The sequence below is a fragment of the Pseudomonas sp. FW305-28 genome, from assembly GCF_017351395.1.
Classification (GTDB): domain Bacteria; phylum Pseudomonadota; class Gammaproteobacteria; order Pseudomonadales; family Pseudomonadaceae; genus Aquipseudomonas; species Aquipseudomonas fluorescens_AA.
In genome coordinates, this window is sequence record NZ_JACNDD010000044.1 from 1 (window position 1) to 43551 (window position 43551).

General features: G+C 60.2%; 38 protein-coding genes and 3 pseudogenes. 20 read left to right on the plus strand and 21 right to left on the minus strand.

All coding sequences use genetic code 11. The annotated features are described in order from the left end of the window. The 3 genes from J4E53_RS12400 to J4E53_RS12410 form a co-directional block, all read left to right on the plus strand. A partial coding sequence (locus tag J4E53_RS12400) for an energy transducer TonB (RefSeq protein WP_207268147.1) occupies window positions 1–417 on the plus strand: 417 nt, incomplete at its 5' end. Between the two features lie 52 nt (window positions 418–469). Further along, a complete protein-coding gene (locus J4E53_RS12405) occupies window positions 470–1189 on the plus strand; it encodes a MotA/TolQ/ExbB proton channel family protein (RefSeq protein ID WP_219734432.1) in 720 nt (239 codons plus the stop codon). Between the two features lies 1 nt (window position 1190). Beyond that, window positions 1191–1592 (plus strand): biopolymer transporter ExbD, encoded by a 402-nt coding sequence (locus J4E53_RS12410; protein ID WP_060742870.1) that lies wholly within the window; start codon window positions 1191–1193, stop codon window positions 1590–1592. 191 nt (window positions 1593–1783) lie between these two features. Here J4E53_RS12410 and J4E53_RS12415 read toward each other — a convergent pair whose 3' ends face one another. The 4 genes from J4E53_RS12415 to J4E53_RS12430 form a co-directional block, all read right to left on the minus strand. Then, entirely contained in the window at window positions 1784–2143 is a 360-nt protein-coding gene (locus J4E53_RS12415) for an antibiotic biosynthesis monooxygenase (RefSeq protein WP_103310116.1), read from the minus strand. Window positions 2144–2174: 31 nt separating this feature from the next. Further along, on the minus strand, window positions 2175–3149 hold the full coding sequence (locus tag J4E53_RS12420) for a zinc-dependent alcohol dehydrogenase family protein (protein ID WP_103310114.1): 975 nt from the start codon (window positions 3147–3149) through the stop codon (window positions 2175–2177). 64 nt (window positions 3150–3213) lie between these two features. Next, window positions 3214–3516: a helix-turn-helix transcriptional regulator gene (locus J4E53_RS12425; RefSeq protein ID WP_060742867.1), complete on the minus strand. Its 303-nt coding sequence runs from the start codon at window positions 3514–3516 to the stop codon at window positions 3214–3216. 152 nt (window positions 3517–3668) lie between these two features. After that, on the minus strand, window positions 3669–4562 hold the full coding sequence (locus J4E53_RS12430) for a LysR family transcriptional regulator (RefSeq protein WP_060742866.1): 894 nt from the start codon (window positions 4560–4562) through the stop codon (window positions 3669–3671). A gap of 94 nt (window positions 4563–4656) precedes the next feature. Here J4E53_RS12430 and J4E53_RS12435 point away from each other — a divergent pair, with 94 nt between their 5' ends. Further along, complete coding sequence (locus J4E53_RS12435) at window positions 4657–5823, plus strand: MFS transporter (RefSeq protein ID WP_103310113.1); 1167 nt, start codon at window positions 4657–4659, stop codon at window positions 5821–5823. 90 nt (window positions 5824–5913) lie between these two features. Further along, window positions 5914–6543 carry a LysE family translocator gene (locus J4E53_RS12440; protein WP_103310111.1) on the plus strand — a complete coding sequence of 210 codons (630 nt, stop codon included), beginning with the start codon at window positions 5914–5916 and terminating at the stop codon, window positions 6541–6543. A 31-nt stretch (window positions 6544–6574) separates the two neighbouring features. On the opposite strand, the gene J4E53_RS12445 is transcribed toward J4E53_RS12440, so the two are convergent. Further along, entirely contained in the window at window positions 6575–7159 is a 585-nt protein-coding gene (locus tag J4E53_RS12445) for a TetR/AcrR family transcriptional regulator (RefSeq protein WP_103310110.1), read from the minus strand. A 126-nt stretch (window positions 7160–7285) separates the two neighbouring features. Between J4E53_RS12445 and J4E53_RS12450 the strand changes: the two genes are divergently transcribed. Both J4E53_RS12450 and J4E53_RS12455 read left to right on the plus strand, forming a co-directional pair. Continuing rightward, window positions 7286–7912, plus strand: coding sequence for a DJ-1/PfpI family protein (locus J4E53_RS12450; protein ID WP_060743241.1), 627 nt, complete (start codon window positions 7286–7288; stop codon window positions 7910–7912). 111 nt (window positions 7913–8023) lie between these two features. Continuing rightward, window positions 8024–8560, plus strand: a complete 537-nt coding sequence (locus J4E53_RS12455) for a DUF2867 domain-containing protein (RefSeq protein ID WP_103310108.1) — start codon at window positions 8024–8026, stop codon at window positions 8558–8560. Between the two features lie 39 nt (window positions 8561–8599). Here the strand turns inward: J4E53_RS12455 and J4E53_RS12460 are convergent, their stop codons facing one another. From J4E53_RS12460 to J4E53_RS12470, 3 genes are all read right to left on the minus strand, one after another. Then, window positions 8600–10054 carry an amino acid permease gene (locus tag J4E53_RS12460; RefSeq protein WP_103310107.1) on the minus strand — a complete coding sequence of 485 codons (1455 nt, stop codon included), beginning with the start codon at window positions 10052–10054 and terminating at the stop codon, window positions 8600–8602. Between the two features lie 176 nt (window positions 10055–10230). Beyond that, on the minus strand, window positions 10231–11286 hold the full coding sequence (locus J4E53_RS12465; protein WP_103310105.1) for an ornithine cyclodeaminase: 1056 nt from the start codon (window positions 11284–11286) through the stop codon (window positions 10231–10233). Window positions 11287–11336: 50 nt separating this feature from the next. Further along, window positions 11337–12371 (minus strand): histone deacetylase family protein, encoded by a 1035-nt coding sequence (locus J4E53_RS12470; protein WP_103310104.1) that lies wholly within the window; start codon window positions 12369–12371, stop codon window positions 11337–11339. 119 nt (window positions 12372–12490) lie between these two features. Here J4E53_RS12470 and J4E53_RS12475 point away from each other — a divergent pair, with 119 nt between their 5' ends. The 5 genes and pseudogenes from J4E53_RS12475 to J4E53_RS31075 all read left to right on the plus strand — a co-directional run. After that, window positions 12491–12991, plus strand: coding sequence for an Lrp/AsnC family transcriptional regulator (locus tag J4E53_RS12475; RefSeq protein ID WP_060742858.1), 501 nt, complete (start codon window positions 12491–12493; stop codon window positions 12989–12991). Window positions 12992–13480: 489 nt separating this feature from the next. Next, window positions 13481–14581 carry an ABC transporter substrate-binding protein gene (locus J4E53_RS12480; protein ID WP_103310102.1) on the plus strand — a complete coding sequence of 367 codons (1101 nt, stop codon included), beginning with the start codon at window positions 13481–13483 and terminating at the stop codon, window positions 14579–14581. A 1286-nt stretch (window positions 14582–15867) separates the two neighbouring features. Further along, window positions 15868–16920: pseudogene (locus J4E53_RS31065) on the plus strand (sensor histidine kinase); the annotation flags it as partial. A 210-nt stretch (window positions 16921–17130) separates the two neighbouring features. Continuing rightward, a pseudogene (locus tag J4E53_RS31070) lies at window positions 17131–17466 on the plus strand (response regulator transcription factor); the annotation flags it as partial. Window positions 17467–17985: 519 nt separating this feature from the next. Then, a pseudogene (locus tag J4E53_RS31075) lies at window positions 17986–18327 on the plus strand (ATP-binding protein); the annotation flags it as partial. A 35-nt stretch (window positions 18328–18362) separates the two neighbouring features. Here the strand turns inward: J4E53_RS31075 and J4E53_RS12490 are convergent. After that, entirely contained in the window at window positions 18363–18872 is a 510-nt protein-coding gene (locus J4E53_RS12490) for an Lrp/AsnC family transcriptional regulator (RefSeq protein ID WP_060742855.1), read from the minus strand. A gap of 198 nt (window positions 18873–19070) precedes the next feature. Here J4E53_RS12490 and J4E53_RS12495 point away from each other — a divergent pair, with 198 nt between their 5' ends. From J4E53_RS12495 to mdeB, 4 genes are all read left to right on the plus strand, one after another. Next, a complete protein-coding gene (locus tag J4E53_RS12495) occupies window positions 19071–20087 on the plus strand; it encodes a 1-aminocyclopropane-1-carboxylate deaminase (protein ID WP_060742854.1) in 1017 nt (338 codons plus the stop codon). 135 nt (window positions 20088–20222) lie between these two features. Then, window positions 20223–20681, plus strand: a complete 459-nt coding sequence (locus J4E53_RS12500; protein ID WP_060742853.1) for a hypothetical protein — start codon at window positions 20223–20225, stop codon at window positions 20679–20681. A gap of 46 nt (window positions 20682–20727) precedes the next feature. After that, window positions 20728–21150, plus strand: a complete 423-nt coding sequence (locus J4E53_RS12505) for a hypothetical protein (RefSeq protein ID WP_081015449.1) — start codon at window positions 20728–20730, stop codon at window positions 21148–21150. Then, entirely contained in the window at window positions 21147–23843 is a 2697-nt protein-coding gene (mdeB, locus tag J4E53_RS12510) for an alpha-ketoglutarate dehydrogenase (protein WP_103310099.1), read from the plus strand. Before J4E53_RS12505 ends, mdeB begins: the two co-directional genes overlap by 4 nt. A 243-nt stretch (window positions 23844–24086) precedes the next feature. On the opposite strand, the gene J4E53_RS12515 is transcribed toward mdeB, so the two are convergent. The 7 genes from J4E53_RS12515 to J4E53_RS12545 form a co-directional block, all read right to left on the minus strand. Beyond that, window positions 24087–25241: a M20 family metallopeptidase gene (locus J4E53_RS12515; RefSeq protein ID WP_103310364.1), complete on the minus strand. Its 1155-nt coding sequence runs from the start codon at window positions 25239–25241 to the stop codon at window positions 24087–24089. Next, window positions 25238–26662 (minus strand): M20 family metallopeptidase, encoded by a 1425-nt coding sequence (locus J4E53_RS12520; RefSeq protein WP_103310366.1) that lies wholly within the window; start codon window positions 26660–26662, stop codon window positions 25238–25240. Before J4E53_RS12520 ends, J4E53_RS12515 begins: the two co-directional genes overlap by 4 nt. After that, window positions 26659–27648, minus strand: a complete 990-nt coding sequence (locus J4E53_RS12525) for an ABC transporter ATP-binding protein (RefSeq protein WP_103310368.1) — start codon at window positions 27646–27648, stop codon at window positions 26659–26661. The genes J4E53_RS12520 and J4E53_RS12525 overlap by 4 nt, the downstream gene beginning before the upstream one ends. Then, window positions 27645–28661, minus strand: coding sequence for an ABC transporter ATP-binding protein (locus tag J4E53_RS12530; protein WP_103310370.1), 1017 nt, complete (start codon window positions 28659–28661; stop codon window positions 27645–27647). Before J4E53_RS12530 ends, J4E53_RS12525 begins: the two co-directional genes overlap by 4 nt. A 31-nt stretch (window positions 28662–28692) precedes the next feature. Further along, window positions 28693–29595 carry an ABC transporter permease gene (locus J4E53_RS12535; RefSeq protein WP_060742847.1) on the minus strand — a complete coding sequence of 301 codons (903 nt, stop codon included), beginning with the start codon at window positions 29593–29595 and terminating at the stop codon, window positions 28693–28695. A gap of 9 nt (window positions 29596–29604) precedes the next feature. Then, window positions 29605–30522 (minus strand): ABC transporter permease, encoded by a 918-nt coding sequence (locus J4E53_RS12540; protein ID WP_024077467.1) that lies wholly within the window; start codon window positions 30520–30522, stop codon window positions 29605–29607. Window positions 30523–30626: 104 nt separating this feature from the next. Then, window positions 30627–32147 carry an ABC transporter substrate-binding protein gene (locus tag J4E53_RS12545; protein WP_060742846.1) on the minus strand — a complete coding sequence of 507 codons (1521 nt, stop codon included), beginning with the start codon at window positions 32145–32147 and terminating at the stop codon, window positions 30627–30629. A gap of 186 nt (window positions 32148–32333) precedes the next feature. On the opposite strand from J4E53_RS12545, the gene J4E53_RS12550 reads away from it, so the two are divergent. Beyond that, the gene (locus tag J4E53_RS12550) at window positions 32334–33248 is read left to right on the plus strand and encodes a LysR substrate-binding domain-containing protein (RefSeq protein WP_060742845.1); all 915 of its coding nucleotides are present in this window, start codon (window positions 32334–32336) and stop codon (window positions 33246–33248) included. A gap of 54 nt (window positions 33249–33302) precedes the next feature. Here the strand turns inward: J4E53_RS12550 and J4E53_RS12555 are convergent, their stop codons facing one another. The 3 genes from J4E53_RS12555 to J4E53_RS12565 form a co-directional block, all read right to left on the minus strand. Next, window positions 33303–36212, minus strand: a complete 2910-nt coding sequence (locus J4E53_RS12555) for a DUF4132 domain-containing protein (protein WP_103310371.1) — start codon at window positions 36210–36212, stop codon at window positions 33303–33305. A 30-nt stretch (window positions 36213–36242) separates the two neighbouring features. After that, a complete protein-coding gene (locus J4E53_RS12560; protein WP_103310373.1) occupies window positions 36243–36683 on the minus strand; it encodes a hypothetical protein in 441 nt (146 codons plus the stop codon). A gap of 171 nt (window positions 36684–36854) precedes the next feature. Further along, entirely contained in the window at window positions 36855–37130 is a 276-nt protein-coding gene (locus J4E53_RS12565) for a hypothetical protein (protein WP_060742842.1), read from the minus strand. Window positions 37131–37500: 370 nt separating this feature from the next. Between J4E53_RS12565 and gcvA the strand changes: the two genes are divergently transcribed. The 3 genes from gcvA (at window position 37501) to J4E53_RS12580 (ending at window position 40098) form a co-directional block, all read left to right on the plus strand. Next, window positions 37501–38406 (plus strand): transcriptional regulator GcvA, encoded by a 906-nt coding sequence (gene gcvA, locus J4E53_RS12570; RefSeq protein WP_103310374.1) that lies wholly within the window; start codon window positions 37501–37503, stop codon window positions 38404–38406. 68 nt (window positions 38407–38474) lie between these two features. Then, window positions 38475–39302, plus strand: coding sequence for a DMT family transporter (locus tag J4E53_RS12575; protein ID WP_103310376.1), 828 nt, complete (start codon window positions 38475–38477; stop codon window positions 39300–39302). Window positions 39303–39336: 34 nt separating this feature from the next. Continuing rightward, a complete protein-coding gene (locus J4E53_RS12580; RefSeq protein ID WP_103310377.1) occupies window positions 39337–40098 on the plus strand; it encodes an SDR family oxidoreductase in 762 nt (253 codons plus the stop codon). A 46-nt stretch (window positions 40099–40144) separates the two neighbouring features. On the opposite strand, the gene J4E53_RS12585 is transcribed toward J4E53_RS12580, so the two are convergent. Together J4E53_RS12585 and J4E53_RS12590 are read right to left on the minus strand one after the other, a co-directional pair. Beyond that, entirely contained in the window at window positions 40145–41122 is a 978-nt protein-coding gene (locus tag J4E53_RS12585; protein ID WP_060742838.1) for an aliphatic sulfonate ABC transporter substrate-binding protein, read from the minus strand. A gap of 144 nt (window positions 41123–41266) precedes the next feature. Further along, window positions 41267–43399 carry a TonB-dependent receptor gene (locus tag J4E53_RS12590; protein WP_103310379.1) on the minus strand — a complete coding sequence of 711 codons (2133 nt, stop codon included), beginning with the start codon at window positions 43397–43399 and terminating at the stop codon, window positions 41267–41269. Window positions 43400–43551: the final 152 nt, after the last annotated feature.

Consider the following 43551-nt stretch of genomic DNA (forward strand, 5'->3'; position numbering starts at 1 on the left):
AAAAAGATTCCTAAACCCAAGCCGGTACCCAAGCCTGTGCCTAAGCCGGTCGCCAAACCGGTGGAGCAACCGCCTGCGCCTCCCACGCCTGCGCCACCGGTTCCCGCGCCAGTCGCAGCCCCTGCACCGGCTCCGGTAACGCCCGCTTCGGCCAACGCCGCGTACCTGAAGAACCCGGCGCCCGAATACCCATCATTGGCCCAGCGCCGGGGTTGGGAAGGCACGGTGTTGTTGCGGGTGCAGGTACTGGCCAGCGGCAAACCGGGTGAGATCCAGATCCAGAAAAGCAGCGGTCGCCAGCAACTCGACGACGCTGCACTGGCCGCCGTGAAGCGTTGGAGCTTTGTGCCGGCCAAGCAGGGCGATGTGGCCCAGAACGGCTGGGTCAGCGTACCTATCGATTTCAAGATTCACTAACTATTGCTGCGGGGTGTTGCACACACCGCAGTCTGTTCAGAGGGAAAACATCATGGCATTAGCATCTCCACTTGAATCCATCGAAAGCGCGGTGATCTGGCTGCTGGTGGCCTTTTCGGTCGCAACCTGGGGGCTGGCGTTGCTCAAGGGCGTGCAGTTCGGTCGTCTCAAGGTCCAGGATCGCAAGTTCCACAAACAGTTCTGGGCGGCGTCGAGCCTTGACTCGGCCGCTGAACTGGCCGAAACCCAACCCGGCGCCGCTGCCCGTGTGGCCCAGGCCGGTTATGCCGCGATCCAGGTCGGTGATGCCCCCCAAGCTGCCGATCTGAGCCAGGCCATCAACCACCAGGACCGCCTCGAACGCGCCCTGCGCCAACAGATCGTACGGGAGCGCCGATCTCTGGAAACCGGCCTGGCCGTGGTCGCCAGTATCGGCAGCACCTCGCCGTTCATAGGCCTGTTCGGCACCGTTTGGGGAATCATGGAAGCGCTCAAGGGCATCAGCGCTGCCGGTTCTGCCAGCCTGGAAACCGTAGCAGGGCCGATTGGTGCGGCGCTGGTCGCCACGGGCGTGGGTATCGCCGTCGCGGTTCCTGCGGTGTTGGTCTACAACTATTTCCTGCGTCGCCTGAAGCTCACGGCCGCCGACCTCGACGACTTTGCCCACGACTTCTATAGCCTCGCGCAGAAAAATTCATTCCGCGTGCTGCTGCACCCAGCGCTGAACAAAGCCCGTGCCGGCAACCCGCAAAAAGTGAAGGAGGCGTCCTGAGATGGCTTTCTCTACACAAGACAATGATGAGGTGCTGAGCGAGATCAACGTCACGCCACTGGTGGACGTGATGCTGGTGCTGCTGGTGGTGTTTATCGTCACCGCGCCGCTGTTGACCAACGCCATTCCCATCAATTTGCCAAAGACCGAGTCAGTGGCGCCCGTGGAACAGAAAGACCCGCTGGTGGTGAGCATCGACGACAAGGGCAAAGTGTTCATCAACAAGGACGAGATCCAGGCGGATTTGCTGGAGTCGAACCTGCAATCCGCCAAGGCGAAAAACCCGGATGTACGCGTACAACTGCAGGCGGACAACGGGGTGAATTATGGCGAGGTTGCCCGGGCCATGGCGTCCATCGAGCGTGCGGGGATCAGCAAGTTGTCGGTGATAACGGCAAAATAGGATCGGGCTCATGTCTTGGGTGTGAGCGGTGAATGATGGAAGGCTGCCTCCATGAGTCGCGAACATATGGTTTAAGTAATTGAAGGCAGCAACGCACCTCGACTAAAGGAGGTACCCCTCTGACCTTTGTATGGGGGAGGTTGGAGGAGGGGAGTCCAGCTACGTCGGGCCTGCCCCCCCCGACTGAGGATTTACTGGATTCCTGAACGTGTTGAGCTAATGCTGGCGGTGCTGTTCGAATCAGCATTTTCGCCAGTGGAAAATGCTGCCCCCTCAATGTGGTAGACCCTCGGTTCTTCCGAAAAAAATTCCTCCAAACCCATCATGAACAGCCGATGGTCGTCACTCTCTTCGAAACCCGGTGTGTGATCCTCGAGTGATTGCCATCGGACGATCAGGTTGAATTGCTCGGGGGTTTCGATCCCTTGCGCCAGCATGTGGCCGCGGTAACCCTTGGCCCGTGTGAGCAATGGAGCGACGTCGGCAAATGCGCGGCGGAACGTTTCAATGCGTTCTTTGTGAACAGGAAGCACAGCGATTTCGTAAACCATGACGCACCTCTGAATTGGTTAAAGTCGGCACTTACGGAATGAGCGATGGCTCGACCGCAATGGCGATTTTTCCTCGAAGACCGTTGTTGGCGCTTTCCAACCGGGCATGGGCCAGGGGAATGTCGGCCAGCGAATAGACGGCACCGACATGTGGGCGCAGTTGACCGCGAGCTATCAATGCGCTCAGCTCATCGAGCTTGCCGCGGTTTTGTCGAGTGAACACGAAGTGATAGCTCGCGTTCTTGCCCCAGGCCTGGACGAGGTTTTGTGGCTGGGCGATGTCCACGATCGAGACGACGCGGCCCAGTTGGGCGAGGACGTCGGGGCTGCGTGACAGTGTGTTGCCGCCGATGGTGTCGAATACGACATCCACGCCGTGGCCAGCGGTTTCCCGAAGGACGACGTCGACATAATCTTCTTTCTCGTAGTCGATGATCACGTCGGCACCCAAGTTGCGGGCGAACTCAGCGTTTGCTTCGCGCACGGTGGTAAACACCCGGGCGCCCATGGCTTTCGCCACTTGGATCGCGACGTGCCCGACGCCTCCAGCGCCGCCGTGGACAAGAATGCTCTCCCCGACCCTGAGCGCCGCGCGCACCACCAGCGCTTCCCACACCGTCCCGCCCACCAGGGTCAGGCTTGCGGCCTCAAGATGGCTCAGCTCGGGCGGCTTCTTCCCGACGATGCTTTCGGCCGCGACGTGGTACTCGGCATAGCTGCCTGCCCCTTCAAATATTTGCGGGGTGTACCAGACTTCGTCTCCTGGCGCGAAGGAAGTCACGCCAGGCCCTACGGCTTCGACCACGCCGGAGACGTCGTGGCCGGTGATGGCCGGCAGTGGCACCAGGTCGGGATAGTCGCCGCGTCGAACCTGGTAATCCAACGGGTTGATGGAAGTGGCATGCACCCTGACCAGGACTTGCCCCGCTTGCGGAACGGGCATGGGCACGTCGCGGAGTTCGAACGATTCAGGACCGCCGAATGATTTAAGAATCATCGCTTTCATAGTAACTCCTCGTATCGATAAAAAGGGATATCGGGATATCTCGATATACTATGGTAAAAAAACGCTACAGGTCTTTCCCAATGATCTCGGCGAGAGCACTGATGGTTGCTTCATTGCGTTTGTAATAGGTCCACTGGCCGATGCGCCTGACGTCGACCAGACCCACCCGTTGCAACGTGGCCAGATAACCGGACACCGTTGACTGCGACAGGCCGATCCCTTCCTGGATACTGCTGACGCAGACGCCGACCGTGTGAACGTCACCCTCATCCTGCGGGGGGAAGTTCTTTGCCGGATCCTTCAAACCTTTCAGGATTTGGAGACGTGTCGGGTTTGAGAGGGCTTTGAATATTTCGAGTAGGTCCATGTGGCGAGGATATCGAGATTTTTCGATATGTCAATGCGAGAGCTTAGAACAATCTTGAGCCTCTAATAGCCAACGGTTCTGTAGGCTAGGCCGAATGTCGGCTTCTGGCTGAGAGCTACCATTTTCCGAAGGTTTCACTCGGCTGACAACGCTCACATCCGATGATGCTCCAGCAGAAAGTCTACGAACACTCGTACCCGCGCCGGCATTGCCGAGCCCCCTGCGAATACCACGTGGATCGGCTCCCGGTCTCCGGGATTCCAGGCTTCCAGCAGCGGTACCAGATCGCCGCGCAGCAGGTCCTCGGCCACGGTGAAATCACCGATACGCGCGATGCCAGCGCCTACCCGTGCGAGTTGTGCCAGTGCTTCACCACTGCTGCATTCGATATTGCCGCTGACCTTCAGGGAAAACGCTCTGCCGTCGCGGGTGAACGGCCAGTTGGGTTCGGCGCGACGGAAATTGAAGCGCAGGCAGTTGTGCCGTAGCAGGTCTTCCGGTTCCTGGGGCGTGCCATGGCGCTCTAAATACTCGGGCGAAGCCACCACCACCTGGCCGGTGTCGCCGATCCTGCGCGCGGTCAGCGGGCTGTCGGGCAGATGGCCAAAGCGTACCGCCACATCGGCCTGGCCGCCGAGAATGTCAACCACTTCGTCGCCGAGGGTGAGGTCGACGACGATGTTCGGGTAGCGGGCACTGAATGCTGCCACCAAAGGAACGATGGCCTGCCGCCCATGGCCAAGGGCGGCACTGACCCGCAAACGGCCCTTGGGCACGCCCTGGTCGGCGATGGCTTCTTCGACCTCGGCCATGTCGGCCAGGATACGCCGGGCGCCACGCAGGTAAGCCTCGCCCTCGGCGGTGAAGGTGATCGATCGAGTGGTACGCAACAGCAGGCGGGTCCCCAGGCGTTGTTCGGCACGCGCGATGATTCGACTGACCGCCGAGGGGGTCAGCCCCAATGCACGTGCGGCGGCTGACAGGCTGCCTTCCTGCGCCACGGTGGCGAACACGCTCATTTCACCTGACCTGCCGTTGAAGTCCATTTGTGCCTCTTGCGCAAAGGTGATTGCCAAAAATGCTATCTACCGCCTGGAAAGACTGGATCGTAGCATTCGCAGCATAGATGAGGAGGCTTCCATGCGTATCAATCCACCACTTGTTGCACTCGCCATCGGTGCCTTTGGCATCGGCGTTACCGAGTTCGCCCCCATGGGCATGTTGCCGGGCATCGCTGCGGATCTCGGTGTTTCCATTCCTGCCGCCGGACTGTTGGTCAGTGCCTACGCCCTGGGCGTACTGCTCGGCGCGCCGCTGATGACCCTGACCACCGGCAGGATCCCCCGGCGCTATCTGCTGATCGGGCTCATGGCGATTTTCACCCTGGGTAATCTGATGTCAGCCCTGGCGACCGATTACTACAGCCTCATGATCGCCAGGGTGGTGACTTCACTGAACCACGGTGCGTTCTTCGGCGTTGGCTCCATCGTCGCCGCCAGCGTGGTCGCCCCGGACAAACGTGCCGGGGCGGTTGCGGCAATGTTCATGGGCCTGACCCTGGCGACCATCGGCGGCGTGCCGCTGGCCACCTGGTTCGGCGAACTGTTCGGTTGGCGCACAGCATTCTGGGGTATTACCGGGCTCGGCGGGGTGACCATGGCCGCGCTGTGGTTCGCCTTGCCCAACCTGCAAATGTCGCAAGGCGTCGGTGTGCTGGCTGAAATTCGGGTACTGGGCCGTGGCCCGGTGCTGGGGGCGTTGGCCCTGACCGTCGTCGGCTCGGGTGCAATGTTTACCGTCTTCACTTACATCGCGCCGATCCTCAGCAACGAGACCCACGGGTCCACCGCTTACATCACCGCCATGCTGGTGTTGTTCGGTGTGGGGTTGACGCTGGGCAACATGTGGGGTGGCAAGGCCGCGGATCGCTCGATAGACCGCACTCTGATCGTTTCGCTGAGCGTGCTGATTCTCGTGTTGCTGGCGTTCACCGTCCTGATGCGCTGGCCGCTGCCGGCTGCGGTTGCCATCCTGATATGGGGGATCGCCAGCTTCGCCCTGGTGCCGCCACTACAGATGCGCGTCATGGAAGCCGCCAAGGACGCGCCCAACCTGGCCTCGGCAGTGAACATCGGTGCCTTCAACCTCGGCAACGCGATAGGTGCGGCGCTGGGCGGCGCAGTGATCAATGCCGGGCTGGGTTATCCGGCGATTGCCCTGGCCGGCGCGGCCATGGCGGGTCTGGGGCTGTTGATGGTGCTGGCTTTTGCCTGGCGTTCCAGAGTCGTTGCGGCCGCGGCGCTGTGACGGTGGCGGCGACACAGAACGTTTGACCGAACGCCAAGTGGCTAATTAGAGTGGATAACCGTACGGCCGCCGACTGCCATGGACATCCAAATGAGCGATTTATCCCTGCTGCTTGCCTTCATCGCTGCTGCGTCAGTGCTCACTGTGACCCCCGGCGTGGACACAGCCATGGTGCTTCGCGCTACAGCGACCGGCGGTCGACGTTCGGCGGTGATGGCTGCTATCGGTATCGTGCTCGGGTGCCTGGTGTGGGGAGCCGCGGTGTCACTGGGGCTAGGTGCCCTGTTGCAAGCTTCGGAGTGGGCTTACCTTGCGCTGAAAATTGTCGGTGCCGCGTACCTTGTCTGGCTGGGTGTAAAACTGCTGCTGCGACCCAGGACGACGCTGCAAGGGCAGGGGAACGAGAACATGGCGGCCTCTGCCCGTGGCGCCTTTATTCGCGGTTTATTGACGAACCTGCTGAACCCCAAGATAGGTGTCTTCTACATCACGTTCCTCCCCCAGTTTGTTCCGAGTGGCGCGAGCGTGGCCAGTTACTCCTTCTGCCTTGCGGTGTTACACGTGCTGTTGACGCTGGCCTGGTTTGGCATTCTGGTAGCGGCTACGGTGCCGTTGAGCAATTTCCTGAAACGCCCGGCGGCCCTGAAGGCGCTTGACCGACTCACGGGCGGTGTTTTTGTCGCGTTTGGGCTCAAGTTGGCTGTTTCCAATCCGGCTTGAGCCGAATGCCGCACTGCATGTCGATGGGTTCTTAGATGTCATCGACAGCTTGGGCGCGGGAATCGGCCCGCCACGGTGGAAGAGCCCCTTCGAAAAGTGAAAAGGCTCGATGCAGGAAACCGTTGAAGCGAGCGGCATCACGCCGCAGCCCTGCCTGTTGACCACCGATCAGGCACAGATGGGCTAGCTGGCCAATGACTTCTGCTTCACCTGGCATGGGGGCCAAGCGGCGGCACGACCGTATCGCGAAGTCCAGTCGTCTTGTGTCGACACGCTGCTGAAACTCGCTTACCAACGGGTCGTGCAGCGACCAGGCTCGGATGGAAATTTCCCGCCCCGGTTGTTTCTCTGTGGCAATACTCAAGTAGCGTTTCAAGATTTCGCCCGCGCTGCGACCCTGGGCCGCATAGGCGAGCATACGCTCCGTGTAGTCTTCTTCCCAAGCGGCCAGCAAGGTGCGGACAAAATCTTCGCGATTGCGGAAATGGTGATAGAACGATCCCCGGGTCACACCCAATCGGCGCGATAGACTCTCGGCCGAAACGCCAACATGCCCTATTTGGTCGAGGGCCTCAAAACCAGCCGCGATCCAATGGTGACGAGTCAGTTTTTTCACCCGTTATTTCGCTCCAGAGTGAGTGCCATACAGACTGTGTATGGTGCGCAACCGATTGATACGCTGCGAACACCCGCAAAGATGGCCGTTGCGTTTTGCACGCCAGCACTTTTCATGGAGTTCGCCTTGAAGAAAATCGTTCTGGTTGCTTTCGACCAATTCACGGATATCGACCTGTTCCTGATGTGGGACATTCTAGGCCGCAACACTGAAGACTGGCACGTCCGCATATTGGCTTCCAGTGCTGTCGTGCGTTCGGCGCACGGTCTGCCTGTTTCGGTGCACGGTCCACTTTCCGAGGCCAATAGTGCCGACGCGGTATTGTTCGTCAGCGGCAGGGAAGGGGTACCCGCTGCACTTGCCGATCCAGATTTCCTGCCGTCGTTTGAACTTGACGCCAGGCGCCAGCGAATCGGCTCTATATGCGCCGGCGCTTTCATTCTCGAACGGCTTGGGCTGCTCAATGGCCAGGCAACTACACACCCGGATGCACGATCGGGCTTGCAAGCGCTGGGACTCGAGCCCGTGGACCAGCCTCTTGTATGCCAGGGGAACGTTGCAACCGCGGGCGGATGCCTTTCGGCGCTCTATCTGGTGGGATGGTTGGTTGAATCCTGGTTCGATGTCGACAAGCGCCGTGCGATGTTGGGCCCTGTTCTGCCCGCTGGGCAGCAAGCGCTCTATGATGCCTTGATCGAGCTCAGTATCCGGCAAGGAAAAGTGGGCGCCTCAACAACATCCAGCCACTTCTGAACCAGACACGCACCACAGGGCGACAAGGAACGTTTTACGACAAGCCATCGCAACCAGAAACGCGACATGGCATGTCGTCCAATCAGTCGTTAGGCCCAGGAGAGATCCCCGATGCCCCGAGAATTCGAGCTCATTGTGTCAGTACCGGTCCCCTTGAGGTCCGGCGTCACCCACCTTTACACGTCGATGGACCTGGCGGACGCTTTTGCGATTCGGCTCCCGGCGGGCACATCCCGCGATCCGGATTTGCTGGCTCGCTTCATCCTTTCTCACCAGCCATCCTGGATCGGATGGCTCATGAGCGTCCGAGACGCTATCGTTGCTTGTTTTGGTCTCAAGACAGCCAGGCATTTGGCATCACTTGCCAATCGGGTTGGCATCTTCAAGGTCTACAGCACGAACCAGACTGAAATCGTCTTGGGAGAGGACGACAAGCACCTCGACTTCCGGATATCGATCCTCTGTTCTGAAGAGGCAGAGCCAGCAGGCAGTCGCCAACTCGTTTTTTCAACCGTGGTCCAGTGCCACAACCGGCTAGGCCGGGCCTACATCTTCATCATTGCCCCCTTTCACCGCCTGGTTGTCAAGGCCAGCCTCCTGCGTGCAGCGCGCGTCGGTTGGCCTCTGGCTACTTGCTCCTCAGGTTGATCAAACCCGGACCTCTCTCGGTGCCTATCCGCAATTAACTTACGGGATGTTCGCGCTCTGCGTGATGTTGCGCGGGGGAGGCGCATTACCTTCGCTGTTGTCAGGCGCGGATTTCGGCTTCCTGGCATCGGTCAGTTGATAAGCGATTGCCAACCAAATGAACCACCCTGGCATGACCAGCAAGGCAATACGAGTGTCAGGTCTCAATGCCAGCAGACAAAGAACAAAGCCCAGAAACGCCAGGGAAAACCAGGCCATTGGCACGCCGCCAGGCATTTTGTAGGCCGATTTGGCATGCAGCTCAGGTCGCTTTTTGCGGTAGGCGATATACGAGGCCAGGATGGTCGACCAAGTAAAAATCACCAGGATGGCCGATACAGTAGAAACAATGGTGAATGCGGTCATCACTTCAGGAACGATGAAAAGCAACAACACGCCCACCAGCATTAGCAGTGTGGTGAACGCCAGGCTCAGCAGAGGCACGCTATTGCCCGACAGACGTCGGAAAATCCCTGGGGCGTTGTCCTGATTGGCCAGGCCAAACAGCATGCGGCTAGACGAAAATACGCCACTGTTGGCCGAGGAAGCGGCAGACGTCAGCACCACAAAGTTGACGATGCCTGCTGCTGCGGGAAACCCGGCCACCAGGAACAGCTCGACGAAAGGGCTTTTGCTGGGCGAAACCTGTTGCCAGGAAGTCACTGCAATGATGCAGGCCAGTGCCAGCACATAAAACAGGATGATTCTCAGCGGAATCGAGTTGATGGCTTTCGGCAGGGTCTTCTCAGGGTTACGGGTTTCGGCGGCTGCGGTACCAATCAGTTCGGTGCCGGCAAAGGAGAAGATTGCCATCTGGAAGCCGGCAAAGAAACCGAACAAGCCGTTGGGAAAGGCGGCTTGTTTATCCAGCAAATGGTTCAGAGAGGCAGTGACACCGCTGGGTGAGACAAAGGAGCTGGCAATCAGCACCAGGCTGACGCCAATCAGGGTGACGACGGCAATGATCTTGATGATCGCGAACCAGAACTCTATCTCGCCAAAAAGCCTGACCGTCAGGACATTCAATGCGAACAGTGTCATCAGCATACCGATGGCCGGTATCCAGGCAGGTACATCGGGGAACCAATACTGGAAAAATCCGCCGACAACGACGGCATCGCCTATCACCGCAACGCTCCAGCTCAGCCAATACGACCAGCCAAGAAAGAATGCCGCGCGTGGGCCAAGGTAGGCACCGGCAAAGTCTGCGAAGGTTTTGAAGTTCAAGTTGGAGAGCAGCATTTCGCCCATGGCACGCATGACGAAATAAACAAACAGACCGATGATCATGTAGATGAGGATGATCGACGTGCCAGAGAGGGCGATGATCTTCCCGGAACCCATGAACAGGCCCGTACCGATGGCACCTCCCATGGCCATTAATTGAATGTGACGGTTGCTGAGCGTGCGCTGCAGCGCGGGCTGTTCAGTCAGCCCTGATGGGATTGATTTCATTACAAAACCTCTTGATTTTATGTTTTTGAGTTTTGGCAGAAAGGTGGATGTCTTGCGTACTTGTTAGGGATGCAACGGCTATTGACGGTGGTGGTTTGCGGACAGCGAGATTTGCCGCGTACTCGCAGGGGTGAGTTGCCCCTTGGCACTTTGCCCAGGGGCATCACCTATGGCTTTCAACTCACTGCGCACGGGCGTGAGGGGGCGATTGCCGGTTGCCGATCGAGGATTTGGTAGAGGTCTTTTATGTTGGCGGGTGTCGGCACCAGATGGATGCGCTCACCGATTGCATGCTCCTGCGCCAGGTCCAGCATGTAGCGCAGCGACGAAAAGTCTTCGAGGGCAAAACCCACGGAATCGAACACGGTGACCTGTGCGTCGTTCTCGCGGCCCTGGATTGCGCCCTGAACAATCCGGAAAAACTCGACGACAGGGAAGTCGGCTTCCAATTGCTGGATGTCACCCTCGATCCGGGTCTGCGGTTCAAACTCAACGATGACCCGGGCATTGCGCAAGATCTCGGCGTGCAGTTCGGTTTTCCCCGGACAGTCCCCACCTACGGCATTGATATGCATGCCGGGTTCGATCATCTCGGGCGTCAGAATCGTTGCATAGGCTTTATCGGCGGTGACCGTGGTGACGATGTCTGCGCCCTTGACCGCTTCTTGCGCAGAGCTGGCCAGAATCACCTCGAGATCCGGGAATGCGGACAGGTTGCGCTTGAGCTTGAGCGAGGCGTCACGATCGATATCGAATATCCGCAGTTCCTTGATAGCGAGCATTTCATGGAAGGCGAGGGCCTGGAATTCGCTCTGGGCGCCATTGCCGATGATTGCCATGCTGCTTGCATCTGGACGCGCGAGGGACTTCGCGACCAGGGCCGAGGTCGCTGCAGTGCGCACCGCGGTGGTCAGCGTCAGTTCACTGAGCAGGGTTGGATAACCACTGTGGACATCGGCCAGGACACCGAAGGCCATGACTGTCAGCAGGTTGCTTCGACCGTTGTCCGGATGACCGTTGACGTATTTGAACGAGTACTGCTGGCCATCGTCGGTCGGCATCAACTCGATCACACCGTTGGCCGAATGATTGGCGGTGCGGGGCGACTTATCAAACTGCGCCCAACGTGAATAGTCAGCTTCGATGTAATCAGCCATTTCGCGGATTGCCCGGCGGATGCCCACCTTGGCGAACAGGCGTGCGGCATGATCGACGTCTATAAAAAGAGTCATGTTTTTATTCTCCGGTTCAGTAGTAGAAACATTGCGGGGCAGGGGACGGTTCAGGTGCGCTTGCTCTCGAAACCATGCAGCACATTGACCGCATTGATTCCGATTTCATCGACCATATAGCCGCCCTCCATCACGAACAGAGTGGGGCAGCCCACACCCGCTATCAGCTCGCCGATGCCGATGAAATCTTCGCTTTCCAGCAGGAAGTGGCTGATGGGGTCGTCCTTGAACGTGTCGACGCCGAGTGAAATGACCAGCACTTCAGGGGCGAATTGCTGGAGTTTCTTGCAGGCGTGGAGCAGGGCATTGCGATAGCTTTCCCAGGTGGTGTTTTTCGGCAACGGGTAATTGAGGTTGTAACCTTCGCCCTGGCCGGCGCCGACTTCGTGACTGAAGCCTGAGTAGTACGGATAAGACACCGTGGGTTCGCCGTGCAGCGACACGAACATGACGTCACTGCGCCCGTAGAAGATGTTTTGAGTGCCGTTGCCATGATGGAAATCGACGTCCAGTACCGCGACACGTTTCGCGCCTTGAGTGATGGCCTGTTGTGCGGCAATGGCCGCGTTGTTGAGATAGCAATAGCCGCCCATGTATTCACGTGCTGCGTGATGGCCGGGCGGGCGGCACAGGGCGAAGGCGCTGTCGTGGCCTTCATCGATCAGCGTCAGGCCGGTGAGGGCGATGTCTGCGCTGGTCTTTACCGCTTGCCATGTGGTCGCGGTAATCGGGGACCCGGCATCCATGGCGAAGAAACCGAGTTTTCCGTCGATGAAAGTCGGGACTTGATCGTTGGACAAGTCGCGCACTGGCCATACCAGCGGCAAGGCATCGTGAGTACGCCCGGTCGCACACCATTGTGACCATGCGCTTTCAAGGAAGCTGACGTAGCGCTCGCTGTGTGCATTGACGTAGCACGCCCGGTCAAATGCTCGTGGTTCGACGATCTGGCCAAGGCCTACCTGCTTGACCCGATCATGGACGGTATCGGCCCGGCTGGGTTGTTCGAACGACGGCTTGAGTACGCCGTCTTTCAATTCGGTGCCATGGTGCAAACGATGGGAATCACTGAAAACTGTAAACATTCTGCGCATCCGTCAATTCGAAACAGTGCAAATATTCTGTTCCGCTACGGAGGCGCTTTCTTTGCTTTATATTCGCAGTCTGCTAGATTTTTCGGGTGTTTTTACTCAGGAATTGCGAAATGCAGAAAAAATCATCCAAACGCATCAGTCTCGACGAGACTGACTTGGCGATACTCAAGTTGCTGCAAGATGATGCGAGCATTTCCAACGCCGAGCTCAGTGAGCGCCTGTCGTTAAGCCTCACGCCTTGCTGGCGACGGCGCAAGAGAATGGAGGAAGCGGGCGTGATCAAGGGCTATCAGGCCAACCTTGATCGACGAATGCTGGGGTTGGATATCATGGCGTTCGTGCACATCCGTTTTTCCACCCACGCCGATCATGCGCCTGACGCCTTCGAGGCGGTGATTGCGCAATTGCCTGAAGTGTTGTCTTGTCACAAGATCACCGGGGATGCCGATTACGTGCTGCAAGTGCTGGCAGAGGATCTTGATAGCTACAGTGACTTTATCGAGCAGGTACTACGGCGCCAGGTGGGAATTGCCTCGATCCAGTCCAGCCTGGCCTTGCGCGAGGTCAAGACCAGCAACCGCATAGCGATACCCAAGTCCGGCAGGGACTAAAGCCTGATGCCGCGCTCGCCCATCCAGGTGTCGTAGCCGGTGTGATCGTGTGGGGCGCTCGGTTGGCTGAAATCCTCCACGGCCACGAGCGCAGCGGGCACGTTGCGACTATGCTCATTGCCACTGCAGGCAATGTATTGGTTTCAATGATCGGCCGCCAAGGGAAGGAGTCTGTATGTGTTGGTTCTACATGTCCGGTTCTATTGTTGGAATGACCGAATGAGCAATCTGGCAACGGGTGTCCATCGGCGCATTTTGATCCCTGGGCGACCCATCCTCAGTTCGTGAGCATTTGCTTGAGGCTTTTGGTCTGGCCGCTAGAGGCCGCCCGACTACGAGCTCATGTTGAATGCCTGCTCCAATTTCACAGGGCCGATGATCTCCAATCTGCAGGCCGACTTCTCCAAACCAGATCAAGCAGTCGATCCAGGTTGTCGACAGGTGCAGGTGGATGACTTTTGGTAAATCCCAAGGACGATGGAGAACAACATGAACACCAAACCCATCCACAACATCTTGTGGCGCTTCGCTGGCTGCGTGACCGGGCTGGCGATGGTTGCCGCCAATCCAGTCCAAGCTGCCGACGGCGGCATCGCCGGCGCCCCTACCGCAAGCCATAGCATTGCTTTCAGCAATTCCTACGCGGGCAGCGATTTCCGCAAGGTGATGGTGCGCAACTGGCAGGAGATTGCAGTCCAGGCGCAGAAGGATGGCCTCATCCGCGAGGCTCCGGTGGTCAGCGCGAACAACTCGGCGTCGGAACAAGCAGCCCATATCCAGGACATGGTCGTCAAGGGTGTGAACGCCATCGTCATCCTGGCCGCGTCCGACACGGCCCTCAACGGGGTCATCCGCGACGCCTGCAACGCCGGCATCGTGGTGGTGGTCATGGCCAGCCTCGTCACCGAAAGCTGCGTCTATACCGTGGATTACAACTGGTCCGCCATGGGCCGCGTGGAAATGGATTACATCGCCGAGCGCCTCAAGGGGAACGGAACGCTGCTGGAGATCCGCGGCATTGCCGGCGATGCCACCGATAAAAACATCAGCGACGGCATTCGCAAGGCCGCCAGCGACTATCCGGGCCTGAAGTTCGCCAAGACCGTCTACGGCAACTGGACCGCTTCCGTCGCACGCAAGGAGGTGGCGCTGGCGCTGCCGTCGCTGCCCAGCATCGACGCCGTCGCGACTCAAGGGGGCGACGGTTATGGCGCGGCCATGGCGTTCAAGGCAGCAGGACGCCCTTTGCCGATCATCGTGATGGGAAATCGCCAGGACGAACTGGCCCTGTGGAAACAGGAGCGCGATGCCAATGGCTACGAGACCGTCTCGGTCTCCGCCTCCCCAAGCGTCTCCCAGGTGGGGTTCTGGGTGGCCCAGCAGATTCTGGCGGGCAAGCAGGTGCCGAAGTTCGTCGAAGTGCCGCTGGTGCGTATCGATGGGAAAGACCTGGACGCCTGGCTCGCCACCATGCCGGTGGGCGGCGCCGCCAATCCTTCCTATGACCAGGCTTCCGTGGTGGCGATGATCGACGCGGCCATCAACCATACGGCGGCGCCGACGCCGTTGCCGGAGGTGACGAAGCCGTAGTGGCGGACGGGGGGCGAGGCGCCATGTCGACATTCAAACCCGCCACTGACAGGCCCATTGCCGTCAGGATTGGCCTGGCGGTCGCCGCGCTGGTGTTCCTGATGCTGGCGGTGTCGCTGGTGAACCTCTACGGCCTGCGCGGCATGGTACGTGCGGTGGATTCCGCCAGCCATTCCGCGGAAATTCTGGCCTCGGTCAACGGGGCTACCGGACGGGTGGAAAACTTCATTGCCACCCGCGACCAAGAAAGCCTGTCCCAGGCCGAAGGCATGGTGGCGACGGCAATCGCCGGCCTCTCCGCCATTGCGGTGGCGGAGGCGCAATCGCTCAAGGGCAGTCTGGAAAGGCTCGCGACGGCGATCGCCGCCTTGCGGGCGGCGAGCCTGGCCATGGATGGCGAAACGGAGAACATGACAGCCCACTACGGCCGGATGCGAGAGGCGACGATCCTCGTCGAACAGGGCATCGCCAATGGGTTGAAGGGACTTGAGTCCCGCACCGCTGAGCACGAGGCGCGGGTGAGCGACATCGAAAGCGCCCATCGCATCCTGGATATCCTGCGCAACGGCGAACGGATCATCACTGCCAATGTGGCCAGGATGCTGGTGACCGGTGACGGGGCGACCGCCACTGCGGCGCGCAACGCCAGCGCGGCACTCCGCCCCGTGGTCGAGCAATTGCGCGAGCTGATGGGGGCACCGCAGGAGAGGGAGGCCCTGGACCAGCTGGCCGCGGCGCTCGACGCTGCCAGCTTAGCGGTCGAGCATCTTGGCGAGTCGCCCAGGCTCCGGGGAGGCGAGGCCTTGCGGTATCTCGCTGCCGTCGGGGATACGGTTGAGCGCCTCGAGGCCATGTTGGGGGAAGTGGAAGGGCACGTTGTCCATGACGCCAGCGACATTCAGGCAGCAACCGGTTTGCTGCAAAATGCCGCCGCGTTGTCCAAGCGTTTCGCCGAGCGTGTTGCCACCCTGGAGGCGCAGACCTTGTCGTTTCGCCTGTCACCGTCGGCCGAGGTCGCCGGCTCTGTCGGCCACATCCTGGACGAACTCTCCCGACTCTCTCGGGTTCTCCCTGCGTCCGTGGGGCTGCGGGCCAAGGCTATGCCCCTGACGGTCAGCGATCAGATCGCCGGCTACCGGGCGGCATTCGTCAGGTTCCGTCAAGCGAGCGACGCCTTGAGCGACGCGCGCGACCAGGTTCGCAACGAGGCCCGGAGCGCCGGCCTGTTGGTGGCGCGCTTCGCCGGTCAAGCGCGCTCCGACGCCTTGGTCCACAATGATCGCGGCATGCTTGCGACGATCGTTGCTGGGACCGTCGCCATCCTGCTGGCTGGCGCCATCGCCTGGAGCACATCGCGATTTGTCGCGCAGCCCATCGTGGCCCTGGCCTCGGTCATGCGCCGGCTTGCGGCTGGCGACCTGAACGCCGAGATCGCCAGCGCCGGACGCGGCGACGAGATTGGAATCATGACCCGCGCCGTACGGGTGTTCCAGGAGAATGCCCTGCGCATTCGGGTATTGGAGGCCGAGGCCGACGCCGAACGACAGCAAGTCCAGGCGTCTTTGGAAAGAATGGTCGCCGAACGGACCGACACGCTGCACCACCAGACCGAGGTGCTGGAGGCGCAGGCCATCGAACTCATTCAGGCGCGCAACCAGGCCGAGACGGCTAACCAGGCAAAGAGCGATTTCGTAGCCACGGTCAGCCACGAACTGCGCACCCCCTTGACCCTCATTCTCGCCCCCTTGGAACAACTCTCGGCGGCGACCACCCCGCCAGCGGACTGGCATGTGCAAATCGACCGCGCCCAACGCAACGCGTTGCGCTTGATGAACCGGGTGAACGACATCCTCGATTTCTCCAAGGCCGAAGCGGGCAAGTTCGAGTTGTGCCCAACGCCCATTGATTTGAACAAGGTGGTGGGTGTGCTGGCCGAGGACGCCGCCATGGTGGCCGAGGGCAAAGGCTGCACCTTGACCTGCAGCATCGATCCCGCGCTCGGCACGGTGTTCCTGGACCCCCAGCACTTCGAGAAGATTCTTCTCAACCTGGTGAGCAATGCCATCAAGTTCACACCGGCTGGCGGCACCGTGCACCTGGCCGTCACGCCGCTCGATGGCGAGCGATTTGAACTCGCGGTGCAGGACTCGGGGATTGGCATCGCGCCTGACAAACTGCCGCTGCTGTTCCAGCGTTTTTCCCAGATCGACAATTCCGCCACGCGTCACTACAGCGGCACAGGCATCGGTCTCGCCCTGGTCAAGGATCTGGTCGAATTGATGGGGGGTGAAGTCGGTGTCAACAGCGAGCCCGGACGGGGTTCGTGCTTTTTTGTTCGACTGCCGCTGGGGACCGAGCCAAACACCGTACCCACCGAAGCCGGCACGATGCACGAGCGATCGTCATCGAGCACGACAAGTACAGCCGAGCAGCGTCACCTGCGTTTCGATGACGGTCGCCTTGGCAGTCGCAACGACCGGGCTTCGATCCAAGACGCAGACGACGAGCAGCCCCCGGGACATGCCTCGCGATCCAGAGTGCTGGTGGTCGACGACAGCCCGGAAATGCTGGGCTATCTCAGCGAGCTTTTGCGAGCCGATTATATTGTCGCCACCGCGACTGATGGAGAGCAGGCCTGGGCGCTGCTGCAGCTTCGACCCATCGATGTCGTGGTTTCGGATGTGATGATGCCGAAGCTCGACGGTTTTGGCCTGACCGCCAGGATCAAAGCCAGCGCCGGTTTTGCTCATTTACCCGTGATCCTGGTGACCGCCCGCGGCGGTAGCGAGGCCTGCGTCTCCGGGCTGGAGAGTGGTGCCGATGACTACATCGCCAAACCCTTTTCGCCGCTGGAACTCAAGGCTCGCGTACGCGCGGCGCTGCGCATGAGCCAGGTGCAAACCGAACTGCACGCAAAATCCCGCCAAGCGGGCATGGCCGAAATCGCTACGACAGTGCTGCACAACGTCGGCAACGTCCTCAACAGCGTGAACGTATCGGCAGAATTGGTCAGCAGCCAGATGCGCACCTCCAAGGCCCAGGGGCTGGGCAAGGTGGCTCAACTGATGAACGAACACGTCGATGACCTGAGCGATTTTCTCACCAACGACCACAAGGGAAAGATGCTGCCCGACTACCTGCTCAAGCTGGCGGGGGTGGTGGCGGCGGAGCAACAGAGCATCATCGAAGAACTCGGGCAACTCACCAAAGGCATTGACCACATCAAAACCATTGTCGCTGCCCAGCAGTCCTATGCCGTTGCCGTCAGTATTGTCGAGACCGTGCCGGTCGCCGAGTTGATCGACGATGCCTTGCGCATGAGTGCTGGATTGCTGGCGCGCCAGGAGGTGACGATGGTCAAGGACATTGCCGACTTGCCCCTGCTGCCGTTGGACCGGCACCGGGTTCTACTGATTCTGGTGAACTTGATTGGCAATGCCAAGCAGGCGTTGGACGGTGTGATCGATCGCAGCCCATGCGTCACGTTCAGCACGTCCCTCGTTGACGGGGCCGTATTGCGCATCACGGTGGCTGATAACGGCAATGGGATTGCCCCTGAGCACCTGAAACGTATTTTTTCCCACGGTTTCACGACGCGCAAAGACGGTCACGGTTTTGGCCTGCACAGCTGTGCGCTGGCCGCGCAGGAAATGGGGGGCAGCTTGTCCGTGCACAGCGACGGGGTTGGACAGGGCGCAACCTTTACCCTTGATATTCCTCTTGGTGCTTCGCTGAGTAAGCGATGAATACCGAACCGATGCCGGCTCGGCCTGATTGAGCCTCAAAGGGGAATGTGGGTGGTCGACAAGACCTGGCGCAACCCCATGAACGAGCGAATCTGGCGAACCCCGGGCAGGTAAAGCAGTTGCTCCGCGTGGAGCCGGTTGAAGCTGTTGCTGTCTTTGGTTCGTATCAACATGAAGTAGTCGAATTCCCCCGTCACCACATGGCACTCCATGCAGCCGGACACTTTTTGTGCGGCCGCCTCGAAGGCTGCGAAGGATTCCGGTGTGGAGCGGTCCAGCACCACGCCGATCAAGACCACCATCCCCGCATCCAGCGCTTCATTGTCCAGCAGTGCGACGATGTCCTTGATCAGGCCGACCTGCTTGAGTCGTTCGACACGCCTGAGGCAAGCCGGGGCACTCAGTTTCACCTTCTCTGCCAGCGCCACGTTGGAGATGGAAGCATCTCGTTGCAGGACCTTGAGAATCGCGCGGTCGGTTCGATCCAGTGGCTGCGGCACCGGGGCCGTAGTGGCCGACTTCTTGTGAGTGTTTGTTGCTTTCATGTCGAATTCCACGCATTAAAAATATGTTTTATGTGCTTTCATGGAAATTATGTTTTTCCAAGTGGTAGAAACTTGCAACACATATTTTTCGAATTCTTCTTAATATTGAACTCATCGAAGCCCCTCCTGAAAGAGCCTGGAATGTGGCCTTTCACTTTCGGTCCGGCGCTTGGATATCCAATATCGAGGAGCAGAGTCATGAACCTGAATCGTTTTAAACGTTATCCGTTGACCTTCGGTCCTTCTCCCATCACGCCCTTGAAGCGTCTCAGTGAACATCTGGGTGGCAAGGTCGAGTTGTATGCCAAACGTGAAGACTGCAACAGTGGCCTGGCCTTCGGCGGGAACAAGACACGCAAGCTCGAATACCTGATTCCCGAAGCGATCGAGCAAGGCTGCGATACCCTGGTCTCCATTGGTGGCATTCAGTCGAACCAGACCCGCCAGGTCGCTGCAGTCGCTGCCCACTTGGGCATGAAGTGCGTGCTGGTGCAGGAAAACTGGGTGAACTATTCCGACGCGGTGTATGACCGGGTGGGCAACATCGAGATGTCGCGCATCATGGGGGCTGACGTACGACTGGACGCAGCAGGTTTCGATATTGGTATCCGGCCAAGTTGGGAAAAGGCCATGAGCGATGTCGTGGAGCAGGGTGGCAAACCGTTTCCGATTCCGGCGGGTTGTTCCGAGCATCCCTATGGCGGCCTCGGGTTCGTCGGCTTTGCCGAGGAAGTGCGGGAGCAGGAAAAACAACTGGGCTTCAAGTTCGACTACATCGTGGTCTGTTCCGTGACTGGCAGTACCCAGGCCGGCATGGTCGTCGGTTTCGCTGCGGACGGCCGTTCGAAGAACGTGATCGGCATTGATGCCTCGGCCAAGCCAGAGAAAACCAAGGCACAGATTCTGCGTATCGCCCGGCATACCGCAGAGCTGGTGGAGTTGGGTCGCGAAATTACTGAAGAGGACGTGGTGCTCGATACGCGGTTTGCCTATCCGGAATACGGTTTGCCTAACGACGGTACGCTGGAAGCCATTCGCCTGTGCGGCAGCCTGGAAGGTGTGCTGACCGATCCGGTGTACGAAGGAAAATCCATGCACGGGATGATTGAAATGGTCCGTCGTGGCGAGTTCCCCGAAGGCTCGAAAGTGCTTTACGCGCACTTGGGCGGGGCGCCTGCGCTGAATGCCTACAGCTTCCTGTTCCGCAACGGCTGATTCGCGGCAATGACCTGTAGGCGGCGCCTGCTCACGAAGCGGTGGGGCAGTTGGCATTCATATTGAATGTCACGGCCTCATCCTCGGATCGCCGCTCGGAGCGAGCGTTGCAACCCAACCGCTGGGAGTACCGCCATGCATGCGATATCGCAATCCGCAGTCTGGATCAAGGAACCTTCGGCGGACGCCGGGGTGGTCATCGTGACCAGCGCCGCATTGCCCAAATACATGATCGACAAGCTGCACGTGACGATAGATGACTGGGACCAGGTGGCTTATCTGGCCGTCAAGCAATCCGAGGCGTTGCTGGTCGACTGGCTGCGGGTCGGCTCCAGCCCGGAGCCGTCCGCCGGGGGCGACGCGTGTTATGCCAGCCAACTGTTGCGCTGCGTCCCCCACGGCAGCTTTTTACTGGAAGTCGGCACGGTGCCTGGCCTGACCTGGCTGGGATCCGTCTGCGGCCACCCGCTGCGCGTCGTCGAACTGGGAACGATCGCCTCATCCACTGCGGCGATGGATCGACAGGTGGAAGAGGTGCTATCGGCGACCCGGAGTCTGGCCAAAAGCGTGCTGCAGGCGCGCGGCGTCATTTAAACCAGTCCTCGTCAATTCGCCTGTTGAAACCAGAAAGGCAACGCTTATGAGCCGAACCGCCGAGGGGCGTATCCACGCAATGAAGTGGATGCGCGAGCCTTCCAGTTGTACGCGTATCGTGGTCATCGTGAGCGGACTCGATAGCGATCATATTGATTTGATCCATCAGGGGTTCAGCTGTTTTGACAATGTTGCGCTGATCCATGTCGATACAGTGAACACCGTGAATGGCAAGCTGGTTGGCGTGCAAATGGCCAAGAGTGACTACTGTTTTGTGGTGCTCGGTGAACTGGATGAGCACGTCTTGCACGACCTTTCCATTGGCCAGCCATGCCTCTACCCGGTCGCACCAGACGAGGCAGCCGAGCGCTCCGTCATTGCCGCGGTAGAGCAAGTCAAAAGCCTCGCCCGAGGAAGCCATTCGCGCCATCTCGAAGCGATACCCGACACCTGCAGGAGTTGCCTATGAACCTGTCCAATCCCCATGCCCAATGGCCGGTCCAGGCTGTTGAGGATGAAGAAATGGCCGAGTGGCGCGAGGCCTTGCTGTCGGTCGCAGCCCACGGTGGCACGGACCGGGCCAAACAGATCCTCGACATGCTGCTGGCCGTGGCAAGCACTTCGGCCATCGGCTGGCGGCCCAGCCATGGCACCCCTTACATCAATACCATCAGCGTTGAGCGGCAACCGGTGTTTCCCGGGGACCTGGCCATCGAAGAGCGTCTGGCATCGATCATGCGCTGGAATGCCCTGGCGATGGTCGCCCGGGCCAATCACGCCTATGGGGAGTTGGGCGGACACATCGCCAGTTATGCCAGCGCGGCGGATCTGTTTGAAGTGGGCTTCAATCACTTCTTCAAGGCGCGCACCCCAACCGGCGGCGGTGATCTGGTGTTCTACCAGCCGCACTCGGCGCCAGGCGTCTATGCCCGGGCGTTCCTCGAGGGACGCCTGGAAGAAAAGGATCTGCAGCACTATCGACAAGAGATCGGCGCGCGCGCCAATGGCGCCCGGGGGTTGTCGAGTTATCCGCATCCCTGGTTGATGCCGGACTTCTGGCAGTTCCCGACGGGCTCCATGGGGATCGGTCCGATCAGCTCGATCTACCAGGCGCGTTTCATGCGTTACCTGGAGCACCGCGGCCTGCAAAAGACCTCGGGGCGAACCGTCTGGGGGGTGTTTGGCGACGGTGAAATGGATGAGCCGGAAAGCATGTCGGCGCTGACCCTGGCGGCGCGCGAAGGGCTGGATAACCTGGTCTGGGTGGTCAACTGCAACCTCCAGCGCCTGGACGGCCCGGTGCGTGGCAACGGTCGCATCATCGATGAGCTCGAGGCGTTGTTCGGCGGCGCGGGCTGGAACGTGATCAAACTGGTGTGGGGTTCCGACTGGGACAGATTGTTTGCCCGGGATAAAGACGGTGCGTTGGTCCGGGCATTGTCGGCCACGGTCGATGGCCAGTTCCAGACGTTCGCGGCCAAGGATGGGCGCTTCAACCGTGAGCATTTCTTCGGCCAGGACGAAGCCCTGGCGGATTTGGCCCACGGCCTGACCGACGAGCAGATCGACCGGCTCAAGCGCGGTGGTCATGACCTGGTGAAAATCTTTGCCGCGTATCAAAGCGCAATGCTCGAGGGCAAGAGACCTACGGTCATCCTGGCCCAGACCAAGAAGGGCTTCGGCATGGGTGACGCCGGGCAGGGCAAGATGACCGTGCACCAGCAGAAGAAGCTCGATAATGAGGCGTTGATCGCGTTCCGCAACCGTTTCAACCTGCCGTTGACCGATGAACAGGCCACCTCCCTGAGCTTCTTCAAACCGAGCGACGACAGCGCGGAAATGCGCTACCTGCATGCACGTCGCCGGGCGTTGGGCGGCTACATGCCGGCGCGACCTTCGGCCAGCGAGTCATTGGCCGTACCTGATGTAGACAGCTATGCCGGGTTCGCCATCGCCGCCCAAGGCAAGGAAATGTCCACCACCATGGCCTTCGTGCGGATGCTCAGCGGTTTGCTCCGGGACAAGCAACTGGGCCCACGCATCGTGCCGATCGTGGCGGATGAAGCGCGTACGTTCGGCATGGCCAGCCTGTTCAAGCAGATCGGCATCTACTCCAGCGTGGGGCAGCGTTATGAGCCGGAGGACATTGGTTCGATCCTCAGTTATCGGGAAGCCCTGGACGGGCAGATTCTCGAAGAGGGCATCAGCGAGGCAGGGGCGATCAGTTCCTGGGTTGCAGCGGCGACCAGCTATTCGGTGCATGGTTTGCCGATGCTGCCGTTCTACATCTATTACTCGATGTTCGGCTTCCAGCGCATCGGCGACCTGATCTGGGCGGCGGCGGATCAACGGGCCCGCGGTTTTCTGCTCGGTGCCACCGCAGGCCGCACGACATTGGGTGGCGAAGGCCTGCAACATCAGGACGGCAACAGTCATCTGATGGCGGCGATGGTCCCCAATTGTCGGGCTTACGATCCGGCATTCGCCGGCGAGTTCGCGGTGATCCTGGATCACGGCATGCGCAAGATGCTGGAGCGCCAGGTCGACGAGTTTTACTACGTCACCCTGATGAACGAGAACTACCCGCAGCCCACCCTTCCTGAAGGCGTCGAACAGGCCATTATCAAGGGCATGTATCTGTTTGCCCGGCATGAAGTCGAGGATGCCCGTGGACGTGTTCAGCTGTTGGGTTCCGGCGCGATCCTGCGCGAAGTGATTGCCGCCGCCGGGTTGCTGGCGAGCGATTGGGGGATCGACAGTCAGGTCTGGAGCGTTACCAGCTTTACCGAGTTGGCCCGGGAGGCACGGGAAGTGGAGCGCTGGAATCGATTGCATCCTGGACAACCTTCGCGCCGCAGCCATGTCCAGGCGTCGCTCAACGACTCGGTACCGATCATTGCGTGCACGGACTACGTGCGCGCCTTGCCGCAATTGATCGCCAGTTATCTCGATGCCCGTTACACGGTACTCGGCACCGATGGATTTGGCCGCAGCGATACCCGCAGCCAACTGCGCAGGTTCTTCGAAGTGGACCGCCACCAGATCGTCCTGAGTGCGCTGACCTCCCTGGTGCATGAGGGGCGTCTGGATGCCAGTGTCTGTGCCGAGGCCATCGAACGTTACGCCATTGACGTTGATGCCGTGGCTCCTTGGGACGCTTGAGGCCGCCGGCTTCATCCTGCTCGCGAAGGCGGTGGTTCAGTCACAGGGATGTTGGGCTTGCTGGCCTCATCGCGAGCAAGCTCGCTCCCACAGGTTTTTGTGGCGTGTGCAGATGCTGTGGGCACCCGCAACCCCCTGTGGGAGCGAGCTTGCTCGCGATAGCGGTGGTCCGGCTACATAGAGGCTGGACGTGTATCCTGCTCGTGTTCTTGCTTTGGACTTTGATCTCGACGCCCCGTTATCTCAACTGCTCTCGCCAACAGCCAGGATGGTCGCTACCAACGCCTGGGCGCGTGGCACCAGCGTGTCCAGTTCCAGGTATTCGCGATCGGTATGGACCTTGCCACCCACCGGCCCGAGGCCACACAGGGTTGGAATGCCCAGGCTGGCGGTGAACCCGGAGTCGGCACAACCGCCGGTGAACTCGCCTTCGACGCTGAAACCCAGTGCCAGGGCTTTTTGTTGGTAGATGTGCAGCAATCGTTCGCTGTGACGGGCTTCCATCGGTAGAAAGGTGGTCGCTTCCTTGAGGATGGCATGGGTGCCGATCAGTTCTTCTTCGGCGACGATGGCCAGGATTGCGGTAAGGATTTGATCCCAGTGCTTGAGTTCGATGAAGCGCACGTCCAGCCGGGCCGAGGCGCTCGGTGCGACGGTGTTGCTGGATGTGCCCCCGGATATCAGGCCCACATTAGTCGTGATGCCTGCCGAGTAATCGGTCAAGGCATGGAGCTTGACGATCTTGCGTGCCAGGGCCTCGATGGCGCTGGCGCCGTCGGCATGGTTGACCCCGGCATGCGCCGCGCGGCCGCTGACTTCGATGATCAGCGTGGCGCCGCCTTTGCGTGCGCTGACCACGTTGCCGCTGGCCCGGCCGGGTTCGGTATTGAGCACGGCGCGGGCGGCACGGGCTGCCTGTTCGATATGGGGCCTGGCGCTGCCGGAGCCGATTTCCTCGTCCCCGGTGTACAGGACCTGCACCGGATAGGGCAACTGGCCGGCGCGCTTGAGTGCCTTGAGGGCGAAGCAATTGAGCACCAGGCCGCCTTTCATGTCGGCGACGCCGGGGCCATGGGCGAGGTCGCCATCGCGGCTGTAGCCGCGCGTCGTGGTGGTGCCTTTGGGGAACACCGTGTCGCGATGGCCCAGCAGCAACACCGGCTTTCCAGGTTCGCCTGGCACTTCGGCGAGCATCACGTCGCCAAAGCCATCGACCGGCATGCGCTTGAGCAGGATGCCGTCGGCTTCCAGTTCCGCCGCGAGCAGCGCCCCCACCGCGTCGACGCCGGCCTTGTCATAGCTGTTGGAGTCGGTGTCGACGATACGCTGCAGCAACGCTTCCATGGCGGGGCGCTGGTCGGCAAGCCAGTCCAGCGCCTGTTGTGGCGTGGCATTCATTGCGCCTGCTCCCGCAACTGATGTTCCTGGGTCAGGCGTGCCGCGTCGTTGCCCAGGTCCCAGAACAACCCGGCCATGATTTGCAGGCTTTCCTTGACCACCGGTGCCAGCAAGTGCTCGTTCGGCGCATGTTGCGAGCAGGCCGGGTACGAGTGCGGCACCCACAAGGTTGGCAGGCCGAGCACGTCGGCGAACACATCGTTGGGCAGCGAGCCACCGAGGTTTGGCAGCAGCGCGGGTTTTTTGCCGGTGGTCTGGGCCAAGGAGCCGAGCGCCCAATTGACCCACGGGCTTTGCGGGTCCAGCCGAGTGGCATGCATCACCTCGACGTGGCTTTGCTTGACCTCGACATTGCTGAAACCATGAGCATCCAGGTGGGCACGCACCGCCGGGATAAAGGTCGTGTAGTCGCTGTTCACCACGAAACGGATATGGCAGTGGGCATTGGCCTTGCCGGGGATCGCATGCACGGGGGCGTCCGGGTTGCCGGTCTTGAAGGCGATGACGTCGAGGGTGTTCCAGCCGAACACCTTTTCGCTCAGGGAGAGCTCGGGGTTACCCCAGTTGGCGTCGATTTCCGGATCGTCCGGTCCGCCACCCACCTCAATATCGGCCAGTGCCTGGCGAACCGGTTCAGGCAGTGTCTCAGGCATCAGGCCCGCCACTTTCACCCGGCCATGCTCATCGACCATGCTCGCGATGGCATTGGCCAGAATGATCCCGGGGTTGGCCAGCAACCCGCCCCAGTTGCCAGAGTGATGGGCGCCTTCGCGCAGATTGACCACCAGCTCGAAGTTGAACACCCCCCGTGAGCCGAGAAAAATCGTCGGTCGCGATGCCGCCAGGCGTGGGCCGTCCGAGGCGATGAAAATATCCGCCGCGAGTTCTTCACTGTGGGCGGCACAGAACGCGTTCAAGCCCGGCGAGCCTTCTTCTTCGCCCATTTCCAGCAGCAGCTTGACGTTGAACCCCAGCTTGCCATCGCGAGCCTTGAGCGTTTGCTCCAGCGCGGTCAGGTTGATCAGGTGCTGGCCTTTGTTATCCGCCGTGCCGCGGCCGTACCAGCGATCGCCCTCGGCAATGACTTGCCACGGCGACAGGCCTTCACGCCATTGGGCTTCATAGCCGCGCACCACGTCACCGTGGCCGTAGCTGAGCACGGTCGGCAGTTCCGGATGCTCGATGCGGGTGGCGATCATGAAAGGACCGCGCTCTGCCACCGGGTTGTCATAGATCTTGACGCTGAAGCCCATCGCCTCGACATGCGGGGTGATGAAGTCATGGAGGTAGCGAAACAACTCGGGCTGGCTGTCCGTTGCCTGGCTTTCGGTGTGCAAGGCGACGCTGCGTTCGAGCAGATTGAAAAATGCGCCGTTGTCAAATTGCGCTGTGGTGTTGCTGATGGCAAGTGAACGACTCATGAGTGGACAAGCTCCAGTGTTTGGGCGGGACTGTCGTGAAGGTGGCAACGCACGTTGCCGCCGATAATCGGATCATTGGCCGGGTAGGCCGTTTTGCAGGGGGCGAAGCAGCTCGGGCAGCGCGGGTGGAAAGCGCAGCCGGACGGTGGTGACATCGGATTGGGAAAGGTGCCGTGCAGGCCGATTTCGGGAATGCCCAGGCGCGGATCGGGCGTGAGCACCGAATCCAGCAAGGCGCGGGTATACGGGTGGCCGGGTTCAGCGAACAACGATTCGCGAGTCCGTTCTTCGACGATGCGCCCCAGGTACATCACCGCGACCCGGTCGGCGAGGTGTTCGATGACCGCCAGGTTGTGGCTGATCAGCAGATAGGTCAGGCCGAATTCGCGCTTGAGGTCTTGCAGCAGGTTGAGAATCTGCGCCTGCACCGACACGTCCAGCGCCGAGGTGGGTTCGTCGCAGATCAACACGTCAGGGCGCATGATCAACGCCCGGGCAATGGCCACCCGTTGCCGCTGGCCGCCGGACAATTGGCTCGGATAGCTGTCGATGACTCGTTTGGGCAGGCCGACCACATCGAGCATCGCTTCGGTCTTCTTGCGTCGCTCGGCGGGGCTGCCGATGTCATGCACGATCAGCGGCAGGGTAATGATTTCCCGCAGTGTCTTGCGTGGGTTCAGCGAGGAATATGGATCCTGGAATATCGGCTGGATGTGCCGGGCCATTTCCTTGCGATCTGTCGCCGCCAGATGTTTGCCATTGACCAGCACATCGCCGCTGGTAGGCGCCAACAGACCGAGCAGTAGCTTTGCCAGGGTACTTTTTCCGCAACCGGACTCACCCACCAGGCCGAGGGTCTCGCCACGCATCAGGCGCAGGGAAACACCATCCACGGCTTTCAGGATGGCGGCGGGTTTGAAAAAGCCCTTGTTGATCCGAAACTCGCGACGGATGTCACACAGCTCCAACGTGATGTCTCTTTTCATGACCTTGCGCGCTCCAGAAGGCGAATCGGTGCCGGAGCCGGTGCGGCGAACAGGCAGCGCGCCATGTGTCCGTCCTGCTCGACTTCGGGGATGTCTTGCGCACAGGGCGCTATCGCCTGAGCGCAACGATTGCGGAACGCGCAACCTTGCTGTTCGCCTACCAGGCTTGGCACCAGGCCTGGAATCGAACCCAGGGCCTCGCCCGGTTTGGTCCGGCCAGGGATTGGAATACTGGCCAGCAGACCACGGGTGTACGGATGCTGCGGGTTCTCGAACAGTTGCAGGGCAGGGGCGGTTTCGACGATTTCCCCGGCATACATCACCGCGACCCGATCGGCGATCCGTGCCACCAGCCCAAGGTCGTGGGTGATGAAAATCACCGCCAGGCCGAGCTCTTTCTGAATGTCGCGGATCAAGCGCAGGATCTGCGCCTGGATGGTCACGTCCAGGGCCGTGGTTGGCTCATCGGCGATGATCAGGTCCGGTTCGCACATCAACGCCATGGCGATGATCACCCGCTGGCGCAAACCGCCAGACAGTTGATGCGGATACTGACGCAAGCGCTCGGTGGCATTGCTGATACCGACTTTCTCCAGCATCCGCCCGGCGCGAACCAGGGCATCCTTGCGCGACACCTTGCGATGCTGGGTCAGCACTTCGCTGAGCTGATCGCCAATGCTGTAGGCCGGGTTCAGCGAGGTCATCGGTTCCTGGAAGATCATCGCCAGACGGTTTCCGCGCAGGTCGCACATGTGCCGTTCGCTCTGGCCGATCATGTCGATTCCGTCCAGTGTCAGCCGGGACGCGGTGCGTTTGGCCTTGCGTGGCAACAGGTCCATCAGCGCCAGCGACGTCAAGGATTTACCGCAGCCCGATTCGCCGACGATGCACAACATTTCACCGCGTTCGACTTCAAAGCTCAGACCGCGCACGGCATGCAGCATGTCATCCGGCGTCGGGCTGTTGCCCATGGGGATGTCCACGCGCAGGTTTTCAACATGGAGTAGTGCCATGTTCGGTACCCTCTATTAGTAAAGCCGTCTATCAGTTGCGGCCGTCGGGCAGGATCAGATCGCGCAGGCCATCGCCGACCAGGTTGATGCCCAGCACCAGAATCATCAGGGCGACGCCAGGAATGGCGATGACCCACGGGGAAAAGAACATGTAGGGTTTGCCTTCGGCGATCATCAAGCCCCAGGACGGCGTCGGCGGCTGCACGCCAACCCCAAGGAATGACAGGGCCGACTCCAGCAGGATCGCGTGGGCCATTTCCAGCGTCGCGACGACGATCAGTGCGCCGACCAGATTGGGCAGGATCTCACTGACCAGAATGCGCAGGGTCGAGCAGCCCAGCGCCTGGGCCGACGCCACATATTCAGCATCGCGAATCTGTTGCACCGAAGCCCTGACCACCACCGCGAAGCGATCCCATAACAGGCAACCCAGCAGCACGATCACTACTTTCAGCGAACCGCCCATCAACGAGGCCGAGGCCAGCGCGACCATCACGACTGGCATCGCCAGCCGAGTGGTGATCAGGTAGCTGATGAACGCATCGACCTTGCCGCCGTAGTAACCCGCCAACAGCCCCATCACAGTGCCGATAAAGCCGGAAATCAACGCCGCCGCAATGCCGATGAACAGTGAGATACGTGCGCCGTAGAGCAGTCGTGACAGGTAATCACGGCCCAGCTTGTCGGTTCCCAGCACGTATTCCCACGTGCCGTTGGCCATCCATGCCGGCGGTTTCATGCGCAGCATCACGTCTTGCGCATAAGGGTCATGAGGCGCCAGCCACGGGGCGAAGAGTGCGCCGGTGAAGATGATCAGCAACAACACCGTGCCAATGGCGAAACCACGATGGCGAAAGCTCTTGCCAAGCATTCGGCTCAGGCTGCTGGGGGGTGGCAGGTAGTCATTGATTGCGAGGGTAGTGGGGGTGCTCATGTAAGCCTCCTAGCGCACGCGAATGCGCGGGTCGAGCAGTGCGTTGAGCACATCGGCCAGCAAGGTGAGGATGATGTAGATCACCGCAATCAGCAGGACCACGGCCTGTACCACCGGAAAGTCATCACGGGCGATGGCGTCCCAGGCGAGTTGTCCGATGCCTTGCAGGGAGAACACGGTTTCGATCACCACCGAACCGCCGAGCATGAAGCCGAACTCCACCGCTGCCAGCGCGACGACCGGAATCAGGGCGTTGCGCAGAGCGTGCTTGAACAACACGCGGGCAGGGCGCAGGCCCTTGGCGCGGGCGGTGCGGATGTAGTCGGAACTGAGCACATCAAGCATGCCTGCACGGGTCAGGCGCATGATTGCCGGCGTTGCGTAGTAGCCCAAGGCAATGGCCGGCATGACGAAGTGCAGCAGGGTCGAATTGCCGGACACCGGCAGCCACTTGAGCGTCACGGCGAACACCACGATCAACATCAACGCAAACCAGAAACTGGGCATGGCCTGGCCCAGTACCGCGATGCTCAAGGCCAGTCGGTCGACCCAGGTGTCGCGCTTGACCGCGGCCAGCACTCCCAGTGGAATCGCCACCAGCAAGGCGATGCCCAGCGCCATGGCTCCTAACCCGAGGGTGATCGGCAAGCGGCTGGCGACGAGGTTGTAGACCGATTCCTGGAAGAAAAACGAGTTGCCCAAGTCCAGCCGCAGCAGATCGCCCAGCCAGTTGAAGTACTGGGTCGGTAGCGGTTTGTTCAAACCGTATTGCACGCGAATCTGTTCGATCTGTTCGCTGGTGGCTTCCGGTCCGCCAATGGCCGTGGCCAGGTCGCCGGACAGGTGCAACAGGGAAAAGCTGATCACCGACACGGTAATGGCGACGCATATAGCGATGCCCAGCCGGCGCAGAAGGAATCCAAGCATGGCGAGCTTCCTCATATCCAATGGATGGCGTGTGTGAGGAGGTGTCCGTGGTGCGGTTGGTCCGCAAGCCACGGCACCTCTCGATCAATCCGCTCGGTTGCGGATCACTTCCAGCTGGACTGAACGAAACGCGGCAGCTCGTCCGGGTATGACGTGAACGCCAGTTCGGAGGTGTAGGCGTAGTTCATCGAGTAGTTGAACAGCGGCGCCCAGTACGCCTGTTCGCTGATGCGCTGCAACGCCTTGCGGTAGTTGTCCTTGCGCAATTGCGGGTCGAGGGCGTTGTCAGCGGTCTGCAGCCAGCCCTGGACTTGCGGATCCTTGATGTTGTCGTCCGGGTTGCCCTTGAACCAGGTGCCGGCCGACGCCGAGGTGTCGAGGATCGAGAACGAGCCCCAGGCCTGAAACGACATGGGCACCTTGCCGCCACGTTGCTGATCGCGCAGGGCGGCGTACTTCAAGAAGCGCAGCTTGGCGTTGATGCCCACGGCGCGCAGGTTGCCGATGATGGCTTCGACGTAATCACGGTCGCGATAAGCGAAGATTTCGGTCTCGAAGCCATTGGGGTAACCGGCTTCGGCGAGCAGCGCCTTGGCCTTGGCCGGGTCGTAGTCGTAGACCGTGGCCGCGGTGGTATCGCAGCCGAACTGGCCTGGATAGCAGGCAACCTGCAGGGGTTTGGCTTCGCCCCCCACCAATTGCGTGGCCAGCGCATTGCGGTTGATCGCATGGTTGATGGCCTGACGCACCTTGAGGTTTTTCATCGGCGAGTTTTCAGTGGAGGTGCCTCGAGCATCAAGAATCAGGAAGCCGATGCGCATGGTTTCGCCGCTGGTCACGGTCAGGTTCGACATACCTTTGAGATCGACTGCCTGATCCGAGGTCACACGCCAGGTCCAGTCGACACCATCGGTCATCAACTCGGCCAGGCGGGTTTCGGCATCCGGGATCACCCGGAACTTGAGGTGGCCGATATGGGGCTTGCCTTGCGGGCTGTCCGGGAAGTAGTCCTTGTTGATCTCCATGGTCACGCCTTCGCCAGCCACCACCGACACGGCTTTATAGGGTCCGGTACCGATTGGCTTGCGGCTGAATTCGGCCAGGCCGACCTTTTCGAAATACTGCTTGGGGAACATCGGAACGGCGTTGGACAGGTATTCCAGTGCCGGAGGGAAGGGCTTCTTCAAATGCAGGCGGACGCTGTAGTCACCGGTTTTTTCGGCGCTCTTGATCCAGTCCACGTTTTGCACGGTCACGACTTTCGCTTCGGGCGACACCACGTAGTTGAGGGTGAACACCACGTCGTCGGCGGTGAAGCTATCGCCGTTGTGAAATTTGACGCCTTTGCGCAGCTCGAAGTCGATGGTGGTGTCATCGACCTGTGTCCAGCGGGTGGCCAACATGGGCTGGTATTCGCCGCTGTTGGGATCGCGGTAGATCAGGTTGTCCCAGATCAGCCGGCCGAGAATCACGCCTTCGCGTAGATCGTTGTGATAGGGGCTGATGTTTTCAGGCTCGCTGTCGGAAGCGTAAACCAGGGTGTCGTTGGCTTTACCGGCATGAGCCGGAAAACTGCTGATGAGGCCCATCAGCGCGATAGTGCAGGCGAAACCTTTGATGCCCATGCCGTCGTCTCCGTTGGCGAGAGTGGTTGAATCAAAGGGCAGCGAATCGCAAACGCGGAAAGGAGGGTAAAAAGACCAGGTCATGTTTTTTTTGATCTGGACACGAATGTAGGGAAAGGCTATCAATGCCACAAGAATAATATTTCGATACTTCCTTTGCCGAAAAGGCAAACCTTGGGGGCGCCGATGCAGCTGTATGGTGTGCAGTCCACGGCACTGCGCTATTTTCTTGAAGTGGCGCGATGCGGATCGATCAGCGAAGCCTCGGTACGGCTGAACGTCGCGGCGTCAGCGGTGAGCCGGCAGATTGCCAAGCTTGAATTGGCCCTGGATGCCAGCCTGTTCGAGCGTCGTGCCCGGGGCATGGTGCTGAGCGAGGCGGGGGTACGACTGGCGGCTTATGCGCGCAAGTCGCAGCTTGAGGCCGAGCAGGTGGTGCTGGAAATTACCGAGCTGCATGGCTTGCAACGAGGTCATGTGCATGTGGCCTGCTCGGAAGGCTTTGCGCTGGAGTACATGCCCAGGACCATCAGCGCGTTCCGGCGTGAGTATCAGGGCATTCATTTCACGTTGGAGGTCTGTGCGCCTGCCGAAGCGACCGAGAAGGTTCGTTCCGGCGAAGCCGATCTGGCGATGACCTTCAGCCTGACGCCGCAAAAGGAAATCAAGGTCGAACATGTCCTGAGCGGGGCGATTTTTGCCGTGGTCTCCAACGCTCATCCTTTGGCCGGACGTGAAGCGGTCAGCCTCGCTGAGTTGCAACCCTGGCCCATTGCGTTACCCAAGGCCGACACCACGATACGGCAACTGTTCGACATCTGTTGCGGTGTACAGGGCTTGTTGTTCGACCCGGTGTTGACCACTAATTACGTTGCCTCGCTCTATAGCTTCGTTCGCGAAGAGGGGGGTATCAGCCTGGCCAGCGAAATGACCTTGCACAAGCAGGTGGCGGACAAGGCACTGCAATGCTTGCCGATCCTCGATGAAGGCATGCATGCGCGGCGCATCGAACTGCAAAGCATGGCTGGACGCAATCTACCGGCAGCGGTTTGTGCATTCAGGGATTTTCTGATTGCGGATCTGGCGAAAGCCAGGCTCTGAGCCGGGTGAGTGTGTTTTCAATGCTTGCATGACGTCATTCGATTTTCTTGACCATCAGCCGCCGCGCTGTATTTGCTCCAGGATCAGGCTATCGGTGATGTTCATGTCATCCAGCAACAGAAACATCTTGCTCAGCACCTCGGCCATTTTCTTGTCGGTGTCGGCGAACGGCAGGTAGAAGTCCGTGACGTGGCTGCCTGCGGGCACGATGCACAGGTAATTGCCGGGTTCGATATGGATGGCGGCGCTGCCCAGATGAATGCGGTAGTTCGCACGCTGACCGGTAATGTGCAGAAAATGCCCTTCGCATTTAACGTTTCGCAGCCCTAGCCCTTGAATCAGCTCGCCGACCAGTTCGGCGCGTCGTTGCACGGTTTCGTGGCTGGTGCTGTAGTCGTCTGCGGCGTGGGCCACGGAGACCAGCAGGTCGGCGTCACGCATGACTTCCGAGAACAGCAGCGGCGGTACTTGCTCAAGGGGGATGGCTTTGTGGTCGCGGTGGAACGCAATCGTGTCGAAGGTAAAGTGTTCTGTTTCCGAGAGGTAATGACCGGTATCCAGAAAGTTGAACAAGGCATAAATGCCGTGCTCTTTGCTCTCGTAATAGATGTCCTCGACGCTGGAGGTCGACCAGTTGCGGACCTGTAGCAACCGGGCGGCGACTTTGGCTTTCAGGCGGTGGCCGGCAAAGCGGTTGGACCACAGGCCGGTGTCTCGCTCGGCCGGTGTGAGCAGGTACAACTCGCGAAAGGCCTGTTTGAACGGCTGCACGCGGCGATGGGTCACCACGTCTTTCTGCCAGGCCGACAGTTGCCCTGCCGTGAACAGATGAAAAGGGTGAGCGATACGCAGGGTCTTTTCAGCGACGTGTTGGCGGCCTTCTAGGTCCGTCACCGTCAGCGTTGCGACATCGAGCCAGCCCAGCGCAGCCTCGTCGGCCTGCACGATCAGTTGTTCCAGCAGCAGGCGAACGGCGGGCATTTTCAACAGCGGCTTCAGGTCGTCCAGGGCCAGGGTTTCGCCGCTGCTCATCATCGCTTCCAGGGTGCGGCAGAAGCGGCCGATCTGCTCCTTGAGCTGGGTCTGCTGCGTTTTGAGGGCGATGAAGTCTGCGTTCTTGCGAATCGCTGGCGGTGCGGTCTTGAGCGTCTTTGCGGCCTTGCAGATGTGCAACGTGGGTGACAAACCGTCGATGACGAGGGTGACGTCATAGCCATCGATGGTGGCGGCGGTCAGGGCGGACTCGGCGATCTCCGATTCCATGGCCCATTCCAGGCGAATCGCCGAGGGGTAGCCGGCGACACGCGCCAGGTTTTCCAGGCCTGCGTGCACCGCTGCGTGGGAGTTGGCCTGGCGTTCAGCGCCGTACTTGCGCACCTCTTTGTGCAGTTTCTTGAGTGTCAGATAGCGTTGGCGTACGTCGTCCGCATCCTTGACGGGCAGTACACCATAGATGCGCATGGCCGCCTGTGCATGGCGGGTCAACTTCTTTTCCAGCGCCGCTCGACCGATGCCCTGGTAGGCGTCGAGCAGCACACGGGTCTCGGGAAATGCCCAATGCGAGGGTTCGAGCGCCGCGAGGTACTCGCGCAGGTGGTCTGGGTCGGTCTCGGCCAGCGCCTTGTCCAGCAGGTAGCGGTCCACCACACCCACGGTTTCATCCAGCGTATTGGGCAGGTCGGTGCCCCAGCCGGATCGAGGTGCCAGGGCAATGTTCAGGTATTCACGCTGGAAAGCGTGCAGATCGCTCCAGCCGAGCGCATCGAGCACCACCCGGCTGGCTTGTCCGGCGTAGGGCAGGGCGGTCAGCAGGGTATTTCTTGAAAAGCCGGACAACGCCGCGAGCAGCGCTGCCGATTGGTCTTTGGGCAAATCCTGAAGCAGCAGGAAGCATTGGAGCACCGCGGCCGTATCGCCGAAGCTGTCAAAGTCGTCCGGCGTCATGCCCAGTCGTTCGATGACCGCCAAGGCCTGCAGCAACCAGCGGGTCTGATACACCTCGACCGAGCGGAAGGTGTCAGCCAGCCTCTCGGCGTCATCGGGCAATCCAGCCAGGGCGTCCTCGACGTAACGAACGGTGAAGTTCGCCAGTTCCGAGGGCACTTCGGTGGGGGCGTCGTCAGGCTGAGATGACTCATTATCGCTGTCTTGCGGGTCATCGTCGTTTGAGTCGTCTTCGTCGAAATCTTCATCGACGTACCGGTTCAGGTCCACATCGTCGCTGTCCAGTCCGCTGTCGTCTGAGTAGAACATCATGGCGCGGCCCCAGGTATTGGCCGCCCGGACGAAGCGCGGGTAATCGAGGCGACCCGCTTCCATCAGGCCCAGGGCGATGCGCCTGATTTCCTTGTGCCCGTAGATGTATGCATCGGCGATTTTCCTTTGTTCACCGCCCGGCGTCGAAGGGGGCTGCTCGCGGTTCCAGCTGCCGTCCAGCAACCATTCGGCGAAGGTCTGCCAGGCCGGGGTGGACGGGTAATCGCTCAGGCGCTGGATGCAGGCCTGAACATCGGGGAAGGCCCAGGCCTGGTCCGGACTTCTTCGGTAATAGGCAGGGCCATCTTCGTCAGTGGGCAGTGGATAGTCACTGTCCTCGAAGGCAAATTGCAGCATGTGCCGCAGTCGCGCGCAGATCTGCTCCAGCGCATAGGCATCTGGGTGAGCCTTGACCCAGGCATCGCAGAGTCGATATTGCAGACCGTAGCGCTGTTGATCGCGGCGGTCCTCCAGATCGTCCCAAACGGTCGGGAACACAAAACCATCGGCCAGTGCCTTGGGTCCATCCTCGGGATGCTGCCTGACCCAGTCATCGGCCAGGCGCAGGAAGTCGATGCCGTCCCAGAAGTCGGGCTCGAATTCGTCATGGTGGCTGAGCTCGGGATAGTCATCCAGCGCTCTATCACAGAATGCTCGCAGTGCTGCGAGGCGTGTGGCTTGTTCAGGCACAGGACGGCGTGACGGCATGATGTTGTCCGAAGAAGTGAGTGACGAGGATCAACCGCCAAGCAGCGGCACCAAGCGAATAAACGCGAGGGTGGAAGGGGGACTCAGCTCGATTGTCTCATCGAGCCTTTGCAGCATGACGCCGTTGTGCAGGACGCGGAACGCACGGCTTTCAAAACCCCTCAAGGCTCGTTCGACCTCAACGTCGACATCCAGGTCTGCAGGCGCGCAGGCCTGGGGCATGACCACCGCGCCTTCACTGGCTTGCCGAAGAATGTCCCGTTCGCTCAGGTATTGGCGGTCGAGCACTTCACGCACTGACAGCTGTTCCAGCCAGTGCTGGACCGACAGCGCGGCGATCTGTTCGGCTACGGTCAGGCGAATGAGCTCGGCGACCGTCAAGGTCGACGCAGTCGGTGTCAGGGTGACAGGGGGCAGCAAAGGCTCTTGGCGTGCGCCTTTCAGGCAATAGCTATGAACCACGAACTCCATGACGCATTCCTTGCAAACCAGGCCAGCCGGGCGGATGGCACCGTAGCATAGTCCTGTGTGCAGTCAATTTCATCGCGCCGCGGTCTCTTTTCATCTTGACGATATTCGCCAGTCAGCCTCCCGGTGCCGAGCGGCCGATGAACCTCTGTTGTTGGCGAAAAAAACGTAGTGCTAAGGCTGGACTGTGCTCTTGGTGGAGACGATTTTGCCGTAACCTTCTATCGGCGACGTCTCGACCACCACCGTACGCTCGCTGCGACATTTGAACTTCACACCTTTGCGCGGCGCCATGACCCGGGCCGTCTCCATGCACATTGCCCTGGTCGCGAAGGTAGGCCCTGGTTTTCGCTCCTCGACACAACCCTCGATGCCACTGCAGATCGTCATCACAACAAAATAAACAGTCATCATCTCCGTATTGCTCCCTTGCGCGATGCGAGTGAACACATCCTGTAGTCCAGGTCGGCTGGCCTAAACGTTTAGCGGGGTTGCCTTCGGATAATGAGCTTCGATTTAAATCGCCAGCAATGGCACGTTGGTACCGTGCGTCGGGAAATTGTCGCTGTATTAATATATTTTTATTTCATCGATTTTTATGCCAATAACTTGGCGTCACCCGCGTGCCGGGGGAGGGTAAACGCGGGGTCCATGAACACCCGGGAACCCCTGTGGGAGCCGAGCTTGCTCGCGATAGCGTCGGTACATCCACCATCACTACAAGCTGACCCCGCGCCAGCAAGCCCGTCGTTGCACAGCTTGCCTACAACGACAGAGGCAAAGGCGCTAGCATGAGCGTTTACTCATAGAAGGGAACATCATGCGAAACCTTCCTCCTTCTTCGAGCCTGCGCGCCTTTGAAGCCGCTACGCGGCACGCCACGTTCACCGCGGCAGCAGAGGAGTTGCATGTCACACAGAGCGCAGTGAGCCACCAGCTCAAACATTTGGAACAGCTCTGGGGATTGCAACTGTTTCATCGCGGTAACTCGCTGCACCTGACCTCGGCAGGCGCAGCGCTTGCGCCCATCGTGCGGGAGTTTTTCATGAAGCTCGAGGCCACCCTGGCCGATTTGCGCGAGCAAAACGGGCGGCAGCGGCTGAGCGTGAGCACGACCTATTCTTTCGCCTTGAAGTGGTTGCTGCCCAGGCTTCCTGATTTGGCGCAAGCGCATCCGGAAATCCTGCTTACCCTGGACAGCACCGATAGCCCCATCAACTTCTCGACGACAGACCCGGACGTGGCTATCCGCCTGGGCAACGGGCATTTCCCTTCGCTGTTTTCAGAATTCCTGTTCCGCGAGCAGATTTTCCCAGTCGCCAGCCCAGCGTTGCTTGCCCGCTTTGGTACGCCTCAAACGGCCGCCGAATTGCTGCGCTATCCACTGCTTACGCGCGATGGCGCAGCGTTGGTGCCGAAATGGGAGCAGTGGTTTGCCCAGGTGGGCGTCGAGGTCACGACCTTGAAGGAAAGCATTCGCTACGCAGATACCAATATGACCATCGAGGCGGCGCTCTTGGGACACGGTATCGCGCTGGCACGCAGCGGGCATGTCGAAGCCGAGCTCAATGACGGCCGTCTTGAAAGGATTTTCGAACTGCCGTGCGCGTCGCCCCTGGCGTATTACTTCGTATGCCCCAAAGGGATCGAGACTCAGCCTCATATCACCGGCTTTCGTCGTTGGCTGGTTACCCAGGCCCTGGACGCTCAGCACGCTTATACATGAGGTTTTCCTCATGCCGGGATGAAGAGACTTTGCTTTTTTAGCGCGACTCGATCGGTCTAGGATGATGCATGCCCTTACACATCATCTGCCTCGTCCTGTTCGCCGCGCTGCTACACGCCAGTTGGAATGCCATGCTGCGTGGGGGAGCCGACCGTTTGTGGTCCATGACCATCATGTGCATAGCGATAGCCTTGGCGAGCGTCATCGTGGCGGTGCTGCTGGCACCGCCCGCCCGTGCCAGCTGGTTTTGCGTCGGACTCTCCGCGGTATTGCACGTGGGTTACAACCTGTTCCTGGTGCGCAGTTACAAGTCCGGCGACCTGGGCCAGACCTATCCAATCGCCCGTGGTGTATCCCCGATCCTGATTGTCCTGGCCGCTTCGCTGTTCGCGGACGAGCGCGTGGCGCCGAGTGGACTGCTGGGTATTGCGTTGGTGTCGACCGGAATCCTCTCGCTGGCTTATACCGGGCGCCGGCGGACGTTGCCTGACTTGCCCTATGCACTGGGGACTGGTTTTTTCATTGCCGCCTACAGCGTTGTCGATGGCATAGGTGTTCGCCTCTCCGGGGCGCCAATAGCCTACACCGCCTGGATGTGCCTGTTGTGGGGCGTGATGATGCCCCTGGTTTATATCGGACTGCGAGATGCCAGGAGCCTCTTTGCCTTGCGACCAGGTATCACCGTGGCCTTCGCTGGCGGGCTGGTTTCATTGCTGGCCTACGGCGTCGTGATCTATGCCATGGCCCATGCCCCGATGGGGGCGGTGTCCGCCCTGCGCGAAACCAGTGTCATGTTCGCCGCTTTGATCGGGTACGCATTTCTTGGCGAAGCATTGACCTTGCGCAAGCTGTTGGCCTGCGCCGTCATTGCCCTCGGTACGCTGGTGATCGGCTGACGCTGCTTTTTTCATTGGGCTGTGAGGATTGACCATGAATGACCGTTCGCAAAAACCCGTGATCCTGATCACCGGAGGCGGGCGCGGGATCGGGGCGGCGACCGCCCTGCTGGCCGCTGAGCAAGGTTACGACGTCGTGCTGACCTATATCGCCGATGAGGCGTCGGCGTTGTCGGTGACAGCGCAAGTCGAGGCCAAGGGGGCCCGTGCCTTGGCGGTGCGTGCCGATAACGCCGACCCAGCACAGGTCGCCGAACTCTTCGCCACCCTCGACCTGCGCTTCGGACGAATCGATGTGCTGGTCAACAACGCTTCGATATTGGCCCGCCAATCTCGCTTGGAGGATCTTGGCTTCGAGCGCATGCAGCGAATCTTTGCGGTCAACACCTTGGGCCCGATGCTCTGCGCGCAACATGCGACCCGGCGCATGGCCTACCGTTATGGCGGGCGTGGCGGTGCGGTCATCAATATCTCTTCGGCGTCAGCCCGCCTCGGTAGCCCGAATGAATACGTGGACTACGCAGCGTCCAAGGGGGCGGTTGAAACGTTCACGACCGGTTATGCCAAGGAAGTGGCCCGGGAGGGCATTCGTGTCAACTGCGTTCGACCCGGGCATATCTATACCCAGATGCATGCGAGTGGGGGAGAGGCGGGCAGAGTCGACCGGGTGAAGGAGACGATCCCCATGGGCCGTGGCGGCCAGCCGGAGGAGGTGGCGCGGGCCATTCTCTGGTTGGCGGGGCCGCAGGCTTCGTTTGTGACGGGTACCTTCCTGGATGTGACCGGAGGGAAGTAGACCGGTTATCGAGTTCTTCTTTCAAAAGGCGTGGTCTGGCACCGTGTCAAGGTGCCCAGATTCCCACATCGCGGGCATCCACCGACTTGGGCAACAGCCCGGCGGCGAAAAAGGCATCGGCGATTTTCTGCTGTTCATCCAGTTGGTCGGCTTTTACCGGTTGTACCTGGTAACTGCGGTGGGCGTTGGCCGCTTCGACCGTCTCCACATCGAGATTGCCCCACAACGGGCCCAGGACCTGCGCCGCGTCGCGGGGATGGTTCTTGATCCAGTTGCCAGCGTCCTGCAGTTGCTCGTATACCACCTTCAGCACTTCAGGGTGCGCCTTGGCGTAGGGGGTGCTGGTCAGGTAATAACGCTTGTAGCTGGCCAGCCCGCTGCCGTCAGCCAGGGTTCGCGTTGGTAGCTGCCGCTGCACACCGCTGAGGAACGGTTCCCATGTGACCCAGGCATCGACTTTATGATTCTCGAATGCCGCCCGGCCATCCGCGGGGGACAGGTAGGCTGGTTGGATGTCCGAGAACTTCAGGCCTGCCTTGTTCAGGGCCGCGATCAACAGGTAGTGGGCGCCCGCCGCCTTGGTGACAGCGACTTTCTTGCCTTTCAGATCCGCCAGTTGCTGCAAGGGGGAATCCTTGGCCACGACAATGGCCTGGGCCGAGGGCGAGGGGGCTTCCTGTGCGAAGTAAGTCAGCTTGGCCTGCGCGGCCTGAGCGAATATCGGCACGGTATCGGCCACGTCGGCACTGACGTCGACATTACCGACATTCAATGCTTCCAGCAGTGGCAGGCCGCTGGGGAACTCGTGCCAGCTCACTTCGATGTCTGCCTGGGCGAGCGCCTTGTCCAGTTTGCCTTGGGTTTTCAGCAGCGTAATCAGGGTCGATGATTTCTGGTAACCGATGCGCAGGGTTTCCCGAGCCTGGGCCGGGAGCGCAAGAGTGGAGAGGACCAGTGCAACGACCAGGCCGGTCAGAGCGGGGTGATGCAATATCGCCCGGGGATGGTTGATGAGTCTTGACATGGCATGCTCGATATTGACTAAGGGGTGGATGAACACCACGGAATCCTATGGTTATAAAAACCAATTTATAAATACTTTTTGTGCATTAGCTTAGGCGTCTTTGCACTCGTCAAAACGGCCGCTGCTGCCCCATTGCGCCGGGCCTCAGAGGTCGTAGCGCACCGACAACAAAAGGGTTCGCGGATCGTTGACGGAGTAGTAGCGAGCACCGCTTGCGGGCACATAACCGACCGCTTGCGGGTAGGCGCGGTCGAGCAGGTTTTTCACCGACAGTGTGGTCGTCCAGTGCCCGTCGCCGGAGATGTAGCGGGTGTTGGCGTTCCAGAAGGTCTGCTGGGGGATTTCCTGGACGTCGTCGTTCAGCGCATTGGCATAGGACTTGGTCTGGAACTGCGCATCGGTGCCAGCCAACCAGGTGCCGGGCAAACCCGCCGGGATGGTGTAGTTGAGGCCGACACTGGTGTTCCAGCGCGGCGAGTACACCAGTTGCTTGCCGTTGGCATCGATCCCGGCGCCGCTGGCGTTTTCGAAGTCGTCGTATTGGCTTTGCAGGTAGCCAAGGTTGAACGTCAGTTGCAGGTCGTTGGTCAGCGCGCTGAGGGTTTCCAATTCGACGCCGTAGGTGTGGGCCTGGCCCACGTTGGTCCGCAGGCTGACGCCCAGGGCCGGGTCATAAGCGTTGGTTTGCAGGTCCTTGTAGTCGTTGTAGAACAGCGCGAGGTTGGCGCGCAGGCGACGGTCGAAGAAGTCGCCCTTGAAGCCGGTTTCCCAGGTGGTCACGTCTTCGGGAGAGAATGCTTGCTCGGCGGCGGCCTGGGTCGGCGCGCGGTTGTCGTAGCCGCCGGCCTTGAAGCCTTTGGCGACGTAGGCGTACTGGTTGAGGTGTGGCGTCCAGGCGTATTCGAAGCCGAGTTTCGGGCTGGTGGATTGCCAGGATTTGCTTGAGTTGGCGCTGAAATTGGTGCCGGTGATCTGCCGGTCGGTGTTGACCACGTAGTTGGTGTAGTCGAAGTTCTTGTGTTCGCGGGTGAACCGTAGGCCGGCGATCAGCGACAGTTGTTGCGTGACTTTGTAACTGCCCTGGCCATACAACGCATAACTTTCGGTATCGGTCGTGCTGTATTGACCCTGGCCGATCACTCGGTTGCGCGCAATCGAGTAAGTCAGGCTGTCTCGCTCGGCATCGAATTTTTCCCGGTACAGGTACAGGCCGGTGCTGAAGCTGAAAGCGTCGTAGTCGCCGTTGAGCTGGAACTCCTGGGTGGCATAGTCCTGTTTGTAGGTGATCAGGCTGTTCTGAATGAGGGCCGCCTGCCCGGAATTGTCATAGTCCACCGGTTGGTTGAAGGCTGAGTAGGCGGTCACCGATTTGAAACTCAGATGATCGTCGAGGGTGTAGATCGCCCGCAGCACCGAGCTGCCCTGATCGAGGCGGTTCTTCGGATTGAGGCTGCTGTAGCTCTTGAACTTGTCGAAGTGGCCATCGGCATCGAAGGGGGTATAGCTGGTGGTGTCGCCGCGGTCGAAAGTGCCGGCCAGCGTCAGTTGCACATCCCAGGGCGAATCGATGGGGTTGAAACGCAACTTGCCGCGGTAGGACTGCAGGTCGACGTTATTCACGTCCTCGCCGCGGGTGGGGTTGGAGACGGTGCCGTCACGGGTCAGGCGAATCGCCGAAAAGCTGCCGAACAGGGCGTTGTCTACCAGTGGGCCGCTGATCAGCAGTCGACCGTTCCGGGCGTTGTAGTTGCCGGCGCCAAGCTCGAAGAAACCACGGGTTTCCTGGGTCGGGTCGCGGGTGATCACGCGGATCGCGCCGGCGCTGCTGTTGCGCCCGTAAAGCGTGCCTTGGGGGCCACGCAGGACCTCGACGCGCTCGACGTCGTTGAAGTCGAGCATCGAGGAAATCGCCCGGGGGATGTACAGGTCATCGGCGTAGACCGCCACGGCGGCTTCCTGGATCGGATCGGTCTCGCCGATGCCACGAATCCCGTAAGTCTGCGCGCTGTAGGAGATCGACTGGCGGCTGAGGGTCAGGTTCGGAACCTGCCCGGAAAGGTCGCGGATGCTCTTGATCTGCTTGTCCTCGAGGGCGTTTTCATCGAACGCGGAAATCGCCAGCGGGGCTTTCTGCAAGTCCTCGCTGCGGTGTTCTGCGGTAACGGTGACAACGGGGAGGGCACCCTCCTGGGTGTTTTCTTCGGCGTGGGCCGACAGCCCGAACAAGGCCAGCGATACGGCCAGTGCCAAGCGGTTTGCAGTGAAGGTGTCGTGCATGGTGAACCCCTGGTGTGTAGATGCTGCGTGGGTGTGTTCTTTTTTTTGGGCAAAGCGTTGCCGTGGTCATGGCGGTGGTGGCTTCGGGCCGGTTTCAGGTTTGGGTGTGCAAGTGACCGTGGAGTGGTGTCGGCCGGAAAAACATAGCGTTC

What these genes read in the sequence shown, in the direction of transcription:
- J4E53_RS12460 (WP_103310107.1), bottom strand. Translation starts at nt 10,054, where the DNA reads ATGAAATCAATCCCATCAGGGCTGACTGAACAGCCCGCGCTGCAGCGC.
- J4E53_RS12550 (WP_060742845.1), top strand. Translation starts at nt 32,334, where the DNA reads ATGCAGCTGTATGGTGTGCAGTCCACGGCACTGCGCTATTTTCTTGAA.
- J4E53_RS12495 (WP_060742854.1), top strand. Translation starts at nt 19,071, where the DNA reads ATGAACCTGAATCGTTTTAAACGTTATCCGTTGACCTTCGGTCCTTCT.
- J4E53_RS12545 (WP_060742846.1), bottom strand. Translation starts at nt 32,147, where the DNA reads ATGGGCATCAAAGGTTTCGCCTGCACTATCGCGCTGATGGGCCTCATC.
- J4E53_RS12410 (WP_060742870.1), top strand. Translation starts at nt 1,191, where the DNA reads ATGGCTTTCTCTACACAAGACAATGATGAGGTGCTGAGCGAGATCAAC.
- J4E53_RS12465 (WP_103310105.1), bottom strand. Translation starts at nt 11,286, where the DNA reads ATGACTCTTTTTATAGACGTCGATCATGCCGCACGCCTGTTCGCCAAG.
- J4E53_RS12555 (WP_103310371.1), bottom strand. Translation starts at nt 36,212, where the DNA reads ATGCCGTCACGCCGTCCTGTGCCTGAACAAGCCACACGCCTCGCAGCA.
- mdeB (WP_103310099.1), top strand. Translation starts at nt 21,147, where the DNA reads ATGAACCTGTCCAATCCCCATGCCCAATGGCCGGTCCAGGCTGTTGAG.
- J4E53_RS12470 (WP_103310104.1), bottom strand. Translation starts at nt 12,371, where the DNA reads ATGTTTACAGTTTTCAGTGATTCCCATCGTTTGCACCATGGCACCGAA.
- J4E53_RS12490 (WP_060742855.1), bottom strand. Translation starts at nt 18,872, where the DNA reads ATGAAAGCAACAAACACTCACAAGAAGTCGGCCACTACGGCCCCGGTG.
- J4E53_RS12575 (WP_103310376.1), top strand. Translation starts at nt 38,475, where the DNA reads ATGCCCTTACACATCATCTGCCTCGTCCTGTTCGCCGCGCTGCTACAC.
- J4E53_RS12415 (WP_103310116.1), bottom strand. Translation starts at nt 2,143, where the DNA reads ATGGTTTACGAAATCGCTGTGCTTCCTGTTCACAAAGAACGCATTGAA.
- J4E53_RS12425 (WP_060742867.1), bottom strand. Translation starts at nt 3,516, where the DNA reads ATGGACCTACTCGAAATATTCAAAGCCCTCTCAAACCCGACACGTCTC.
- J4E53_RS12500 (WP_060742853.1), top strand. Translation starts at nt 20,223, where the DNA reads ATGCATGCGATATCGCAATCCGCAGTCTGGATCAAGGAACCTTCGGCG.
- J4E53_RS12455 (WP_103310108.1), top strand. Translation starts at nt 8,024, where the DNA reads ATGCCCCGAGAATTCGAGCTCATTGTGTCAGTACCGGTCCCCTTGAGG.
- J4E53_RS12520 (WP_103310366.1), bottom strand. Translation starts at nt 26,662, where the DNA reads ATGAGTCGTTCACTTGCCATCAGCAACACCACAGCGCAATTTGACAAC.
- J4E53_RS12590 (WP_103310379.1), bottom strand. Translation starts at nt 43,399, where the DNA reads ATGCACGACACCTTCACTGCAAACCGCTTGGCACTGGCCGTATCGCTG.
- J4E53_RS12505 (WP_081015449.1), top strand. Translation starts at nt 20,728, where the DNA reads ATGAGCCGAACCGCCGAGGGGCGTATCCACGCAATGAAGTGGATGCGC.
- J4E53_RS12585 (WP_060742838.1), bottom strand. Translation starts at nt 41,122, where the DNA reads ATGTCAAGACTCATCAACCATCCCCGGGCGATATTGCATCACCCCGCT.
- gcvA (WP_103310374.1), top strand. Translation starts at nt 37,501, where the DNA reads ATGCGAAACCTTCCTCCTTCTTCGAGCCTGCGCGCCTTTGAAGCCGCT.
- J4E53_RS12475 (WP_060742858.1), top strand. Translation starts at nt 12,491, where the DNA reads ATGCAGAAAAAATCATCCAAACGCATCAGTCTCGACGAGACTGACTTG.
- J4E53_RS12480 (WP_103310102.1), top strand. Translation starts at nt 13,481, where the DNA reads ATGAACACCAAACCCATCCACAACATCTTGTGGCGCTTCGCTGGCTGC.
- J4E53_RS12420 (WP_103310114.1), bottom strand. Translation starts at nt 3,149, where the DNA reads ATGAAAGCGATGATTCTTAAATCATTCGGCGGTCCTGAATCGTTCGAA.
- J4E53_RS12405 (WP_219734432.1), top strand. Translation starts at nt 470, where the DNA reads ATGGCATTAGCATCTCCACTTGAATCCATCGAAAGCGCGGTGATCTGG.
- J4E53_RS12580 (WP_103310377.1), top strand. Translation starts at nt 39,337, where the DNA reads ATGAATGACCGTTCGCAAAAACCCGTGATCCTGATCACCGGAGGCGGG.
- J4E53_RS12440 (WP_103310111.1), top strand. Translation starts at nt 5,914, where the DNA reads ATGAGCGATTTATCCCTGCTGCTTGCCTTCATCGCTGCTGCGTCAGTG.
- J4E53_RS12560 (WP_103310373.1), bottom strand. Translation starts at nt 36,683, where the DNA reads ATGGAGTTCGTGGTTCATAGCTATTGCCTGAAAGGCGCACGCCAAGAG.
- J4E53_RS12515 (WP_103310364.1), bottom strand. Translation starts at nt 25,241, where the DNA reads ATGAATGCCACGCCACAACAGGCGCTGGACTGGCTTGCCGACCAGCGC.
- J4E53_RS12525 (WP_103310368.1), bottom strand. Translation starts at nt 27,648, where the DNA reads ATGAAAAGAGACATCACGTTGGAGCTGTGTGACATCCGTCGCGAGTTT.
- J4E53_RS12540 (WP_024077467.1), bottom strand. Translation starts at nt 30,522, where the DNA reads ATGCTTGGATTCCTTCTGCGCCGGCTGGGCATCGCTATATGCGTCGCC.
- J4E53_RS12530 (WP_103310370.1), bottom strand. Translation starts at nt 28,661, where the DNA reads ATGGCACTACTCCATGTTGAAAACCTGCGCGTGGACATCCCCATGGGC.
- J4E53_RS12435 (WP_103310113.1), top strand. Translation starts at nt 4,657, where the DNA reads ATGCGTATCAATCCACCACTTGTTGCACTCGCCATCGGTGCCTTTGGC.
- J4E53_RS12430 (WP_060742866.1), bottom strand. Translation starts at nt 4,562, where the DNA reads ATGGACTTCAACGGCAGGTCAGGTGAAATGAGCGTGTTCGCCACCGTG.
- J4E53_RS12535 (WP_060742847.1), bottom strand. Translation starts at nt 29,595, where the DNA reads ATGAGCACCCCCACTACCCTCGCAATCAATGACTACCTGCCACCCCCC.